Consider the following 57,671-nt stretch of genomic DNA (forward strand, 5'->3'; position numbering starts at 1 on the left):
TGGTATATCATCTGGAATAGCTTTCTTACTAAAGGCAGTCTCATAATATTCAATCGCTCTTTCCACCTCTTCTGATGGATGGTAGAGCGCAGTTATGATTTGAGCTAAGTGGTATTTGACATCTCTAGGGTTTTTACCTGCACTAAGATCTGCTTTGATCTGTTCTATTTCATCCGGATGCTCATCTGTAGCAAGCTCAAAGTATTTGAGTATAAGATTGTCCGGCACTTCCATTACCTTCTTAAACATTACCTCAGCAGAATCACTTACACCAATGTAATTACCAAGGCTCTTACTCATTTTTTCCACACCGTCTAAGCCTTCAAGGATTGGCATAAATATAGCAATCTGCTGCTCCTCATTGAATGTTTTTTGGAGTGTTCTGCCCATTAGGATATTAAAGGTTTGATCAGTGCCGCCCAGCTCAATATCTGCTTTTAGTTCGATCGAATCATATGCTTGCATCAGCGGGTAAAAAAACTCATGGACCCCTATAGGAATTTGGTTTTCATATCTTCTTTGAAAATCATCCCGCTCAAGAATTCTGGCAACAGTAGTCGTTGCAGCAAGCTTAACCACCTCTTCAAAAGTCAGTTTAGAAAGCCACTCACTATTAAATCGCACTTCTGTCTTATCCTTATCCAGCACTTTAAATATCTGCTCACAGTAAGTCTGTGCATTTTCCTGTACCTGTTCATCAGTAAGTGCAACCCGGCCTTTTGATTTTCCGGTAGGATCGCCAATCTTTCCAGTAAAGTCACCGATAATAATGACTGCCCGATGCCCCAGATCCTGCATTTGCTTGATCTTACGCAGCACAACCGCATGTCCTAGATGAATATCTGGTGCCGAAGGATCGAGTCCGAGTTTAATCGTTAAGGGTCTATTACTTTCACTGGACTTTTTGAGTTTTAAAAGCAACTCATCCTCACTTACAAGGGTGTGCACCCCTTTTAAAATAATTCGTATTTGTTCTTCTGGTTTTAACATATTTAACATCTCCTTGAAATATTATTTTCAATATTTGCAAGGTCTATAAGAACAAAAAACTGGCAATAAAAAAACTCGCCCTCTTGTTTTCAAAAGGACGAGATGACATCTCGTGTTACCACCCTAAGTTCATAAGTAACTCACATTACTTACCTTGTCAAGTACGTCATCAAAAGATGAGATACTCTAGCACGATAACGGGTGCCGACTTCCGTTGTAGCCTACTAAGTTAAACTGTTCGGTACACAGCTCAAAGATGTATTCACAATCCCTATCCACGCACCTCTCATCACCCGGTAACTTTCTGTCTGGCATCTTAATTGCTACTCATTCTTATCACAGCTTTTATTTCTTATACTCCGAAATGCGGCATGCCACAAATCTTCGTTATGCAGCTATTAAATTACTAGTATTATAGGCGATAATTTAGGGCAAGTCAACCTACTAAACGTGCACAAAAAATCCCATCTATGTTATTGCTGTTTCTCAATAATACTTCTATAAGCCCGATCTACATCCACAGTATCCATCCACCAAATATCACCAGCTCCACTGGTTTGACTCATGGAATCCCCTGCATCAGTAACAATAATATACATTGCCGCCACTAAAATGGTAGCTAATAACAGTGATTTAAAATATTTCATAACCAGCTTCCTTTCCTAAGTTTAAGGTGATATTAGAAAGGCAGTGTAAAAAATCTGCCGCTAAAAAAGATCTCTGCTGCAATTAAAGTAAGGATAAGATTAAAGGCTTGCCCTACTAGATAGAGTGCAAGCGGCTTACCGCCTTTTACCATACCAGCCATTTCTTTAAAGTTGGATTCCAACCCTATACTAATAAAAGCTAAAGTAAAGAAAAACTCACGGAATCCATTTGTTGTCTTCAAGCTGACATCTACTATATCTTGCGGAAGGAAGAATGAAAATAATAGTGAAGCACCGATAAACCCAAAAATAAACTTAGGCATTCTCACCCAAACTTCAGCAGGTCCTACCGTAACCTCACTTGCTGATTTTTTCTCTACGACTGTGGCAAAGAAAATAGCTATGGCAAAAGCAACCACACCAATTAAGATATTTTGTACCATTTTAATAACCGACGCAACTTCTAGTGCATCTTCCCCGAGCATAGCCCCTGCTGCAACAACTGCTCCCGTCGCATCGATTGTGCCGCCCAGCCAAGCTCCGCCAACAATCGGATCTATGCCTAGAGCATTAACAAGAGCCGGCATGCCAATCATCATAATCACTGTAAAGATAAGTGTAATAGAAATAGCAAGACTGATCTCTTCTTTTTTGGATTTAGAGGCTGTCCCTGCAGCAATGGCTGCCGATACACCACATACTGAAGTAGCCGAAGCTATCGTTATTGCTAAACCTTTACTATCTTGCATCTTTAGAACCTTTTGTGAAAACCAGTACATTGCTATAAGGACAATAGGTGTTACCACCCAAGCAACTCCAAGCCCCATAAAACCTAGTGCCAGCACACGATTAAATAAAATAGAAGCACCAAGCAGTACCAATCCTGTTTTTATGTACAATTCTGTACGAATAGCTGCTTTAATAAAATGAGGTACCTTAATCGTATTACTAATAAAGATACCAATTCCTAGTGCCCAGATTACACTATTAAAACCATAATGTCTCCAAGGGTCATAATTTCCACCGAGTTCTGCTAAGATAGCTAAAGCAAAAACAAAAGGAAATGCTATGATAAATTTTTTCAAATCATCTTTTTTGATAAATAAAATCGCCAAACCAAATAAAGCTAAACTGATGATCCCTGTTATAAAAATGCCTGATAAACTCTCAAGGGGGATAGCTGATGCAATGGTCTCTGCGCCTTTTCTTCCAGGTCCCCATCTTAGCGGCAGTGTCGGTGAAGCTATGACACCTGCAATAGAAGCTATGATAAGTATAAATCCTAACCAAACTGTCCACCAATCTTCTTTTTTCCATAATGATGAGAAGTTAACGGCTAGTTTGTTCGTGTTCGTCCACCCTTTAGGCGCTGCTGCTAAGTCAATTTCGTTCTTCATTAAAAGTCCCCCTTAGTCAAGTTAAATGTCATCCCGCATAATCCCTGTATTACATATAGGAATACTAGGTATTGTTGTTATTATATTATATGATCCCCTAACTTGTGTCAATAGTTTTTTATATTGTGACAACAAAAAAGGCCCTATCTGATTAAAGATTGAGCCTGCTTGCTTCATTAAAATATTCGTGCCTATTAGACAAACTATTGACGTTAGTGCTTGTCTCCCACACCCTTAGGGTAACTTTTGATCTTTAGATCCGCTAAAGCATTTGCTAAAGTGTGCGTGATAAGATTAATCTTTACTTGGATATAGAAATTGCAGCCTGGATCAAGCCACCCCTTCTCTTTCCAATAATTATAATCTGCCTTTAGCCTATCTCCATTGCCAAAGGCCGCCTTTTGCAGCCGAAAGGCATAGAGCTTAAAAAAACCTGCCTTGGGTACCTTTTTGCACTTTAAGGCCATTACAAACTTTTCTGCTGCTTGGTCTGCAGCCTTCTGGATTTTTATCCACTGTTTTGCTGTATCTTCTTGTGATATCCCAGGTGATATAGCGGCGCCTAGCGTTACTGCTGTTTCAAACCCCCAGCTTCCTACACTATATTTACAGATGGTGTTTACAATACCCGTTCCTAGAGCTCCTGTAGTCGATAAAACGAGGGCCTTTTTACCATGAAATCTTGGCCGATGACAAATATAAGCAAACCTGTCTAAAAAATTCTTAAACAGCCAAGACACATTCATCACGTATACAGGTGTCGCAAAGATAACAGCGTCTGCTTGCTGCATAGCTGCTTCAATCTTCATTTGGTTATCCTGGAGCGGACAGTATGCTTCGCCATCAGCAAGGCAGCGGTAGCATCCAAGACATCCCTTAAGATCACTCTCTCTAAGATGCAGATACTCAAACTCAATGCCACACTCCCGTTTTTTCATAGCTTCCTCAAGCATCTTTGCGACCTTATAAGTGTTCCCTTTCCCTTTAGGACTTCCATTAACTACAAGTATATGCATCGCCCTTCCCCCTCTTTTTCATTAACACTCAATACGTATTGCTATTTTTCTGGCTATCCTTCTATGACTACCTACAATCGTTTTACAAGTATATAAAAATAATTCATCTATTTTCTTAATGGTTTAGGCTGCTTGCTAGATGTCTAATGCCTTTAGAAAAACTTCTATTATTTCCTCGTAATCATCTAACTTAGTAGTATGGGGAATATCTTGTTCTTCGCCCAAGTAGTTTCTTAATCCGTGTTCTTTCAAAAAAACATATTGAATTGGTGCAACAACTTGAATAGCAAGATATTTGATCTCTTTTTCCGATAAATCAGGCTTTATTTCTTTTAACAACCCTACAATTGTTTCTGGTGTACTGAAACGATCACTGATTATCTCATCTCTAATAAGTACACTTGTATACTTTTGATACTTACATACCACCATAGCCATAGCTATTAAAAATGTCCTCAGTTGCTGCTTTGGAGAGTCGTTAAGATTTGACAGTGTCTGAAAGGCTTCAATAGCAGCATCATCGATTATGGAAGAAATGGCTGCCACAATTAAGTTCCACTTACTCCCAAAATGATAATTAATCAGTCCAGTAGATATATGTGCTTCATATGCGATTTGTCTTATAGTTAACGCTTCAACATCAAACTCATCCTCAAGCAGGTCAATGACTGCTTTAATCAGTCGTTCTTTTATTTCTGACATATAGCCTCCTTAAAACGTATTGCTGAAAAAGTGATTTATAGCTTCGGAAATTTTCTCATGATGACTGAAAAACATATGTCCACCTTCCTTAAAAGAGAGCAAAATAGAATGTGGAATTTTTTCATGGGTGTATTCAGCATAATAAAATGGCTGCAAAGTATCATCTTCAGCATGAATTACCAATGTTGGAGCTTTTATCTCCCAAATTGGATAATCTTCAGGTGATAATTCTTTAAATTGAATATTTGCATTGAAAATCCCCTTTTTTCTCAACGAAATAGGATTCATAATTTCAAAAAACTCTCTAGCCATCTCCATTTCATCGGCTGTCATTTTTTCCTGAACTTCTTTAGATACCCCCAATACATTCAGTAAATCTGACTGGATATACTCTGTAACCATCCAGAATAGAAAATCATTATTAAATATCGTTCCAAAAACGATTGACTGAATAGTTGTCAACTTTGGCGGTGTTTTACTTTTTGCACATATCATTGTAAGTGATTTCACTCGTTCAGGGTACTTTATGCTGAATTTTAAGGCAGATGGCCCTCCATCAGAGACAGCTACCACATGAATTTCATTTATTCCTAATTTATCGAGTAATCCCCTGTACAGCGTCGCCTGATGATCCGGAGTAGGCTCTTCTGGCAATGGAGTATTTAGATATCCGAATCTGGACACTGCAATCACCATGCAATCTTTTGGCAGGAATCTCTCAGCAAGCAGCAATCCTTGGTCATATCCGCCTCCAGCACCATGAATCATAAGAACAGGATCTCCTTTACCAGAGACTGCATATTCAATAGTACCCTGATCCGTTTCAACTACGACACTTTTGGCATTAGCTCTATCAATCTGGCTCGATTTAACTTTTAAAAACCGCTTATACTGAATGCCCAGAAAAATAACAGCGGTACTTATTAATACAAAGATGATAATCACTGCTATTTTTTTTATAACACTCCTATTTAGTGTACTCATCTTCACTTTCCTTTCTTGAACACGTTCATTTTTTATAAGTATAACTTGGAAAATGAATATAATCAATCAATGTAAGTTCAAATCGAATCCATTGAAAAGACTACCTTGTGGGGATTTGTTCAACACGTTTTAAATTCGAGAAACATTTTCTATTTACTTTATATTACTTTGTAATCGTTGCTTTAGCACTGATATCCCCGAATGAATACCGATTAGAACAATAAAGATCTCCAGTCTGCCAAGTACCATACCAACCATTTGAACAATCAACGTTGCTGCTCCAGTTTCTGGGCCGGTTAATCCTATTGATAATCCCACCGTTCCCAGAGTGGATGCAAATTCAAACATTGCTTCAGTAAGCGTAACATTAGCTGTTAAGGTCATAAGCAGTGTACCAACGATATAAATAACAAGGTAACATGAGATAAAACCCATGGTATCTGCTACGGTATCACTGTCAATAAGCGCCTTACCTTGAGCCTTGTAATAACTGTGCACTGTCACGTTACGCGCTGGGTTTAGTCGTTTGCGTATATTCTCCCCAGTCACACGAAGCAGCAAGTATATGCGGTTAAGCTTAATACCGCCAGCCGTGGAGCCGAGGCCCCCACCAATTAACATGATTAAAATAAAAATACCAATACTAAATGGCGGCCAGTCACTATAGGATACATTAGAATAGCCGGTAGTTGATAGTGCAGATACTACATTAAATATCGCTATCCGTATGCTTTCTGAAGCACTCATGTATAGCCTCGAAAACAATGCAAAAGCTGTAGTCGGTATCAATAATGCGAGAAGCACAAACATAAAACGAATCTCACTTACACGTTGTACCTGACTAAACTTCATTCTTGTTATAAGCATCAGCACTGCAAAATTAGTGGTACCTATGAGCATCAGTACAATGGTGACTATCTCTACCCCTAGACTACCGTATGCCCCAATACTATCCGTCCTAGTAGAAAAGCCACCGGTAGATAGTGCAGACATTGTATGCAGTAAGCTTTCAAAGGGATTCATCCCCATAAGAATATAGAGCAGTGTCCCTCCAAAGAGATAAGATAGGTACATCACTAAAATAATCTGCGCTGTTCTTTTAAGGTTTGGCATAAGCTTATCGGGATGTCCCTCAGCATTATACAGATTCATAGATTGCTTGCCTTGAATAAACATCACCATCACCATAACAAAGCCTAGTCCTCCGCAAAACTGCATAAAACTGCGGTGAAATAAAAATATATTGGGTGTAACGGTCACATCCATTACCGATAGGCCCGTAGTTGTCCATCCGCTTACCGCCTCAAACAAGGCCTGTATAAAGGTTAATTGACCAGAGATAACAAATGGAAGTGAACCGGCAAAAAAGCCATAACACCAAGCAAATAACACTGTCAAACTGCTGTATTGCATCGTACGCCGCCATTGGAGGCTGCTTTCATCATGCTTTAACATCAAACCTAGGACTAATCCCAGAATGATGGATGCAAGCGATGGTATGAGAAACGCCGGTGCGTAATGTGCTTCATTAGGATAAAATGGCAATACCGCAAGCGGAGCGGCAATCAGTACCCCTATCATCAGCACTAACTTGCCGATATTATTACAATTAGAAAAATATTGTTTTATAGTCATATCTGTCCAGTCAACTCCTTAATAGCTGCTATCTCCTTTTTATCCGATGAGATTAAAATTAGCATATCTCCAGCAAGTATTCGTGTATCTCCTCGTGGGATCATGCTCTTCTCACCCCTAAGGATGCAACCTATAATAACTTCTTTGGGTAAGTTAATTTCCCAAAGCTTTTTACCCACAACTGGCGCTACCTCTGATATCGGCACCTCTGCAATACTGATACGTGCCTCTCCGATCGGCAGCAAGGTTGCGATCCCTTCTAGAAATGCTTGTTGCTCTATGATATTTGTAATTGCATTTACCGCACAAACAACGGAATCAATCCCCATCTTGTAGAAAAACTCGGTTTTCTTTGGATCATTGATCAAGGCTACAGTTTTTTTAACATTAAATTTCTTCTTACAAAGTTCACAGATTACTAAATTGTCCTCGTCATATTGAGTAAGAGCGATAGCAATATCCGCATCCTGCACATTGGCATCTTCCAAAACAAATGGTTTGGTTCCATCACCATGGATAACGACAAGAGATTGTATCCCTGCTAATATATGACACTTTTGAGAATCACTATTAATCGCCGTCACGCGATACCCCTTTTTTATAAGCGAATCGGCAAGCGAAAGCGTCTTATTAAAACCGCCAATTAGTAACACGTGCTTTTTCATATATGCTCCTCCTTTTCAGTATTGTTAAGCAGCCTGTTGATCTCTTTGATAGACAAAACAGCAGGCGATATCGTATCAATACCGAATTCATAGTAAACACATTTAAGTTCTGGGTCATAAAGTCTAGCTATAACACGTTCCTTTTTGAAAATTTTCTTAGCCATCTGTGCGATCATGATATTTGTATTATCGTTATCTGTGACCAAAATAACTACGGTTGCCTTTTCGACTTGCGCTTCATGGAGTATATCAATATCCGCGGCATCCCCCGTAAGTGTAAGCCCACCAAATGAAGGTGAGAGCTTGCGAAAAGAATCCTTATTACGGTCTATGATTAAGACATCTCCGCCTCGATCTGATAAATCATTGGCAAGGCTGGCGCCCAATCGTCCACAACCTATAATTATCGTATAATCACTTGTTTTTTTTTGTGTAAATAACTTCATCAATTAATCCCTCCTAATGACATGCCCAATTCCTTTGGCATCATATTCTACTTTATATAAGTTGTCTTGTTTTTCTTTTGAACAATCAGTTTCATCAAAGGCACATTTTCCTTTTGGAAAAAAAGTGGCGAAGCGGTTCAAATTGTATCGAGCTGCAATATAAGTGGGATCAAGTGCCCACGCCGCACGAAAGTGCTTCATAGCATACAAGTGATCACCCTCCATTTCAAGCAGAATACCCATTAAATTATGCGGCTCAGGTGCGTGCGGATATCTGCCCATAGCATTTTGAATAAGCTCTCTACACACTTGATATTTATTTTGTTCTACAAGTTTTCTGACCGTGCCACATAAGGCAGTCAATTCTTGTTGGCTTTCTGGCATATTTATTTGTTTCATAGCTTCTACCCCCTAATACATAAATGAGTTTAGATTGTTTGCATCTTCATACTAACAAAATTGCTGTGAGAATGGTGTGAGAAGTAGGCCTACCCCGTTAGAATTCTGTGAGAACGCAAAAAAAAGCCGCTGCGGTAAATTACCATAGCGACCTTGATTTTATCTTTTATTCATCTTTTAGCCTGTACCCAACACCTATTTCAGTTATTATATAGCGGGGTTTTGCAGGGTTTCTCTCAATTTTGCGGCGCAATCCTGCCATCAATGTCCTAAGCGCCTGTGTATCTGTGCCATAACCCACTCCCCATATCTCTTTTATAATATAGCTAGTCGTTAACACCTTGCCAATGTTCTTAAAAAATAGAGCCAGCAGGTTATACTCCATCGGTGTCATATGCAGCTCTATTTCATCAAGATAAACCAAATGTTTATTTAAGTCTATCTGCAGACCGCCAACTGAGAGAACAGCCTGTACCTTATCCCCGCTCTTCTTATATAAATGGCGGATGGCTACACGAATACGCGCCATAAGTTCGGTTGTGGAAAACGGCTTTGTCAGATAATCGTCAGCACCTATGTCGAGTATAGCAGCCTTCTCCTTATCTTGATCACGTGCGGAGATAACGATGATTGGTATTTCCGACCATTCACGTACTTTTTTAATAACATCCATACCGTCAAAATCAGGTAATCCAAGATCGAGCAGCATAAGGTCAATTTGTTCAGAAACAAGCGTGCCAAGTGCCCCTTGTGCAGTGCTAGCCGTAATATAATTGAATCCTTCCTGCTTAAGAGCATAGCAGATAAAGTTTCTGATTTGTGTATCGTCTTCTACCACAAGAATACATTCTTTAAAACTATTCATTATTTTCCACCTCCACCGGAAGCGTAAATATAAATTCCGCTCCCTGACCATTTGTACAATTTCGCGCTTCTATAGATCCTCCATGCGCTTTTATAATAGCATCACAGATTGCAAGACCAAGTCCAATGCCATGTTTTGCATCAGCTCGTTTGCCATCTGAGGTATAAAACATCTCGAAGATATGGGGTAAATCTTTTGCAGCAACGCCACTCCCTTTATCCCTGATAGTAAATACAGCCCAAGGTATCGTTTCATCCTTTGTTACCGAAACACTTATTTCTGTCTTTGGCGATGTATGTTTAACAGCATTATCTAAAATGTTAACTAAGACTTGTTCTATCAACTTGGCATCCATTGGAACAAGCAGCAGCTCATCCGGTGCTTTGACAGTGAATTCATGTTCTGGTGATCTCTGCATAATACGTTCAACAGCACTGCCTATTACTTCTTCAACAGCTTCCATCTGTTTGTCCAAGACTAATCTGCCCTCCTGCAGCCGAGTAAGATTCAAAATATTCTCTACCAGTGAGTGTAGCCAATCCGCATCTTCATGAATACCCTTTGCTAAAGAATAACGTGGATCATCTTCCTTTGTCATATCCATAAGCATTTCTGATGTGCCCATGATCCCCGAAAGCGGCGTGCGTAAATCATGGGAGATTGCTCTTAGCAAGGTTGCTCGATAACGTTCCTGTATAGTTTCCTCACGGGCTTTAATACGCTGCTCAGAAGCTCTAAATCTATCCATAGCCAAAGCTATGCTTTCAATCATCGAGTGCAAAAGACGTATCTGTGCTTCGTTCATTATCTGGGCCCTTTCTTTTGGTATACGAATAATGCCAAGAATGCATTCCCTGCCATAGATGGGCCAATCATAAAATTCTGATCCAATATCATGACCTGTACGTAATCCTTCAATATGATGCTTAATCTCTTCCGAATCCTCAACTTTTCTGCGGACTTGTTTTTCAACTGAAACCTGCTGGATAAATGTCAACTCTGGCAGGCCATTCTCATCAAAACAAAGTATAGCGGCTTTGCAGAAAAAACAATCGCTTATTGTCCCTATTGCAATACCAGCAATATCGTATATGTCTTTAGCATCAGTGAGATGATTGGTAAGGTTATAGACAGCCTTTGTTTCTGCCTCTTTTTCTCTCGCTAGAAATGCACTCTGCTTGACATGAGAAGTAAGCGTACTTGTAATAATTGCAGTAATAGTCATAATAACAAATGTAATGATATAACTCGGATCGTTAACAGTAAATGTAAAATACGGCTCTGTAAAAAAGTAATTAAACGTAAAAGTTGCGATTACTGACGCAAGGATACCGAATATAAATCCACGTGTCAGCCATGAAGTCATAAGCACAGCTAGGAGATACACTATGACAATATTGGTTTCTGGGAAACCGATAAAGCGAAAAACATATCCCATTGCTGAGGCTGCCGCAAGCAACATTGTCATCAGAAAAACACAGTAAATATAATTCCGTGTGCTATCTATTCTTAGTTCAAACACTATCTATCACTCCCATTTTTTCCAAATTTCTTGACCACTAAATATTTCAAAGTTACACCACCTAATATAATCTATCACCCATAGTATATTTCGGGAGCTCTAAAAAAACAAGTTGTTGTTACTTAAATCAAACTCTCCCCTATTTGCAGTGGAGTACATTATTACTACCTCCAAATTTTTTTTTCAAACTTTTGTAGTTTTTCAACTGCCCCTGCCCCACTCTGCTTCCTCCTGTCCTTAGGCAATCCTTGTTTTCGTAGTCGAAAGGCAAAAATCTTGACCAAACTACTTTAATATAATATAATACCAGTAACTAAAAAGCGCACAAAATGGGGTACACCACCGAAAGGGTGTAATGCTCATTTTGTGCGCCTTTTTTTGCAAAATTTTAGAAAGGATACGAGAAAATGAAAGTAAATGGCACTTTAATAACCCTAGAAAAAAATCAAACTTTACTTGATTTCCTAAATGCCCACAACTACGATATAACGAAAATCGCAGTGATCCACAATGATAACATTGTACCCAAGGCAACCTATAAGGATATTACGTTAGATGATGAAGATACATTAGAAATTGTTAGATTTGTAGGAGGCGGCTGATCTGTGGAAATCCTATTAAATGGCAAATCAACTAAACTCCCAGCTTTGACAGCGTTCGAAGCAAGGGCAAAACTTGGAAGCGAGACAGACATCATCATCTTAAATGGCTTTCAAATTGGAACTGATACTCACCTATCAGAAGGCGATGTTCTGACACTGATACCAAAAGGTACTATGCCCAAAGAAGAAGAACTGGAAAGCATGATGATGGCAAGGCATACCCCCAACGTACACAATCAGCTCAAAAAGGGAAAGGTCGCCATAGCAGGCCTTGGCGGCCTTGGTTCAAATATTGCCGTAATGCTTGCCCGAATAGGTGTAGGACAGCTGCTTTTGGTGGACTTTGATACGGTAGAACCCAGCAATCTCAACCGGCAGAGCTATACGATCAGCCACTTGGGACTGCCTAAGACCATAGCCTTAAAGAAACAAATTGAGGATATTAATCCTTTTATCAGTGTAAAAACTGAGACGATCAGGGTGACTGAAGAAAATGCTGAGGCACTTTTTCATGGCTATGACATTATCTGTGAGGCCTTTGATAAACCAGAAACCAAAGCCATGCTTATAAATACAGTACTTAGCACTCTGCCAGAGGCAAAGATCATCTCTGCCTCTGGGATGGCCGGGTATGCAAGTTCGAACAGTGTTCAAACAACAAGGCCTATGAGACGTTTATATGTATGCGGTGACTTAGAAAGCGAAGCCGAAATCGGCCGTGGTCTGATGGCACCAAGGGTGCAGATTTGCGCCGGCCACCAGGCAAATATGGTCCTTAGATTATTACTTGGCATAGAAGATGTTTAAAATCAAGAAGCTATCAAACAAAAAATCTATCAAATGAGAGGATACATAAAATGAGTGATAAATTAGTTATTGGCGGACACGCCTTTCAATCAAGATTTATATTAGGCTCAGGCAAATTTTCATTAGAATTAATTAAAGCAGCTATCGAAAACGGCGGCGCAGAAATGATCACCCTGGCGCTTCGTCGTGCCAATTTAGGCGGCGAAGCAAACATACTGGATTATATTCCAGGAGGCATCAAACTGCTGCCCAACACCTCTGGTGCAAGAACTGCCGAAGAAGCTGTAAAAATTGCCCGGCTTGCAAGAGAGATCAGCGGCAGTGATTTTGTAAAAATAGAAGTGATCCATGATTCTAAATACTTGATGCCGGATAATTATGAAACGATTAAAGCAACGGAGATCTTAGCTCAGGAAGGCTTCGTTGTGATGCCCTACATGTATCCGGATTTAAATGCAGCAAGAGCACTAGTAAATGCAGGGGCTGCAGCTGTGATGCCCCTAGGGGCGCCGATTGGTAGCAACAAAGGATTGTGTACCAAAGATTTCATCAAAATTCTAATAGATGAAATCAACCTCCCAATCATTGTGGATGCAGGTATTGGGCGGCCTTCGGAGGCCTGTGAGGCTATGGAAATGGGGGTCTCAGCAGTAATGTGTAATACTGCCATTGCAACAGCGGGGGATATTGTACTTATGGCAAAAGCTTTTAAACAGGCCATTGAGGCAGGCCGTTCAGCTTACTTATCCGGACTTGGCCGTGTGCTTGAATTTAGAGCTGAGGCATCCAGTCCTTTAACGGGCTTTTTGGAGGCCTAACTATGAAGGGTACTCAAGAAAATCCTATGACCTACTTCCGGGATATGGAAGAGATTGACTCTGATATGATGGAGCAAGTCTTAGAACGGGTTAATGCCTGTGACTTTGAACGCTTCACCGCAAGTGACATCAGACGCATTCTTCAAAAAGACCGGCTTTCATTTGATGATTATGCAGCCATACTCTCTCCTGCTGCCATGCCTTATCTAGAAGAGCTAGCAAAAAAAGCTCAGGCAGAAACCAGAAGATATTTTGGTAATTCTGTGAGTCTTTTTACGCCGCTTTATATTGCTAACTACTGTGAAAATCATTGCACCTACTGTGGTTTTCATCGCTATAACAAAATTCAGCGCGGCATATTATCATTAGATGAAATCGAAGAAGAACTTAAGGCCATCGCTGCCACTGGTCTCAAAGAAATATTACTTTTAACTGGTGAAGCCCGTCATAAATCCGGTGTAGATTATATTGGCGAGGCCGTTAAGCTCTCTCACAAATACTTTTCTGCAGTCGGCATCGAAATATATCCTCTTAATACTACTGAATACGCTTACTTACAGGCATGCGGCGCTGACTTTGTTTCAATTTACCAGGAGACTTACACTATAGAGCGCTATGAAAAGGTGCATTTAAAAGGACCCAAACGCAGCTTTCCCTACCGCTTTTATGCTCAGGAGCGGGCACTCATTGGCGGTATGCGTGGTGTTGCCTTTGGAGCGCTCCTTGGACTGGACGATTTTAGAAAGGATGCATTCGCTGCAGGCGTTCATGCCTATTTGATCCAGCAAAAATACCCCCATGCCGAGATATCCTTCTCTACTCCAAGGTTAAGACCATATATTAATCATGAAGATAACAGTCCCTTGGCTGTACGTGAAAAAGAGCTCTTTCAGGTGATGCTTGCCTACCGTTTATTTATGCCTTTTGCTGGTATTACCATATCGACTAGGGAGCGTGCAGGTTTTCGTGATCATGTCATCGGTCTTTGCGCCACCAAAATATCAGCAGGCGTTAAGGTGGGTGTCGGCGGCCATCAAACCAAAGAAAAAGGCGATGAACAGTTTGAGATCTCCGATGCACGGAGTGTGAGTGAGATCCACCAAATAATCCTCTCCCAAGGTCTACAGCCTGTTTATACAGACTATCTAAGGGTTTAGCCTATTTAAAATTTAAAGCCATGCATAAGTTGGGAAATGCGTCCCTCTTCTATGCATGGCTTTTCACTTTTTACTTTTTTGGACTGTCATGCTTTCTTTTTTAGCCACTTTTACTAAGCTGCCTAAATCTGCTTGTTGTTTTTTTGCAGAGACTCCATCAGTTTTCTGAGACTAAAACCTTAGCTTACTGAGCTCCTCTTGAATCACATCATGCGTCTTCTATGCATAAAATATACAAAAATCCTATTGCAAAGGAGTTATCATTTATGTCACATGCTTCTAACCGTACCTGCTTTATTACATCTGATCAAAAAAACTCATATTTTAATCCTTCTGCTTCTTGTCCCTGTCCGCCTCCATCCATCAATAAACCGACGCTGGATTATACTGTTTCAGTCCCCATTAATTTAGCTAAGTCTTTAGAAGGTAAGTATTTCGTAGGCTATGCTGATAATCTTACCTTTGGAGAGGGTACAAGTGCTTGGGCTAGACTATATAATCCCTCAAACTCCAGAGTAAATTTACATGTTGCTGTATGGACAGTAAGTGATGTATCCACTTCTCCTTTTAGGGCTCAAATCTGGTTTAATACTATTCCCCCTGGAACACCTCAGAATTCTACTTTGGTAACGCCGGCCAACTTAGCCCTCTGTCCCCTGCCGCGGCCTAGCGTAAAGCTTCAGTATGCAGTTAATGTGACTGGAGATCCTAAAGGAGGCATTAAGGCTTTTGTCCGACGTGGTCAGCCCGAAACAACATTGGTAGATGATGAGCAAGGAAAATTTATCTTCCCCCCTGGAGGGTCTTTTCTTATTTTCCTATCTAATCCAGAAACCCCCTCAGTAAATGCTGCTGGCAGAGTGGCTTTTGGCTGGTGGGAGGAACCCATCTGCTCCTAGAGCAGATCTCCTAAATACATCAAGGACCTTTGCGTATGATATAATCAGATCAAATTGCTTTTGACTAAATTTGTTTAAAGACTGGGATAAAGCAGCTTCTACCCTCTTCAAAATGCGCTTCACCTGGCAACGTATAGAAACTAACTTTATTCTCCTCTAAATATAAATAATTTCTACTCCTCCGAAACTAACATCTCCAACTAATGTTAAAGTATTTGTTACGCTTTCATAAGCTCTGTTTTTTTCGCTCACGCCACCCAAAAACACACTGGTTCGATTTTCGACTTTCCAATTTTTTGGTACAAATAACTCTACGCCTGCAAATGCAACCTCTAGTTTAACTATAGCACTTTCATTTTTCATAACAGCATGATCAAAATAAATTTTCATAGCGCCAAAAGAACACTCAAAATCCCCTTGCTCAAATTTGTCCGTATTAATATATTTCACGCTCTCCCCAAATGCACTTTTATATACAACATGCCCTTCATCTTCTATATCAATTTTTTCAAAGCTATAATCATGGTGATGGTGATGGGCCCACTTCACCTGTCTGTGAAAAATGATAGAAAGACCAATACTGCCTAAAAGTGCTGCCAGGAGTACCGTCCAAGGAGTGATTGCTGTAATCCCTAACTCTTTATCATATATGATAGCAATAAATGCTAGCGGAAATAAAATGCCTGCATAATTAAGCCGCGGTATACTTTTAACTATCACTGCTCCTAAAAATGCTGTTAACAACAAACTAAATACATTGATATCCGGCAAATACCCAAGCTTACTTACAACTAGAAAAATACCTGCCAATATAAATAAAGCGCCCCAAAAATATCTTTCTTTTTTCATCTCATTTCCTCTTTTCTAATAGTTTGATTTTTAAAGGTTTATAATAATATCTTGAAACATATACTTGCTTGTGTGTATTTTGAAATTCAACCTTACTTGATGATGACAGACTGCGTGTTATGACGTAAATGTGATTGATGTTGAGAATTGTTGATTTTGAAACCCGCATAAAGTACCCCGGCAGCAGTTCTTCCAGCTCATACAGTTTATATTTTACTTGATAAATATTATCAGCAGTATGTGCACAAATACCACTTTCCTCCGTATCAAAAAACAAAACTTCTTCCAGCGAAAGATAATACTCCGTATCCCCTTTGTAAAAAGTAATATGCTTCTTATGGGATAATAAATCATTAAGCAGTATTTGAAGATTTCTAACCTCTTCCCCAATTTCGCTGCACCTGATAATCACTTCATTTTCTTTAACACTTTTATCGACTTCAATACGTATTTTCATATTTACCCCCATCACCTATCACAAGTTTTGTTTGTGATACGGTCACAAATCAAAAGTTGAAATTGTTTTTCTTTCAACCTTTCACTCTTCACACTTTTATTATATGAACTCCTTTTTCCCTTGTAAATATATAGGAAGTAAGTGGTTAGTTATTGCTTGTAAGAGGTGTGTTTTTTATATAGATGTAGCCTTTACAGCATCAAACAACTTACAAAGCGCCTCATTACATTGATCTATATTGTTACACAAATCAAATAAATTATAAATTTCAAAAAATCTTCTTTACAAATAATAATTACTATGTAATAATAATTATTATCAAAAGCCATTTTAATTATTAGATATAAAAATTTTTTATTCTATTAACTATCACTGGCGGTAAAATTATAAAATTAAACTTAGGAGGTTAGTCAATTATGTCATTAATCGGAACAGAAGTAAAACCATTCAAAGCATCAGCTTACCAAAGTGGTAAGTTTATCGAGATCACAGAAGAAAATCTCAAAGGACAATGGAGTGTTGTTTGCTTTTACCCAGCGGACTTTACCTTTGTGTGCCCAACTGAGCTTGAGGATTTACAAAATCATTACGAAGCTCTTAAAGCACTTGGCGTGGAAGTATACTCCGTTTCAACAGATACACACTTTACCCACAAGGCATGGCATGACAGTTCAGAAACAATCGGCAAGATCACATATATTATGATTGGGGACCCTTCCCAAACGCTCTCAAGAAACTTTGATGTATTAATTGAGTCAGCAGGTCTTGCTGACCGTGGTACTTTTATTATTGACCCAGATGGTATTATTCAGGCCGTTGAAGTCAATGCCGGAGGTATTGGGCGTGATGCAAGCACACTAGTTAATAAAATTAAGGCCGCACAATATGTACGCAGCCATCCAGGTGAAGTTTGCCCTGCTAAATGGCAGGAAGGCGCTGCAACACTTAAACCACACCTTGATCTTGTAGGCAAGATTTAAGGAGTGTGATCTATGATCCTAGACGCAGATATAAAAGCCCAATTAAATCAATACCTGGAGCTCCTTGAAGGTGATGTGCGGCTTAAGGTAAGTACAGGCTCAGACAGTGTCTCTCAAGAGATGATGGCACTGGCATCTGAGCTGGCTTCCATGTCCTCTAAAATCACCTTTGAAGAAACTAAGCTCCCCAGAACCCCAAGCTTTAGTGTCAATCGTCCAGCTGAAGATATGGGTGTCACTTTTGCCGGCATACCTCTAGGTCATGAGTTTACTTCATTGGTACTCGCTCTTTTGCAGGTCAGCGGAAGAGCTCCCAAAGTTGAAGCGCAGCTTATTGAACAAATTAAAAGTATTAAGGGTACCTACCATTTTGAATCCTATATCAGCTTAAGCTGCCACAATTGTCCCGATGTTGTGCAGGCTCTGAACTTAATGAGTATTCTTAACCCTAACATTACCCATACGATGATTGATGGCGGTGCTTTTAAAGAAGAGGTTGAACAAAAAAATATTATGGCAGTACCCGCGGTGTACTTAAACGGAGAATTTTTGATAAGCGGCCGTACAACCCTTCAAGAAATCCTCACTAAACTAGGAAATGGACCGAATGCTTCAGACTTTGCTGATAAAGATCCCTATGATGTACTTGTTGTAGGCGGCGGACCTGCTGGTGCCAGTGCAGCAATCTATGCTGCACGCAAAGGTATCCGTACAGGCATTGTGGCTGAACGCTTTGGTGGTCAGGTGATAGATACCTTGGGTATCGAAAATTTTATCAGTATGAACTATACGGAGGGTCCAAAACTTGCGGCAAGTCTCGAAAATCACATTAGGTCTTACCCCATTGATTTGATGAACCTGCAGCGTGTCAAAAATCTCGTAAAAAAAGAGTTTGTTGAAGTTGAACTAGAAAACGGTGCCCTCTTAAAAAGTAAAACCGTTATCCTCTCAACAGGTGCCCGCTGGCGTAATGTGGGCGTACCAGGAGAAAAAGAATTTAAAAACAAAGGGATTGCATACTGCCCCCATTGTGATGGTCCCTTATTTAAAGGCAAACATGTCGCTGTCATTGGCGGTGGCAATTCTGGGATTGAAGCGGCTATTGATCTGGCAGGTATTGTTAAACACGTCACTGTTCTTGAATTTCTCCCTGAACTTAAAGCAGATGCCATACTCCAAGACCGCCTTTACAGTCTGCCTAATGTAACTGTCCTAAAGAACGTCCAAACTCAGGCGATTACAGGAACTGATAAGGTAGACGGTATTACCTATATTGAACGTGACTCTGGAGAGACTCAGCATATCAAACTTCAGGGTGTATTTATCCAAATTGGCCTTATCCCCAATACCGACTGGTTAGAGGGTATGGTTAATCGCAATGCTTTCGGCGAAATTATCGTTGATAGCCATGGAGCTACAAATATCCCAGGGGTATTCGCCGCTGGTGACTGTACAACCAGCCCTTATAAGCAGATCGTTATTGCTATGGGATCAGGCGCTACTGCAGCCTTAGGTGCCTTTGATTACTTAATCCGTAATTAATAACACCCCCTTGCTAATCCTCTAAAAAGTAAAGTACTAATAGTTTTCGGACATTCTGCCCCTCCCCTTAGAAAAGCAGTCAGCGGTTTTACCTAAACCACTGACTGCTTTTTTTTGAGTGCCGCTTCTACTTAACTTATCACGTATTCAAATTGTGTTTAGATATTTTCAATAAATCTTATTGCTAACTTTCAAACATCAATTTTATATAAGTAGGCAGAACTTTAATAGAACCTAGCCCTATTCTAAACAATGTAGCAAAACCAAAACGTTTAATCATATAAGGCACACTGTTCATTCTTAAGTTTATAAATAAAATAGTTTTAAGGACCTCTCCGTAATATTGCCGCAATGTCATTTTAGAAGGTTTAATAGTGACTTTTCCAAAACTCCAAGATTCGTACGCCGTTTCATCAAATAGCAGTCTGTCTTTATAGCGTTCATATAAAGGCAGATTTGGAAAAGGTGTCAGGGGACTAAAGGTAGCTATTTCTGGCTTTAATTCTTTTATAGTTTTTCTAAAACGCTTAAAGTCATGCCCATCCCAGTCGGGGTGCAGCATAAAAGAAGCCCAGCAATCAATACCTATGTCTTTAAGTATTTTGGCTGCCTCAAAACTATCTGCTACTGTAGACTTTTTCTTATAGTTGATCATTTCTTCTTGGTTAAAGGTCTCATAGCCAACCAGTACTGCCTTTAGTCCATTTTTGGCCATTCTTCTTATGGTATCCGGATGGGAGCGTATGCTTTTTACGCTGGCATAACAAATAAAGTTTTTGGTGATTTTTAAGGACTCCAGTAAGTCACAAAACTTTTCCAGTCTGTCTTTATTATTTAAAAAGTCATTGTCAAAAATCATGATACTAGCTTCAGTAATATCTTGAATCTGACTCATAATACACTCAAGCTCAATATCTTTTTCTTTTGCCCCTTCAATTCTCCATCTTAAACAAAAATCACAATTTTTACTGCAGCCTAGGGACGTCTGCATGATCGCACAGGGCTTAAAGCCTAAATAACTATAGTGTTTCCTATATTTTTCTGTAGATGTCCGATCGGGTACAATATATTCATTTCTTCCAAATACCCATGTTGATTGATAAGCGTGAGCTTTACTTAATATACCGTCCATTAAGGGTGGTATCTGCCCATAGGCGATACACTGAAACAATGCTTTTAAGTTCTCTGTAGTTGTGTAACAAAACACATGATCTATACTCTCATCAAAAAAAGATCCCGGCCTTAGATAAGCTTGAGTCCCCCCCACTATTGTAATAACATCTTTGTTAAACTGCTTAGCTCTTCTCGCGATTTCCTTAACCATTTTTACATCGATGCAAAGAGAGGTTATGCCTACCACATCCGGCTTAAATGCTTCACATGTTTTTTCAAAATCCTCACCCTGAATCATTAAATCTAAAATTTGAACCTCATAACTCTCCTTGAGTACGGCATAGATACACTCAAGTCCAATAGGCTCAGCATACATAAATTCTCCTAAAGTAACAGCCTGCTTGATTCTTGGAGGTCTGACCAGCAGCACCTTTAATTTATTATTCCCCATGAAACGCTCCCCTTTTTATATAATATTAGGTGTGATTTGATGCTTAATCTGATAGCGGTAAAATAAGTTGATCCCAAAGTAAAACAAATACATAACGGGCCTTTTGTAAAAGTCATTATGAAATAGCGTACGCTTAACGATGCTTTTAATCGTAAATACTTCATTATAGAGCTCCCAGTACGCCCGAGTAAGCTGTTGGGGTGTCATGTTTTTGGGTTTGTGAACAGCTTCTGTTCCATTATAGGAATAGATATCTTGGTTACATATTCTGTTTTGCTCCTCCATTTCCTTAAAAAATGCGGTGCCTGGTATGGGCGTAAGTATGTAAAACCTAGGTACGACCACCTTATTATCTTCTATAAATTTCGCAGTAGCCCTTATAGACTCCAAAGTATCGCCCTCAGCCCCTACCACCATCTCTGTTGAAAGATCAATACCCTGTTTTCTTATGTTTTTAAGCAGTCTGCTGTATGTTGATGGATCCGCCCAAGCTTTCTGCATACTGTTTAGGCTTTCTTGTGATATACTTTCAAGTCCAAAGCTTAGGGCTACGCAGCCGCTCTTAGCTGCTATTTTAAGCAGTTCATCATCCTCCCCTATTTTTACTGAACACTGAGAAAGCCACTTCATATTAAGCTTTTCAATCTCCTTGCAGAGCTTCATGGTGTATGCTCTGTCTGAAAGTATATTATCATCTAAAAGCAAGAACTTTTTAAATCCCAATGATTTGATGTGTTTGATATCCCGGATCACATCCTCTATATCTCTTCTGTAATATTTCGTTTTATATAAGCAGTATACTGAACAAAAGCTGCATACATTCGGACACCCTCTTCCCGCTTGGACAGGCAGAAAGTCGCCGATTTTTTTATTTAAAATAAGGTCAAATCTAGGAAGGGGATAGGTAAGCTTACTCAGTGTTTTTTGATAATAAGGTTTGATATCCCCGCTTATAATATCATTTAAAACCCCATGCCAAACTTCCTCAGCATCTCCAATGACCACACAATCACAATACTTTTTAGCTTCTTCTGGCATCAAACTCACCATATAGCCCCCCAGAATAACTGTTTTACCTCTTTTTTTAAACGCCTTCGCCAGATCTATTGTTCTAATAACAGCATGGCCCATACTGCTAATTGCTATTACATCTGCGTCCGTATCAAGGGGCACATCTTCAATCGTCTCAAGACATATGCTAGACTCCCAATCAGGAGGGGTAAGAGCAGCCAAAAGAGGCAGGGCCAGTCCTACAAAATAGAGTTTTTTCTTTTTAATCAGCTTGCCGCTAGAATCATAGGGCGTAGGCTGGATAAATAGTATTTTCTTATTCACATCAAACACCAACTTTCTTACAAGCCTTTTATTAAATTGCGAAAAAATATCTTTGCCGTATTTCTGATATACTGCATATCAACAAAATCATAAACACCATTTTTCTTACCTAACAAGCTCAACTTTAAAAACAGCTTATAGTATACTAAATAAAAGGATTTTCGTGACATGTTGGTAGGTTCTAATACTAAGTGTAGAAAATCCCAATACTGCATCTTTTCTGTTGTTAACTTATCTTTATATTGGTCAAAAAGGGCTGTCCCAGGAATGGGTGTGAAAATAGATACAGAGGCGTATTTCAGCTCCACTTTTTCAATCCACTGGTACAAATTATCAAAATCCATCTTAGTGGCATGAATATCCACAATAAATAAAGCCAAACATTCTATATGGTATTTTTGAAGCATCTTAACGCACTGTTTATTTAAATCTTGTGAAGACTGCTTACCATAAGCGTTAAGTGCCCCATCATCAACGGCCTCTAAGCCTACAATAATACCCTTTGTGCCAATAGCGCCTAATGCTTTAATGATTGCTTCATTTTCAACTACAAAATCAGCTCTGCTATAGAATATAAAGCTTTTTTTAATGTTTTTCTCTTTGATAAGTGCTATAAATCTATTGACTCTTTCTCTATTTATCAGAAAGGTATCATCTACGATATGTATCGTGTCACAGGCAATGCCTGCTATTTCTTCTACGACTAAATCTATATTTCTAGCTGCATATTGACCATCGTTTATCTTTCTGCAAAAACAAAAGTTGCATTGATAAGGACAGCTAAAAGCAGTTTTGACTATAGCGCAAGGGCTAAAGCCTAAGTATCTGTACAAATGTTTGTTGGCATTGAAATGACTTCTATCAGGAATAGGCAGATCATCTGGATTAATAGGAAGGCTTTTATTCATAATCCATGTCTTATCTTCTCTATAACAAATACCGTCTATAGCCTTTAAACCTGTATTTTGGAGAACTGTCCCCAATCTTAAAATCTTTCGAAAGGGTTCAAGGGAACTGGAATGAACGATATAGTCAATGGTATCCGTATAGAATCTTTCGTAGTTGACCTGTGCATGAACGCCCCCTATCATCACTTTTATAGAAGCATTATAGACTTTTACTGTTTTTGAATAATCAAGCATGATAGCTTCTTGGGTGATATAGCCGCCAATAACTACGAGATCTGGGGTAAACTCCTTTAAAACATCTATAAGACTTCTTTTATCCAAAAGACAATCAAGTATTTGACACTTAACTTTTTCTTCAAGTGCAATAGTATAAAGATATTCTAGTTCAAGAGGTTCAAGATTAATAACATCCACATTTGAGATCATACTTAAAGACTTTGGTCTTACTAATAATACATGCATCCACTCATTCCTCCAAAGGCTAGTTTTTAAACATTTTAACAAAGTACTGCATCGTAATTTTAGAGGCACCTAGGGACAGTTTTAAATTTTCTTTAAGTCCGTACGCTCTCATCATTTTTATAATATTCCTTGGATGCATCGTCACTTTATAGTAAAGCTTGATGATCTGCCAATAATAACTTCTCACAGACATTTTTGTAGGCTGCACCGTTAGATGGGCCAAATCCCATTTTTCATACTGTTTTCTTGAAATAATCAGTTTGTCCTTGTACGCATCAAATAATTGTGTACCAGGCATGGGTGTGAAGGGTTGGAGATTTATAAACTTAATATCTATTTTTCTAATCCACTGATATAATCTGTTAAAATCCTGAGCATCCCAATCCACGCCTAGAATCAAGGTTCCATAACACTCCACATCGTACTTTTTGAGTATACTTATAGCCTTTTCATTAAGCGCCACACTGCTTTTCTTATTATACTTTTTTAATTCTTCTTCACGGCTGGATTCTAAACCTACTATAACAGCCCTAAGGCCCACGGATGCCAATGCCTTTATCACATCCTCATTATCTGCAATAAAATCAGACCTGCCATAGATCAAAAACTTTTTATCTAAGCGATCTGCCTTAAGCCGGCTGCAAAAATTTAATAATCTATCTCTATCTACTAAAAAATCATCATCTACAATATAAATTTCTTTCTCAGAAATTGACTTTAATTCTTCCATAATATCTTCTAAATCCCGAGTCCAGTACTTCCCATCTGTAATCTCCCTACAAAAGCAAAAACTGCACTTATAGGGACAGCCATAGGAGGTTTTAATAAGGGCACAGGGGTTATGGAACATATAGTAATATTTCGCTCTATAACGAGCGACTAAGCTTCTGTTAGGATGCGGATAATGAAAGGTGTTTTCTTTAAGACACCCAGGCTTATCTTCACCCCATACACCGTCTATATCAGAGCTTTTTTCATCTTGTTCTAGCGACTTTACTATCTTTGCAAAAGTTTTTAAACCATTCCCACAGATAACATAGTCGATATGCTCATCTTTAAAGTCCTCAGGTACAACCTCAGCATGCACGCCGCCTACCAGTACCCTGCAGGCCTCATCTACTCTTTTTATTTGCTGTGCGTACTTTTTAACAACGTTCACGTGAGCAATATAAGAGGTGATGCCTACTACCTCTGGATGATACTCTTTGATAAAATACCCTAAAGGCTTCTTCTCTAAAATCATATCAATAATGGTTACGACGTGCCCCAATGACTCCATATACGCCCCTATGTACTCAAGCTCTAGTGGTTCACAGATCATCACATTCTGCAGGCCTATGGTTTCTTTATCAGGCCTCGGACGTATAAGCAAAATCCTCATGACCCGTTACCGTCCTTTTTGAATACAAAGAGACAAATGCTGGGCATAAACCACTTTTCTTTAATCCTTTGAATGTGCATCAATTTAAAACTCCCTTTAGCTAGAGCTTGAATCTTTTTTAGTGATAAATATTCTGCGCTGCTGGTCGTGAACTTTACAAAAAACATTGCAATCATGTCATATACCGTATTGACCGAAGCCTGAGCAAGGAGCAAAGTCCCCTCTTCTTTTAATAAACCACGAAATTTATGAAAGACCTTTTCTTTACTCGGATAATACGGAAAAGAATGGGAGCAAACGACAATATCATATGCTTCCTTGGCATCCGAAAAGTCCTGCACACTACAATTAATATAAGTTCCACACTTATCACGGCTTCTAGCTGCCTCTATCATCTTAGGTGAAATATCAACCCCCGTATAACAAATAGGGACATCTTTAAATACCTCCTGCATTTCTCTTATAAGCTGTCCTGTACCACAGCCCATATCTAAAATATGATAACCTACACTAGGCTTTATAATCTTTCTGATCTCTTTAATGATCTCTCTTCTAGTAGGTGAAAGTGAATACTTTTGTACCCACAGCCCTTCATACTTACTGGCCCAAAAATCCCAAATTTTTATACTTCCCACTCTAGTTCCTCCCTGTCTATCAATTTGAACATCAAAGCCTTTCTTCTAGACTAAACATAGCGCCTCAAAATGCAAACTTCCTATTTGCTCTTAAATAGATTGATTTTTAACTCTAACGGCTTATAGCTGAGCTTTTTAACAAATAGCTTGATTAGAAATCTTATTATAAAGTTTGGATGATATAGATACATATATTTTTTATACTGTTTGCAGCCCAATTTCATTTTAGCATCCTCAGCTGTTTGTCCCATGTCTATAGCTAAGTATCTGTTTTCGATCCCATGCCTTAAAATAAAAATCAGCATATTTATATAGAGATCGTACTCATGATTTAAAGCATAGTCCATGCCGCCAAAAACAAAAAGCAGTTCATCTTTATAATCACTTAATTGCACAAAGGCTGCAGGCTGATTCTCTATATAAAATACATAAATGTCCGTAGGCATCCTTCTAAAAAAATCTATGCTTAACTTTTCTAGCTTGTAGTTGGATTTTGAATAAACCTGTTCATACAAAGCATACATGGGCTCATCAAATAGCCTATTATCTTCCAGCTTTTTAATAATAATCTTTTCTCCCTTTTTCAAGGCATTATTTAACCTATATCTATAATGACTTCTTAAACTTAGCTTATAGTCTTCAAAGGAGTCCCACATGATTTGAAGTTTACAAGTTGGCAGCGTTTCTCCTTGGATTAAGCTTTTGCTTAAAAAGCTATCATCTGAATTTAAAATAATACAGCTCTTTTTTGCTTTTATGATATAGTTTTCCAGTTCTTTTATATCCGCCTCTTCTATGCGATAGCCTTGCCCCGACACGGAACAAGGTATGCCGATGATGTTTACTTTAAGGTTAAAGTTCATACGTGAATAGCAAAATATATTGAGCTTCAGCTCATAAACAATAAAGGCGCTACTATCATTTATCATTACATATTTTTGACCGCAGGGATTGCAGCGCTCAAGTATCTCTAAATATTGCTTCGACATATAACAGCTATCCTTAAACAACGTATCCCATGCATCTGGAAGCCCTATGGCTTTATCAAAAACTTTTATCATTTTTACCCCCATCGCCTATCACCTATAGTTCGATTTCGTATACTTTATAATGCTTATACTCCTGGCCTGCCCACCTCGTGCCAAAATTCTTGGATTTAAAATTCGTATCTAAAATCCAACTTGATTCATAAAGCGCATACTTGTCTTTTGTTCTTTGATAACATGCGTTAAATAATCCTAAAATGGCGCCAGTATTATGAAACTCGGGCAGTATCCCGATTTCTACGATCTTACACTTTTTAATCTTACCCGCAAACAGTTTATTCTTTATAAAGGTACCTACGCCTATGGATTTACCAGGTGGGATCAGTTCGTTATAATCCGGATACCACAACATAAAGCCAATAGGCTGCCCTTCTTTTTCAACGAAAATTAAGTTTTCCTCTTTCATAAAAAGCTTTAAGTCTTTAAAGAGTTCATAATCTTCTTCATAGCTGCGTTTAAAATAAAAGGGGTGATCTAAAAAACACCTATTATTTAAGTCTGTATAAATTTTCATCTCATTTCTAAAATCCTTAAAGTTAATAGATCTAAAGGTAAAGTTTGAGCTTACTCGCCTGATCATCTTCGGTTCAAGATTTAGATTAAGTGCGTTCATCGTGCCGCTAAAGGAGGTTAATTTATAATCGGCTGTTTTGTATTTCTCGAAATAATCTATGTAGTAAGGTGGATTATAATTGTTCCCAAAGCTTACGGACACATCATAATGATCCACTAAAATACCAAGACCATAATTAACATGTCCACTTAGTCCTATTGTCATCTTAGATATATTTCTGTCTTTACATAATTTTTTTCCAAATGTGAGTATAAGATTAACCGCCTCATCATAATCAGGTAGCGCTTCAAAATAAGCTATTTGAAGTGTTTCTTGGTAGTTATCAGCGTGAATAAATGTGCATACAGCAACAACCTGTTTATTATCATAAATCATAATAGGATAAGTATAGGCATGCTTGCAAAATATGCTTTGTTTTAAAAGAAGGGCTTTTAAAAGTGAGGATGTGGTATCTTTATAAAACCTATTGTTCTTATAAATAGAACTAACAAATTTTAAGTATAATTTATAGTTTTTAGAATCGCATTCTACAATATGCATCTTATTTCCCCCAAAGTATAGTTACAGACTCATGAGTTACTCCTTAAATCAAGGTTTCTATATCATTGTACTATGATTTGCGCCTAGTATGCTATCTTCTTTCTATAATTAAGAAGTTGAAAAAGTTATCTTAAGCATATCCCTTTTTAAAATTCAATGAAAAAGAGCTCCTAAGTTATACCTAGAAGCTTTCCATTGATCTCCTTTTCCATTCCCTCAGTATTCTTCCATAAGCTTCATCGCGTTTTCATACTTTTAGCTTGATGGGAAAATATCTTTGCATTTGTTTATAGCCAAGTCCCTTTTCTATGTCTTTATAGGCAATATCTCTTCCATTTTCATATAAATAAGGCATATTGAACATAACATTGCGGCCTTTATCAAACTCAAAATTTGTGCTTTCAATCCATCGACGAACCTTATCTTCCACTTTATGTATGCTCTCGTTATCTTCGTCAATACTAACTGCCATGGCGTATAAGCCTCCCGGAAAATCGAATAATTTAAAAGGGCTTACATCCGCATTGGTAACACCCTCTTTAACAGCACATATCCATTCAGCTTTGTCATTTTTAGACAGCAAAAAATCAAAACAATCGAAAATGACGCTCTTATACAAATGACAATGCTGCCACAATTGGTACATATATCCGCCTTTTTTGAACATTTCCCCCCACGGTTGGTCGCCGCATGTTACCGCTTTGAATTCCGGTATCCTGACGACCATTATATCAGGAATTTTTTTATCTAATTTTTCCGTTATTTCAATCAAGCGATTTATATTGGCGGGCTTTCCGATATAGTCACTGTTTATCAATTGTGTTTCAATCTCTTTAGCCTTGTTATACAGCAGTTTTATGTCGGAGTTGTCTGCAAAGTTTACTTGTTCGATTTCGCGTATAAAATCCAGCACGATTTCTTTCAACTCATACAAAAGCGCAACTTCGTCGTCTATGCTCTGTACCTTTTTCCCCAAGACTTCTAAAACTACATCGGAACCGGAAGTGTTGAAAATACGTTGAATGTCCTTTATGCTGATATTCAGCTTGCGTAAAATGAGTATTTGTTCAAGTCGCCTAATAGCATTTTCATCGTACATTCTGTAAGCGTAGTCATCACTTCGGGTGCTAGAGAGCAATCCCATATCTTCATAATAACGCAGTGTACGGGCTGTAATATCATATTTGCTTGACACATCTTTGATTTTGATTAGGTTGTTCATTTGTTTCCACCTCTCTTCTAAATTATCACTAATAAACTTAATATAAAGGATTCCCCAAAGGAAGAGTCAATAGGGTAATAGTATTTTTCTGCAGAAAATATAAATTTTCTACCTTATTGAGAATACTCCTCCTGCTATCGATTCTTTGATTAGTCCTAATAGCTATTGCTCTAAGAAGCTTGGTAGCACCCTTCACCTTCACCCATTTTAAACACCCGATCAGCATGCTCGATTGTTGAGAGCCTATGTGCAATGATTATAGTTGTTCTACTCTTTCCGTATTCATCTATAGTATCTTTAATAAGTCTTTCTGATTCTGAATCAAGGGCCGATGTGGCTTCATCTAATAAAAGAATCGGTGCATTCTTAATAATTGCTCTTGCTATAGCGATTCTCTGACATTGCCCCCCGGATAGTCTTATGCCTCTTTCACCAACGCAGGTCTCATAACCTTGTGGCTGCTGTCTTATAAAGTCGTCTGCATTGGCGGCCCTAGCTGCCGCAAATACTTCCTCATCCGTAGCATCCGCTCTTCCGTATCGTATATTTTCCATAATGGTGGTATTAAAAAGTGTAGCTTCCTGTGGTACATAAGCGATCAGATCACGCATTTCACTCAACGTCATATCAGAAATATTCTTACCCCCAATAGATATGCCGCCAGCTTTAATTTTATAAAACCCAAGTAAAAGCTTTGCAACAGAACTCTTGCCACTTCCGCTTTCTCCAATGATTGCAAGTGTTTCCCCTTTTTTTATGGAAAGGTTAAACGCTTTAAGCACCAGTTGGTCCTCCCTGTATCCAAATGCAACATCCCTAAACTCAATATATTCTGGACTATCAATCCGTTCCGCTTCCCGCCTCAAAGGCTCATCTTCTATTCCAAGAAAATCATATATCCTCTCCGTTCCCGCAAGGCTATTATAAAACATTGGATAATACTGCCCAAATTCTCTAAAATTAGCATCAAGAGATGTCTGAAGACTCATGATTGCAAGGATGCTGCCATATGTAGTAAGTCCTTGTTTTACCATGATGGTTCCAAGTAATAGAAAAACCATTATATTTAACATAGATATGAAGAAGTTATAAGCAGAAAGAGCCGCTGTTATTTTGCTATTTTTCAAGCTAAGCCTAGACACTTCTCTGTTATCCCTCTTAAAATGCTCCCGCATACCGGCAGCAAGCTGATACATCCTTATGATTGACATCCCGCCTATGATATTGCCTATGGTAACTGTCATATTACTCATTTCATTTTGAATTTCTTTTGTGGTTTCCTTTAGCCTTTTGGATATATTGGTATTCACAGTAAGCGTGAGTATGTTAAATGCAAATATGATAAGTGTGATTCTGTAGTCAAATACAAGCATTGGGATCAAATAGATGATTATGGTTGCAAAAGAGGCCACTGTGCGTCTAAAGTGCCTCATAAAAATAACAGCTACTACCCATGTATCGTTTTCAAAAATAGACATAATCTCGCCACTATGCCTTTTTTCATAATAATCCACTTCCATTTTATTAAACTTCTCATAGACAGCCTTATTCAAGTTACAATGACCGTATTTTGCCCTGCCATTAAACATAAATGTAAATAGAGGAAGGAGTAGTAATATCAGTATCATATACACACTAAGCATCGCAATCATTTTAAAAATCACTAACATACTGTCTGGCGCCCCAATATCAAGGAGCATCTTTAAAAGATAGGATTCTAACAACGCACTGGTTGAATGTAGTAGTGTCATGCCGATTATCCCCGTAAAATACACAAAATAATGTCCCTTTAGAAACACAAATGTATTTTTCACATCTCTATATAATTCATGCACCGATCTCACCTCCAGTACTTAAGACCTGATTACCATAGAGCATACTATATACTCCCTTTTTTCCTAAAAGCATATCATGTGTTCCCTTTTCAACAATAGCGCCCTGACTTAGCACAACTATTTCATCTGCGTTAATGATTGTTGATAAGCGGTGTGCTATGATGATGACAGTTTTACTTTCACTATAATCTTCAATTGCCTTTTGGATTAATTCTTCTGATTCTGTGTCAAGAGCTGATGTCATTTCATCCAGTAAAAATATAGGGGCATCTTTTAAAAACGCCCTTGCAATTGCAATGCGCTGCTTTTGTCCGCCTGAAAGATTAGTTCCTCTTTCAGATAAAACAGTCTGATAGCCGTTTGGCATGTTCATTATAAAGTCGTGGGCATAAGCTTTTTGGGCTGCTTGTGTTATCTCTCCAAATGTGGCATCTGGCTTACCATAGCCTATATTTTCAGCCACTGTTCCTTCAAAAAGATAAGTATCTTGTGCGACATAGGAGATATTCTTTCTTGCCTTCTCAATGTCCCACGCCATTATATCCTTACCCAATAAACGTACTTCGCCTTCATTGGCAGTATGAAATCCCAGCAATAACTTAAACAAAGTACTTTTTCCGCTTCCGCTTGAACCCACTAGAGCAACAGTCTTTCCTTTTGGTATCACCATGTTTATATCCTTCAATACATGATGTGACGCTTTACTCTCTTCATCCCCATACCCAAAAGATACGTTATGTAGTTCAAAGGCCATATCACTTTCATAAGCTTCATCTGTTCCAAAGACTTCCTCACTAAGCTTTGTAATTTCCATGACGCGGTCTATAGAAACCATAGCCTCTTTAAGCTCTGTGATGTGTCTTGTAAGTTCTGCGAGCGGCTTTGAAATATTTTGCAGCAATAAGATAAAGGCTACCATTTCACCATTTGTAATATTACCCCTATAGGCATTGTAAAATCCAAGCATAATACATATAAACATAGGTGCTGACTTTATAATGTATTTGAAAGGCCCTGCCTTGACCACTAACTTCTCATAAGCTATGAAATATGAAGTTGCCTCCTCCATATTTTCATCAAAGTATTTTTTACGTTTACCTTGAAGATTATAGGCTTTCTCGATCTTAATGCCATTTACAGTATCCTGTGCAATCCCTGTAACCTCATCCATCTTCTGTCCAAACTTCTCCATCGTATTATAAGTAGGTGCAGCTACCCTCTTCGCAACTGCCACTGCAAGGGGAATACATATGGCACTTACAAGTGTCATGGAGAGATTAACTGTCAAAAGATAAATAAAACAGCAGATAAAAACAATTATATTACTTAAAAATTCTGGCAGCCCTCCTGACATATAATCTGCTACACGGCTCATATCATGGAGTATCCTATTATTGATACTTCCTGAAGATTCATTTTCAAAATATTCATATTTACATTTTAAAAGTTTGTTACTCATACTATTTCTTAGTTTCTCTATCAGCCTGATAGAAAACTTAGACCGAACAATCACCCCACTATAACTTAGCATTGTTCCAATCAATGTTATCATTACAAATTGAGCAAAGATTTCAAGCACCTTGCCATCTCCTATGCCATGATCTACTGCCTTTCTTGCGAAATCACTTACTATTATCGTTATAACTGCAATGCCTATATTCATAAGTATCTGCAGGATAAATAGTAGCTTATTATCTGCCATCTTCCATATTTTTAATAGATTCATTCATTCCCTCCATCAATGCAAATAAAATAATCCCAGAACATAATAAACTTACTTTTGTTTTTATGCTCTAGGATTAGTCTATTTCATTATATTTCTATTTATAGCTTAATACCAAAATTTATGTTCATACAAATTATATTGTATTTTATATTCTGATTAATATATAGAGATAATATTGATAAAAAAGCTTGCACGGTCTTATATAATATGTAAAAAGAAAGCCCCTAAACAAAAAAATCCCCAAACTTTCGTCTGAGGAAATGAAGTATCTGGTATTTATTCATAACAACATATGTATAATGCTGTAACAACAAGATTTTACTGGGTTATTGGTATCCATAATTCCATATAAGTTCTATCTGGGGATGTGCCATAATATAATTCAATAGCTAAATGCTCAACATTAATTGCTTTCTTTAGAATCCACAAATGCATATATTGGTACACCTTATAAATCGTTTCTGTTATCAAGGTATAGAAACTTTCTGCTTCAAATTTGCATACAATATATCCTCTAGCAGTGAGTGTGTAATTTTCCAGTCTACTATCTTTTATTGCCTCACTTGTTTCTACACCTGCAAAATATTTTAACGCTTCACCTTCTCCAATATTTAGACTTATTCCGATTTCATTACCTTCGGGTATGTATTTTTCAATACTTACTTTTGTTGCATGCACTTTATTCCAAATATCTTCTAATGGATCAATACTAGGCGGCTCATGTACTACTTCAACTGTGTAACCTGCAAAATATTTCGGTTTATTTAGGAATTTTCGTGTTACTTCCAGCACTATTCCATCTGTAACAATAGGAACATCTTCATCAATAATATTGTATTGCAAACCTATTTCAGGCTTTAAAAAGTGAGATAACAAGATCGGATTAGCCCTATACGCTGAAGGAGTTAATCCATACGCATCTTTAAAGCATCTGCTAAAAGTCTCATGATTCTCAAAACCATATTTCAAGCATATATCAATTATATTATCCTTTTTATTAGTTTTAAGTTCTTCTGAAATCTTAGCCAGCCTTCTTAATTTCACATATTCTATAGCAGTCTTATTAACTAATCTTTTAAATAGTTTTTGAAAATAAAATGGAGAAAGATTAGCTCTATCAGCCAAACAGTCAATGGTTATTTCTTTGTCCAAGTTTTTTTCAATATAGTCAATTACCTTTTCTATACATCCCCATGATTCCATAAATAAATACCTCCTAATTATATTTCATATTTAAATGATATCATTAAACAAAAAAACATTCTTGATGAAAAATGTCTTTACAAAACTATACTTGCCACCTAACTTATCTATAACTGTTTTTGCTTTTCCCATGTTTCGCTACTGGGCTTATTGCCATATCAGATCATGAGATCATTTTTTTTGAATCCCCGAATGTATGTTACTATAGGTAATGAAATAAATTATGCTTTCGCCTTGCCAATTAATTTTTCTAGATAAACGGACTTCATTTGCCCACTTGCCATAACCTGCTTAATAGGCGGCAGTTTTAATATAGAAGACAAAACAGCTGCCATCGCCCTATGGCTCCCAAAGGCTTGGTTATCAAAGATCAAATCTTGTAGCTGCCCCTTTTCTATAGCCATGAGTACAATTCTATGAACTGAATTTACAGGTGTAATGATTTTCTGTGTTCGGCGCTTTAAAAGTATGCTTTTATGCGGGCAAGACCTTGCACAAACGCCGCATCCTAAGCAGATCTCTTCATCAATTTTAACACTTTTTTCTTTCTTTTCTTTTGATGCTTCCTGTACTTCAAAATTAATAGCTCCAATAGGACAAACCTTAAGACATTTCCCACATTTACTGCAGCTGTCATGGTTAACCATAGGGATATATCCTGTCGTTTGTACAGGATGCAGCATGCCGAACTCTTTTGCTGCAATCATTGCTTCACAGCAGCAGCCACAGCAATTACAAATAAATGTTACCCCTTCTCTGACATTTTCACCGCACTGTACCAGGTTATTCTCATAAGCTTGGTGTAAAAGTTCAAGGCACTCAGAAACTTCTACCCTTCTCGCATGGTTATGTTTTACCAAAGACGTCGCTGTGCTGTTAAAGGTCATACATATATCCATAGGCGCATCGCATGCTTTTCCTATATGATGCATTTTATGTCTGCAATAACATGTGCTGATCCCTATATCATCTGCTTGTCTGATAATATGGCTGGCCCTTTCAAAATCTAAAATATGCACTTCATTATCCTTGGTTAATACTTCTTCTTGCACAAAAACCCGCCCTAGTCTTGTCTGGGTACCAAGAAAGAGCTGTTTTACAAAATCTTCTTCAACATTTAAATATTGATAATAGAGTTCAGCCAGAAGCTTCTGATCAAGATCATGTCTTGTCCGCATCATTGAAAACTCAAAAAAGCCTGCCATAGGCGGGGGTAGCACATACTGTTGAACACCTTGATGATCCATATCCAGGAGTATGGCCCTACTTGCCAGTCCATCTAATATTTTGTGGGCCTCAGCTTCGCTTATTTTCCATATATGACTTGCTGTTTTTATGGTAAAAGGTTTGATCGGGAGTAGTGCCACATAGGCGGCCTCTTTTTCACTAAATAATAAACTAAGAATTTTATATAAAGTTTCTGAGGGAGGCGCCCCCTGCGGAAACCTATTCAATCTCTCTTCCAAGCTTTTATATGCGGACTTTCCTACTATATGAGACATTTGACCACCACCTATCTTTTAACCAAAACATATCACATATTTTCTAATATGTAAATATTTTACTTTTTCATAGCAAACCTATCAGCTCCTAAGATATTTCTCAATTTAACAAAAAGAAACAAAGTAATCAGATGTTTCTCTTGCAACATCTAATTACTTTGTTTCTTTTTGATTTATTTATTGTCAATGGGGATATAAATCTCGCTAATAGAGTCTGGATTATACGGTCCCAAATGCTCATCTCCATAGTATTCAAAATTAAAATGACCTGGTAATTTATAGTCAGTTTCCGGGAGCCATTCTTCATAAATATAGCGATAAGTATGTCCAACCTGATTAGCTAATCCTTTATGTCTAAACTTAAAATAAGCTTGGGCGGGAATAGTCTTGGCCGTGAGTTGAATAGGGATTGATTCGAGTGTATCAACTGCAACTGCAACATAAAAATAGATACTATCATTATCTTGATTTGGAAACCAAAACTGCAACTGATAAAATTCTAGGGGATTTTTCACATTTGGAATAGCAGAAAGGTTTTGCATTAACAGCGCCCAATGTTCCATCAAATCATTTCCCATTGATAAGTCGTAGTAAAATGGGATTCCCACCAGCTTTATTTCATCTAAAGACACCACTTCTGGTGCTTTATCTAAAGCATGCTCAAACTTTTTCAGCTCATTATCAGTTATCGGATGGCGTAGCAATTGTCTATTAATAGTGCCCTCTTTACGCACTTCCGAGGGATTTTTATTAATAATTTTGTAAAAAGCTCTTGTATAAGCTTCTGAACTTCCAAAGCCGAATTTAAGTGCTAAATCAATAATCCGTATATCTGTTTCAATAAGTTCCGGAATGGATTCAGCAATTTTTCTAGCCAGCATATAGGCTTTTGGTGAGTAACCTGTAATAGACCTAAATAACCTACAATAGTAATAGAAAGAAAACCCTAGTTCTTGAGATATGTCTAAAACAGATATTTTGGATCTAAGGTTATTTTCAATTATTTGAATAGATGATAAAATAAGCTCTCTATTATTCATATTAGATTTTCCTCTTAGAAGTTAAAGTAATTACTCCAATCAAAACTTTCAGATTCTTGAATACAGTTTGGTAAGCCTTGACACCACTCCGGCATTTTTGCATCTCTTACTACATCAGAACATGGATAATACGGCTTGATATCAAGGACTGGTGTGCCATCCTCTGCATCTATATACGAAGTATATATAATTCCGCCGTCATAATCAATACTTTTAACATCAATAATGCTCATACAAATTGGATTAGGCCGAACTGGTGATCTCGTTGCAAATATGCCTAGGGTGTCTGGTCCTGTCTTATAGGGCTTTTCTACTGTTGTAGTTCTACGCAAATCAGGATTATCCACCTGATCAGCCCACCATAGGACAACTAAGTAACCAAACCCTTCCACTTCTGTCAGTGCTTCTTTATACTCTCCTTCAATATCAATTCTAAAGCCCTGGTGAGTATTAACTTTACCTATCAATTTTAATTCCATTATAACTGCCTCCTTAATAAATTAATGATACAGTTATATTATAGAATATTCCAAAAAACCCCTCTTGATTAAATTTGTTTAAAATAAATGATAAATTGATGTTATTTGCTTAGTTGATTTCTTCTCCAATTCCAGCTGTCAACTTTTAGGTAAATATTTTGAGCTAAACATAATAAATAGACTACTTTTAGCATAAATATAGTAGGTGATTATATCTCTATCTATAACTTAAGTAGGAGGATTTGTGAAACTTATTGTAGAATATGATAAACAAAAAAAGGTGAGCTTGCTACAATACAGCTCTCGAATTGAAACATTCGGACAAGGCTTTGCATATATAGAGGTCAATAAAAGACATTTAAATCGGCTAAATAACTTAATAAAAGGTATTGAAGAAAATTCAATAATTCAGCTAAAAGAACAAGGCAGTACACTAGACTCTATTTTTACAGAAGAAAATGATATTATTTTAGCTTTTATTGGTCACAGACAAACAAATCCTCAAATAACTCACTACTATAGTATAAATACCAATACGATGAAGCCAGTCACCTACATTCATCCTCATCTTATGCCTAATCATAAAAAATACTGCATAAGCTGCTTTAATGAAAATAATAAAACAGATACTCTAGGGATTATAAGATGTATAAAATTCCTATCCGACTTATCAAAAAAATGTAATAAGCCCCTAGTCGTCTACGCAAGCATTGGGGCGCTTCGTGGCAAGTATAACCCACGGAGATTATGGGAACAAGTCAGAACTACAGAAGGGAACGTTTATACTTCTGAACAAATAAATGCAGCTTTAGCAAGTGAAAACCCTGGTGAAATAATCAGACTGCCCGAAGGCGAAAGCATGAGTACAGCTATGGCAGCGATTTCTGGAGGGTGGAATGAATCCCTGGGATATAGAGGAGTTGCTCCACAAGCAGAATTTTTGATAGCTAGAATACGACCTGTATCAGAGAATCTCCAACGTGTCTATGGGGGAATGCCAAGTCCAACAGCCATTACGATGTTTGACGCTCTTATAGGCTTACTTCAACTTGGAAACTATGCTCTTAATCAAGGAAGACCTTTATCACTCATTTTCCCTTTTAATGGCAACCTTGATTCCCATGATGCTGCTCTTTATACGCAGCAGGAATTATCCCGTTTAACCAAGCGCGTTGGCTTGACCATCATTGTCCCAACAGGTGACGAGGCAAACAAACGTCACCATTTTGAAATTCAAGGTGAGCAAGAAGGCTTAAGGATTGTGAATCTAGAGGTTGAGCAGCCTAACCAAAATGTGCTGGTGGCGGTCTATCAGCTCGGAGGCACTATACGAAGCATGAACTTGTATGCTCCAGGCACAAGCGATTTTATCGATTTAGGGCAGTCTGGGATTAGTATGTCAGGGCTTACAACCATTTATTCTTCAGGATCAAACATTAGCTTTTTAAACGGAAGCATCCGAACGTTATTTAGACTAGAGAACCCAAGCGTTGGAACGTGGCGTATGGAATTAGACGTAAATATGGGAGCAACTAGCAGAATACAAATGTGGATGTCTCAAGAAGAACTTAATCCCTATGTTAGATTTAATCCTAATAATGCACTCACAACTATGGGGTCGACGGCGGCTATTCCCTATGTCATGAGCGTAGGAGGTTATGATTTTAATACGCAGACTGTACTTAGCATGTCAGGGCGCGGCGATCCCCAAAGTTCAAATATTATACCTATGCTTGTAACGTATGGCAAGGGTATTTTAGCCCCTTGTACATCGAGAGAATGGATAGGTGTAACCGGCACTGTACCCGCTGCAAGTATTATGGCTGGCGCAGTAGCAGCAGTTTATCAAAAATATATAGAAGAAGCCCCGAACCAAATACCTAATACAGTTGTTATGAATAGACTTATACTCAATGTGCTTATTCAAATTCAAATACTTCAGTATCCTAATCCAAACCAAGGTTATGGCATGTTCACCCTGGAAACGCTTCTGCAGCTGCTTGCAGAAACACTTTGATAAAGGGCAGTAGAAAATTATTTTAGTGGAAGAAGCTGCATGTGGAGCTAAAAACTTGTTATAACTTAAATTTTCCAATAACTTCTTGAAGATTTTGAGCTAGTTGAGATAACCCTTCACTAGCATCTGATATCTCTTTCATAGAAGCAGTCTGCTCCTCCATAGCTGCTGATACTTCTTCTGTTGAAACAGAGTTTTCTTCTGCAATGGCTGAGAGGCTTTGCAACAAGGATAAAATTTCATCTTTCATCTTATTCATCTTTTCTCCTGAAACATTTAAATTACAAGCTGCCTGCTCTGCAGTCTCTATTGCTTTAGCGATGTTCATGTAATTGTTTTTGCTTTCTCCTACGCTTTGCTGCTGCTCGTTTAAGATTGCTGCAACATTTTTCATAATTTCAACTGAAGCTTGAGAGTTCATCTGGAGTTCTTTTACCACCTCGTTAATAGTATGAGTAGAAGTGCTAGACTGCTCTGCAAGCTTTCTGATTTCTTCTGCTACCACTGCAAAACCACGCCCCGCTTCTCCAGCTCTTGCAGCTTCTATCGCTGCATTAAGTGCTAAAAGATTGGTTTGATCTGCTATAAATCCAATAACCGTACTTGCTTGTCCTATCTTGTCTACACTTGCATTGGTTTTAATGATCCCTTGCTGCACCTTTTGGGTAGCTTTTTGGCTTTCCTCAGAAATTTGAGCCAGCTTTTCGATCTCTTTTAATCCTTCATCAACCGTTTTATTGACTTTTTGTGAAGCCTTATTAAGATCTTTTAAATAGGCTGCATCGACTTCTATAACCTTGCCGAGTTCTATCGCCTTCTCAGCGCCTTGTTCTGTATTTTCAGCTTGATTAGAAGCTCCTTTTGCAATTTCCTCTACTGCCTTTGACACCTGCTCTGCTGCATGGGCTGACTCCTCAGAAGTTGCGCTCATCTGCTCCGAAGAAGCTGCTACTTGCTCTGAAGAATGACTGATCTCTCCAATAATCTCCCGAAGGCTTTTTGTAATGCTTTGCAGTGACTGCGCAAGACTGCCAATCTCATCTTTACTCTTAAGAAGTTTATCAGGCACATTCTTAGTAATATCTAACTCTGCAATATTCTTAGCATGCATAGTGATCTGAGTAAGAGGCTTTGCAATAGAGTTTCCTATAGAGTATGTAAGCGCTATACTAATGAGTAAGATAACAAGTGTGATGTGCAAAATAGCCATTTGAAGCTTTGGGAGGAGCTCTAGTATCTCTTCTTTATCTGCAGTAACTGCCAAAATCCAATTGGTATTTTGAATTGGGGCATAGCTTGCATATAAACTTTTGCCATTAAATTTATAGGCTCCGATACCACTTTTTTCTTGAATCATTTGACTTGTTAATGCCCCCAGAGATTGCAGTTCTTTTTTTTCTTTTGCTTCCTCGATGGCATTAAACTGATTAAATACCTGGTCTCTATTAGGATGCCCAACTACAGTGCCTTGATCATTAATAATATAGCTGTATCCCTTTTTGCCAAATTTTATTGTATCACAAATATTACTTAAAGAATTTCCCTCTGTTCTTCCTATTAAAACACCAACTACTTTACCTTCTTGTTGAATCGGCGCAGCGTACATCTGCACCAATTCATTGGTAACTGAACTGACCATTATATCAGATACATTATTGTCTCCTGCAAATGCCCTTTTAACGTATTCCCTGTCTCCTAGATTTTTAGTTGCTCCATCATTGTAGTAAGCTGTTCCATCAGGATATACAATAGCAAGTGCTAAGAAATCTGTTCTTTCTACTTGCGCTTGCAGCTCAGGCTGTTGAACTTTCCAGTCCATACTTTCAATACCCTGCATACCTGCTATCATCCCAAGCGCATCTTTTCTGATTCTTAGTCTGCTTTCAGCTAAATAAGCGCCTTGATTAACGAGTGCCTGCATTCCTTTTTCTGCTTCTTTTTGGATAGCATAACTTGCATTTTGTAGTGCCAAAAGTCCTAGAGCTATTGATATCATAACTATGAGTACTGAAAAAACAATAACTAGTCTTGCCTTAATGCTCCTTTTCTTTTTTACTATCTCTTTTTTCATCTTCTGTCTCCTCTCACTTTCAATTATCAGCTACAAATACGCAGCCCTAGTAATAGTTATAGGCATTAATATAAAAAACCTAGAACGCAGGCTAAAATACGTTCTAGGGTTGCTTCATATATTCTATTTCTTTTCATATGCAATATCTGTATACGCATTAAATACCTCTTCATAGATAAACCCTCAGCACAAGCCTAATTGCTGCTTTCCTCGATAACTTTTTTTGTACCAATATGATAAAACACGCTACCTAAAATTGACCAAAGAATCAGTACAATGATGGATTGCATCGACAGGAAACCTGGTGATCCAGGAATAACCAGCAACAAAATAAAAATACTGCTAAAAATTGTTGCAGCCAAGCCAACAATCTTTTCGATGCCGCTACTTATCCTATAGGCAGTAAGTGCGGTATAGAAGAAAACAATTGCACCTCCCAAAGCAGCCATATCCACAATCCATTTCAATACCTGACGGCCAAAAAATGGTGCAGCAATAATAATGACTAATATAAAAAGGATGGCTTGATAAGGTGTGCCGTATTTTTGATGGCTCATTGAGAACTTTTTTGAAAGCAGCCCGTCTTCACTCATACTGGACATCACCCTCGCAGCTCCCATATAAAAGCTATTGACACCAGAGAATATGGCAAAGGCTAGACCAAAAGTTATAAACATCAATCCTGTATTTCCAAACAACTGCTTAATAGCATCTCCAGTGGCCCAGCCCGTATAACCCACTAGATCACCCCTAGAAAACATTGAAGCTGTCAGCACCAAAAGCATTTGATAAACAAAATATCCACAAATCAAAGATAAAACTGTAATGAAGATGACCTGTTTATAGGGTAGTTTTGCATCACTTGCTAATTTAGGGATATTAGAAACACCATAGTAAGCCCAAGGCGTGATGACTAGAATACTGATAATACCGCCGAGATCGATAGTTTGTGGGTCTGAATAGGCTGCAAGCGGCGAATTCACACTATCTACCTTATTAAGTGCAAGAAAAAAGATTGAAAACACTATGATAATAAGAAGTACAGTTACAATGTTTTGAACCTTAACGACTGCCTGTACGCCTCTTATCATAAACCAGGCGAATACAAGTACAACGACGACACTTATCAAGGCTTCGCCTAATGTAACCGGTGACCCAGCAACAGTATAAAGCGTAATAAAATCAGCATTCGGAAAAAGAACATTCTTAAAAATCAGGGAAAAGGAAGTTGCATTGAGTGCCGCGATGCCGATAAATACAATCAGCAGAAACCATCCTACGACAAAAGAGTGCTTCTGATTAAACGCTAGCTTGCTGTAAGAGTATTCACCCCCTGTTGAATTCGGAGATTTATTGAGAATGATACCATAGCAGGATGCTATAGTGGATACCATAATCAGTCCAATAAACATTCCGATTACCGTATTTAAAAATCCGGCCTCCGGCAAAAATTTTAATCCTGGCTGCATAAATGCGCCCCAGCCAATCATACCGCCTAAAGAAATTGTCAGTAATCCTAGTTTTGATACTTTTCTTTCCATGTTATTACCTCCAATGTCTATCAGAGCTTAGAGCTTCCAAAACTAGCCTGCTCAATTCCCTTCACTTCATCTCTTGCTTTTTTTAAGAAATCCTGTCGCCATTCCTCCAGGCCTTGTGTGAACTCGGTTTCCATAAACTTATTTGCCATTTCAGCTCCCATTATTTCGCCAACAACCCATCCGCCCATTGTAAGAACATTGGCATCATTAATGGCTCTGCATTTCTCAGCCGCATAAACACTCTCAACCACTGCAGCATAAACACCTTCAAACTTATTGGCAACGATCGCCATACCCATTCCTGTCCCGCAGCACAGAATCGCCCTTTCAAATTCCTTATCTTGTATCTTCTTGGCTGCTATAGGTGCCACATTATAAAAAGGAAGTGGGGCTTCCACGTCTAATGTGCCACAATCAGTTACGTCGTAGCCTTTACTCATTAAATCACTCTTAATATATTCCTTTAAAAAGAATCCTGATTTGTCTGATCCAATTAAGACTTTTTTCATTTTATCTCTCCTTCATTTTTAAGACTTCCCTACAGTTTTTAACAATTTCTTCTGCAGTAAGGCCGTATTTCTGGGCAAGAAAGTCCTGCATACCCACTTCCCCAAAATGGTCCTTTACACCTACTATTTTCATAGGAACCGGATAGTTTTGAGACAGGCATTCCGCTACAGCACTGCCAAGGCCATTGATAATGGAATGATTTTCAGCGCTTACCACGGCCCCTGTTTTCTTGGCTTCCTGCAAAATAGCATCTGTATCCAGCGGCTTGATGGTATGCATATCCATAATCCCTGCATCAATTCCTTCCTCAGCCAGCATTTTTTCAGCTTTTACAGCTTCATAAACCATAATACCTGCAGCAATGATGGTAACATCTTTTCCTGACTTGATGATCTTTGCCTTACCAAGCTCAAAGGTCTCACCTTCTTGATAGATCACTGGTACTTCTCTTCTTATCAGACGAATGTAAACAGCTCTATCATGATCAACAATCTGCGGAAAAAGTCCTGCCAGTTGCACCCCGTCTACGGGCTCAACGATACACATCCCGGGAATATTTCTCATAATGGCAACATCCTCCATGCTCATATGGGTTCCTCCATTAAGCATTGCCGTAATCCCTGGATCACTGCCCACCATTTTTACATTGTTTTTAGCATAACTTACGGACAATGTTACCTGATCATTGCATCTTCTCGTTGTAAAAGGGGTAAAGGAATGGGTAAAGGGTATCATCCCTAATGTCGATATGCCGGCTGCTACTCCGATCATGTTGGCTTCAGCTACCCCCACATTGATCATCCTGTCAGGAAACTTATCTTTAAAAGCATGCGTTCCGCTGGCCAACATGAGATCAGCTTCTATGTAACAAATCCGTTCGTCTTTTTTTGCCCTCTCAATCAATAATTCCGTAAATATTTCACGCATCCATCTTCCTGTTAACTGCATGGTCTCACCTTCATTTCATCCAATTCTTTAACCGCCTGTTTCCACATTTCTTCCGTAACGGCCATATTATGTGAAACTAACTTGTTTTCGCAGAAGCTTGCACCCTTCCCTTTAATCGTATCCATAATGATCATAGAAGGTCTGCTGGCCATATTTTGTGCTAGAAAAATTGCATTTTTCAGTGCCTTAACATCATGGCCGTCAACAACCTGCACATGCCAGCCAAAGGATTTCCACTTATCATGAAGTGGATAAAGCCCGTTAATTTGTTCGATGGTCCCATCAATTTGCATTTTGTTATAGTCTGTAAAAGCTATCAGCTTATCTAGCCTCTGAGACCCTGCAAGCATAGCCGCTTCCCAAATCTGACCTTCCTGAGACTCACCATCACCGATGCACACATAGGTCCAATAATTCTTCTTCAACATTCTTGCCCCAAGGGCCACACCAACAGCACATGAAAACCCTTGCCCAAGAGACCCCGTAGTCATGTCTATCCCTATAGTTCGGTTTTTATCACAATGACTTGGCAAATTAGTGTTTGGGCGGTTGAGTGTGTCCAGTATTGATTTATCAAAATACCCCTTTAGTGCTAATGCCGCATAGAGCGCCGGACCGCCATGACCTTTTGAAAGAACAAATCTGTCACGATTTTCGTCCTTAGGATTTTTAGGATCAACATTCATCATATCGAAATACAGTACAGAAAGCAGATCGCAGATCGAGAGACACCCACCGATATGGCCGACACCTAATTTCCCGATACTTTCTATTGTCAGCTTTCTAATTTCTAAGGCTATATCCTCTAAATATTCATACTTATTCATATCCTTACCACCTTATAGTATCGATTTTAATAAATCATATAATATGTCTTCATCCACCTTAACAGGTGTAAAATGAATGAGTGGTGCCTTCATAGAAACTTCCACGATTTTTTTAAGATCACTTTCCTTGATATTGAGTGCGCTTAACCGTGTCGGCAGATTGATAGCTTCCATAATAGCCTCAACCCGGTTAATAAAGGCATCAACGCAGTCATAGCCAAGCATCGCAAACAGCGCATCCATCTTATCTTTACGTCCATTGTATGCAAGTTTAATGAAAGCCGGGAGCGTTATGCTGCATGCTAAACCATGACTTGCGCCAAAATCCGTAGTTAGCGGAAAACTTACTGCATGGATACCCGTGGTCTTTGTCTGACTAAAAGAAATACCTGCAGCAACACTGGCAAAGGCCATATTTTTGCGTGCAGCAGAATGGGTTGGCTCTTTGCATGCTGTTTCAATATTCTCAAGAATCGTCTTGATAACTGAGATCGATAAAGCATCTGAAATAGGATTTGAATTGACGCTCCAGTACGCCTCAATAGCATGTGTAAAAGCATCCATACCTGTAGAAGCCGTTATATGGGAAGGCATAGTATGCGTCAGTTCCGGATCAATAAGTGCAATATCCGGCCAGAAATACTCTGAAGCAAAGGGCATCTTAATCCCTGTCTCCTTATTGGTGTAAACACCAATGTTAGTTACTTCACTACCTGTACCTGCTGTTGTCGGAATACAAATCAACTGGGCATCTCTAGGCTTAAGGACTTTATCGCCTGTACTATAGTAGTCAAAAATACTGCCCTCGTTGTTAATAAGACAAGCTGCCATTTTTGAAGCATCCATAGCACTGCCGCCGCCAAGCCCTATCACTACATCCACATGATTGCTTCTTGCAATTTCTGCTGCCCTATCAACAGTCTGACAGGAGGGATTGGGTTCAATCTCACTAAAAAATACAACTTTTTCAATATGGGTTGCCTCTGCTACCTTTTGGGCCGATCCGTTCTTATAAAAAAACGGATCACACATCATCAGCAGACTGGTGCCCTTAACGTGCTTCACAAGACTCTCTGCGGCACCCTCTTCAAACACCACTTTTGTGGGCATATGAAAGTTAAAGCTCATTTTTTCCATCTTTTCACCTCTTATTTACTACATATACCGTTGGCATCATAAACTTTTCTCCGTCAATATCACACGTAATATAAGCATAATTGCCTGTATATGTTATTATTTCAATTCCGTTTTCAGTTACAAGCACTGTATCTTCACATTTTGAACCTTGAATAGTAGGATTAAAGGCATAAGCTTCATCCCTTCTTACTGAATGTGTACAGCCAATGTTTGCTCTTAGTTCCCTTGGGATAAAACCAGTTAATCCACCCTGATGATGTTCCTTGTACTCAAGAGGATATCCTTGCTTTTGATATTCCAGCAAACCTTTCCCAAATGCACTCTCGACAGTATTGCCGATTTTAAGGCCGCTTAAAAATGCCGCATGGACCATGGCACATCTTGTGTGTTTTTCTACCATATCTTCATCATAGTCAAGGAGTACATCACGAGACAGTGATACAATGAGACCATTTCTTCTGCCGCAGATTCCCACAAGCCCATAGTTTTCAAGTCGATTACCGGCCATAACCGGATGTCTATACCTTAGTGCCCTTTCGTCAAAAGCTATTAAAATAGTAATAGGTTCAATATTATTGCTCCAGAGCCTACCTGAAATCTCTCCTGCAAGCTCATATTCGCTGATCCCTTTCTTAAGGTTCTTACAGATTTCCTCAATGAGAACAGCCGTATCATAACTAAGCTTTTTATATTCCTCACGATCATAAGGCGTCATAATGGTCCGTAGTTTAAAGAGTTCTGCCTCTACCTCCCCTTCTGTTGCCATTTTCAACCCGCCTATAATTTGACTCACAACCTCTTCTCGCTTTTGTGGTTCATCCCATGGGTATCCTATGGCACAAACAGAAGGATTTGAGTCTAACTGTTCGTTATAAAGACGCATAATTTCAATGTTCTCGCTGACTAAATAAATGTGATCAAGTGTAATAAAAAGACTGCCGCAGGCTACAGTTGATGCAAGACCTATAAAGCCTCTTCCCCGAGTGACGTAGCTAAAATTAGCCTGAGATTTTATTTCAATACCTTCAAAGTTTTTTTCCCTTAGTATATTTCTAATTGCTTCTACCTTATATAAAAAATCTTCTTGTCTTGTCATAGCGCACCTATCTCAATATGTACTTTCTGATAATCTGAACTAATTCGTCATAACCTTGATAAAACTGTGTCAGCGTATCAATAACTGCGCCATAATGATCAAATTCATGAACCGACATCCCATCAACATCGTAGGCTTTTACAAATTCAGGTACTGTGAGAAGCTGCTGCATTAACTTCGAATCAACAGGTATATCGATCTGATCCTTAATGTCGACGTTACTGCCGTTAATTTTTTTCTGGAAATCTGGCGGAATGGTTGCTAGTAGATCTCCACCCACAAGAGCTGTCCAGTGATGAATATTTCTAAAGGCAGCAGTCAGGAGCTTAGTCTTGTAGTTTCTTTCTTTATAGAGCGTATAATATTTCTTTGCACAGGCAATACCTGCCCACTCAAGAGCTTCAGGGTCAATCAGTCTATCTTGAGGTTTGATCACTTTTTTAATATAATCATCTGTTCTGCCAATCATAATGGTACACACTGGTGTAATTTCTGAATTGTCTTTTCCTTCCTCCATTCTGCGCTTTAGTCCTCTTTCCACAGCCTCTGCAACAGCAACAGCTTGAGGAACACTAAAACATACTGTGGCATTAATAGATATGCCATGGTAGGTCGCTTCTTCAATAGCCTTTACACCTGCTGACGTTACTGGGATTTTTATTTGTATGTTTGGGGCAAGGGTTGCAAAGTGAAGTGCTTGACTAAGGATTAAGTCGGGACTTTTACAATACTTCGTGTTGGTCTGAATCGAAATACGTCCAGTTCCTGTTTTAGGATTATAGATAGGCTCGAGTTTCTTCGCACCATCCACGGCCATCTTTTCTATCATGATCCAGGCAATCTCATCTTCCGTTAAGGTTGGTTTTTCCTCAATGATTTTAAGAATTTCCTTTTCATAAAACTCTAAATTATTCTGCAGCACACTTTTTACAATAATCGGGTTGGTTGTTGCACCAATACAATTATTATCTAGGGCATACTCAAGATCCTTAAGATCACAGGAATCATTCCAAAATTGTGTGCTGTACTTTTGACTCGTCTCTTTTAAAACACTCATTTTACTTACCTCCTTAATATGCGCATATTTCAGCATTTAAAAATTTCCCTAAAACAAGAAGTTCCTCTTTGATATTTTTATAGGCCACAATGAAATGGGGTTCCCAACCATCTTTTACACTTTGACTTACAAGATCAATAGATGATGTTTCACTCTTAAATACCAGTGACGTCCCTAAAAATTGCTGTTCTTTATCTAATATTTCTCCAGTTGCAACGAAAAAGCGTATTGCACCATCTGGCTTTCTGCCGATTCTAAAAACAGTAGCCTCTTTCGCTGGCTTACAGCCAAACTCCATGGTAGGCCCTATTTTTCTGTTTGGATGAACACCAACTTGCGCGCCTTTACTTGAATGTGCCAAGCTGCACGCAGCCGTTCCGCAATGCCAAAAAGTTACAGTATCTTCATTTTTATCTAATGAAACCGGATCTCCAAAGAAAACGCTCTCACTTGATAACTTCATCCCAATTAACATCGATATAGCACCATAGGCATCTGCCTCACATGAAGCGGCTACACCCTTATCATTTAAAAGCCCCAAAACAGCACACACAGGCGTTCCGAAATCTACAAAGAAATCTGGCCAACATCTTGAAGAGATAGCCGCAATATTATTTTCTTCAATAAAATCTGAATAGGCTTTATAGAGCCGAACAAAGTCAGTTACATTTTCTTTTGGCGTTCCTTTTAGGTTCACCATTTTACGCTCAGCTTCCTTTAAATACGCTGCACAGTCCTCATCTGAAAGATTTTTTGCCTTATGTATAAGCTCTCTAACCTCTACTGCAACATGCTTCATGCCAAAGTAACGTGATATTTCGGCATCAATACCTCGGCCAAAACCAAAGCCTTGCGGTGTATGCCCCATGGACGCTAATGTGACTGAGCGCAGTTCCTTTTTAAGCCTTGATGCTGCTACAACCGCTTTGATTTTTTGCTGTACCTCTAAATCCGTTGGAGCACCCCATATGTATTCAAAGTTTTCTTTTCCCAAATGATGCATAAGGTTACCTGCTGAATAGGCTCCTGTTAGCGAATTGAGTCTCAGACGGCCACCATCAATCACCGGCTCCTTAAGTGTCCAAAGAAGTACATCCGCATCCATTCTTCTTAAAATCTCTGCCGTATACTCAGAATTAGCAAAAGCATTATTCTGAAGAATGATCAGATCACATTGCTTGCCTTCAATGAATTTAATTAGATCAGGGATTGTTAACAAGGGATCCGATGGACACTCAATGTCCTTGGCTATTTTATGCATTAGTTCTACGGATAAATTAAACTGCTGATCAATACTTTCCTTGTGAAATGTAGGTACCCCTATCGGTATGTATAATGCTTTAAAGTTTTTCATGTTCACTACTCCTTTGTTGTTTCGTCCCAAGCGTTTCTAAATACAGACAAGCCATACGTTGTAAACGGATGTTCCATAGCGTCTTGATAAATCTGAAGTCCACAAGTGACAATATCAGCCCCTGCTACAGCAGCATCTTTGATCTGTTTTCCGTTTCTTAGGGCAGCAACAATAATCTCTGTTTTAAAGTTATAAGTTTTATAGACATCAACGATTTCCTTGATATACTGAGAACAGTCGTCCCCACTGTTTTCTTTCCAGCCGACGAAAGGTGAAACGAACATGCAGTTAATTTTACCCGGCATAATAGCCTGAGAAGTAGAAAATACCAATGTCAGATTCGTTCTCACCCCTTCAAGCTCCAGCTTTCTTGCTGCTATAACGCCTTGTTGTGTACACGGAATCTTAATAACAAAGTTCTCACATATAGCTGCATATTCCTTGCCTTCAGCATACATATCCTCCCATTTGTCCAGATGAGGATTAATTTCGATAGAAATAGGGAACTTATCCTTGCCTTCAATTCCTTTAGCTTTAACCCACTCGGACATTTCCTTGATCACTGTTTTAAACGGTTTTCCGCTTAATTTAATATGCTTGGGATTTGTCGTCACACCATCAATTCCTAAATATTCATATGCGTATTCAATTTCATCTAACTTGGCGCTATCTAAAAAGTATTTCATCGCTATTCTCCTTCTCTCACTTTATTTATTTGTTATTGCGTCAAACAATGCTTTAAAAGGTGAATCTTTTCTATAAAAAACGGGTACATTGCCTAGCTCTGCCGGCACCGTTACTGTGCCGCCGCCATAACTTTTTTTACTGAATAAGTGAATCCACTCATCTTCAGGCAAATACACTTCCCACTCCGTGACACTTTCTTTATAAACCGGTGCAACCAGCAAGTCTCTTCCAAACAGATATTCATAGGCTATATCCAGACATTCCTCTTCATCATAATGCATGAACAGCGGGCGTATCGCACCGATACCTTGAGTTGCATTTTCTTCCACTACATGTCTGATATAGGGCTGCAATGCTTTTCTTAACTGTGAAAAAGCTGCAAATTGCTTCAGGCAGTGATCACTTTGATCATATTGAAAATTCTCACTTGGCCTGTTGCCCTCATGTGTTCTCATATAAGGGGTAAATACAGCATACTCCAGATGTCTGAGCATCAGTTCTTCCGTACGTACATTGCCGAAAAGTGAAGTATATCCTCCAATATCAAAATGTGTCAGTCCGTTGCCAAGAAGTCCTAATGATATGGCAGCAGGTATTGTTGATGCCAGACCGTCATGTAGGGTAAAGTCAACGCTTTGATCGCCCGCCCACATCAGTGTGCAGTATTTTGCATTGCCAATTCCTCCGGCACGCATAAAATAAACAACTTCACCTAGTTTGCCACTTTCTTTAACGGCCTCATAATTGCACCTTGCCCACAGGGCAGGATATTGATTATGCATTTCAAGTCCTGTTTTGCCATTGTAAAACACCGCATCTACGGGAATATATTCACTAAAGTCAGCCATCCAGCCGCTGATACCAAGATCAATCATATTCTTTCTGATAACTTGCTTATACCATGCCATTGCTTCAGGATTGGTGAAATCCATTGTTCCGCAGAAGAACTCTCCAAAATCAGCAATATAGGCTTCACCCTTAGTATTCTTGATAAAATATTCATGTTCCAGGGCATAATCAAACATATCCGTTCCTTTCAGCAGGTATGGATTGATGTATGCCAGGAAGCGGATATTATCCTTTCTCAAATCCTGGATCAGCTTTTCAAACTCTGGGTAAGCTTCATCACTCTTTTCCCATTTCCAAAACAACCGCTTTCCAAAGGATGTAATTTTCTTACCCACCCAGTCCTGACACCATACAGCATTAACATAAATGCCGTACTGTTTAGCTTTTTGTACCTTTTCATAGACTACATCAGTTCCGCCCTGCATCCCCAATGTTACGCCGCCAAGCAGCCACTCCGGAAGCATCGGCTGGGTACCAAAAGTCTCTGTGACAATGTTCATAATGTCAAGAAAAGATACAGCCGATTCAATAAATATAGAACTCGGTTTTCCCCACACACATATTTGTGTAGTGTCGTCCTCAGAGAAATCAAAATCACAGTAATATGATGTATCCATATGAAAAATATATTTATTTTCTGAAATAAAGGTAGGCTGTGGGAAATTCGTTGTATAATAGTCGCCGCCGCCTATTCCCATCTGATCTGCCTGGAAGGTGATTAAAGAAGTCCGGTCACGGCCAACTCCCGGCTCTGATGTCCAAATGGGAAAGTTGCGGCCCTTAAGATTTAAATAAGAAAATTGTTCGCCACAACCGAAGAATCTCTCCTCTTTTCTTGATTTCAACATAAAAAACATTCGGTTGATTCTATCATCCGTTTCAATATTATCAACAACCAAACGATTGCCCTGCACCTTCAATTGCAATGTTACTTTATAGTCACAGTTGCTAAATGTTACGCTATCCCCACTAAACTCAACGTGTTTTAGGGGAATCTTTTCAATGGTTTTGTCTTTGATTTTAAAATCACCATAATGTTGTTTAATGGACTCTTTACCTATTCCTACGTAAATAAACGGACAGCTTTCGTTATGCTCAATAACTGTCACACCATTGTTATCAATCGAGAAGGAGTTCTCCTTTTTTACAAGTTCCATCATGCACCTCACCAGAAAATTTTCTAATATTTTTATCTTTTTCACTACTTACATGTTTATTTCCAATTACACTTTACACTTTGTTGTAACTTCTTCCTCTTGATCTTGGTTTATTTTATCCACTTTCCTATTAACCTTCATAAGGGCCCAAACAAGGACAGCTGTTAAAATTAGAATAACAAGGCTGATAGGACGTTTGAAGAAAATCAAAAGATCTCCATTATAAATAATCATACTGTTGACAAAGTTTTGCTCCATAATGTGTGCCAAGATCATACCTAACATAATCGGAATTACTGAAATATCCAGTTTAGTTAAAATATAACTGATAACTAGTAACCCCATCATTAAGATGACTTCATTTGGAGAACCATTTGCCGCAAAAGCGCCTGCAAAACAAAACGTCATAATCAGTGGCCCTAGATAGCTGTATCTTACTTGGACAATCTTAGCCACTTGTCTTGTGAAAATCAATCCGATAAAATATAATAAGATATTAGCAATCAAAATACCAAATATAATTGCGTAGGCTGTTGTAGCCTGCTTTGTAAACATTGTGGGCCCAGGGATAATACCATGTAAGATAAATGCCCCAAGTAAGATTGCTGTTACGCCATCACCAGGGATCCCGAGTGTAAGAAGTGGTATCATAGCTGTACCAACAATGGCATTGTTGCTGGCTTCTGCTGCTGCAATTCCTTCTAGGCTGCCTTTTCCAAACTCTTCCGGATGCTTTGATGCCCGCTTAACTTCGTTATAGCAAAGAAATTGAGCAACGCCCCCACATACCCCTGGCATCGTTCCAATTATTGATGCAATTCCGGTTGACCTAAGTATTGCAGGTATAATAGATTTTCTTTCTTTATTAGTAATCCCTTCATTATCAATTTTTGAGATATCCCCTAAGTCTCCTTTGGTATTAATAAAATCTCGGGATTTAATCATAACCTGTGTAAGTGCTATAAATGCGATCATGGCCGGCATAATGGTTAATCCTTGATAAAATAACATTGTATTAAAGGAAAATCTGGAAACTCCAGTAACGCTGTCAAGCCCAATGACGGAAATAAATATTCCAAGCAAACCACCGATAATTCCTTTTGAAAGGTTTTTTCCGCTTACGCCTGCAATCAATGAAATGCCTAAAATAGCAAGTGCAAAATATTCTGTTGATGTAAAGCTAGATACCAGCCTCGAAATAGGTTCTGATGTAAATAATAGAAGGAGAGCTGCTATGATCCCCCCAACAACAGAAGCAAACAAGGATACGTCTAGTGCTTTTTTAACCTTCCCTTTTTTAGCTAGGGGATATCCGTCAAAAGTAGTGGCTATAGCGGAATTGGTTCCAGGAGTGTTTAGCAAAATGGCGCTGATGGATCCTCCATACATACCTCCTACATATACGGCCAGCAGTGCAATGAGTGCAGTTGATGGTGAACTAAATGAATAGGTAAGGGGAAGCAGCAGTATGATTCCAAGTGTTACTGTAAGACCGGGAATACATCCAACAATCATTCCTAAAAGAAGGGATAATAAAATAACCATAAGATTGTATAATGACATAACTTCAATCAAACCATTTAATATATGTTCCATAACTTAACCTCCAAATGCGGGAAGAGAAATATTGAATACGTTGATAAATAAATAATAAACACCTATCCCTCCCAGTATCGTAAATCCGTAAATAAAAGGTTTTCTTTCACCAAGAGCAAAAAGCATAATAGGTAAAACGGTTACTACACTTGCAATAAAACCGAACTTTAGCATAACAAATCCAAATAAAAGCATAACACCCACTGTTATTAAGGCTGCTTTTTCAACTTTAAAATCAAAAACAATAATGTTTTCTTTCTTAAAAACAAGACTTTGAATAATTAATATGATAGAACAAATTAATATGGATCCTAAAACAATATACGGTATAATACGTGGGCTGGGACCACCGTTATCATAGGCTGGGACAGCCACTTGTGAAGGGATCAGCAAAATAAAGAGGATACTGAATAACCCAAAGATTATTCCGCTGACTAAATTAGTGCGAATTTTCATTCCAAACCTCCTCAAAAATGTTAAAATTTTAGGGAATTACAGTATCAGAGCATTTGTAATTCCCTCTTAATCTTGCATGTATTACAATCAATTATGTATACGCTTAATTACTTACCGCTAAGTAGTTTATACGCATTGATTGCCTTTTCAATTGCTAAGTCCATATAAGCTTGCGCATCATCGCCATAAACTTCAAAACGATTGAGGCCGATTTCTGTAATCCAGTCACTGTATTCTGGTGTATTCCAAACTGCTTTAGTAATCTCAACAACTTTATCAGCCCATTCTTGATCTGTTCCTGTACGACCTGCAACAAAGCCTCCTGCTGGAAGAACTGATCCTGAATAATCCTTATTTTGATCAAGTGCAGCATGTCTGTTATTAACTAATCCCGGAACACTTATAGCGCCACTAGGACCTATTAATCCCTCATAGCTATCTTCAGAAAATGCAAGAATCGGAATCAGCGTTCCTGCCTCAACTTCTTCTTTACCTGCTTGTGTGGTTCCGATAAATGCGTGAACTTCACCACTTACAAGACCTTGTTTCTGTGCAGCCCCGCCATCATAGCCAACAACTGTAACCTTGCCACCTTCAACAGCCAGCAAAGAACCAAGCGCTAGATGAGGGTCAGACAGCGGATTACCACCAGACATTTTTAAAGTTCCAGCTTTTGCCTTGTCTAGTATATCTTCAAGTGTATCTCCAGGCTTGCCATACAGAATCCAAGTTCTATCATCAATCGCCGCTAGCGGTTTAAGTTTACTTAGATCAAAAGGAACCTGTTCAGTACCATATTCTTTACCGATATCATGTCTGTAAGCATTGCCATATCCAAGTACAAAGAGTTCCTTGCTGTTTGGATCTATATCTTGAAAGTATGCCGCTCCAACGAACCCATCCCCACCAGTTTTTTGTTCTACAACGAATTCATACTCTGGGAATAACTCTCCAGCAACCTTTCCATACTTTCTAGCAATTGCATCAGCTGTTCCCCCAACACCGTACGGACAAATGATTTTCACAACTTCTTTTGATTTTGATGCATTAGTTGTGACTGAATTAGTTGTGCTTGACTTTGCTTCTCCAGCTCCAGCATTGCTGTCACTCTTTTGCTGACACCCCACTGCTGAAACCATAAGAGACATTACCATTGCTGATGCTAAAACCACCTTAGAAAATCTTATCATGTTATTTACCTTCTTTCTTTTATTATTTATATATTTATTATGGCAAATGCGCCATTTACCACCCAGTTAATAGTGTTATCCTTCTATACCATCACTCTCTATTCCCCCTGTATCATAGAACAATTTTCTCAGCGCCAGTGCCGCTGGACCTATGGCACTATTGTTCGGATCCAAATCTGAAAGCTTGATAACTGCTTTTGTATTAACCCCCAGATATTCACCCACTCTTTTCTTAATCATCTCAAAAATCTTAGGCTGGCTGAATATGGATCCGTAAATGCAGATATATTCTGGATTAAACAATATAATGCTGTTTGCCAGAGATTTAGCAAAATAATCATAGCGCTTCTCAAAAATCGATGTAATCGGTTCATTCTTCTTTTCCAGCAGCTCATTGACGATTTTATAATCGATAATGGAAAGATTCTTGTTAATGATCAAATGACTATACGCTGCCCCCAGCTTTTCGATGTCCTTGATAATTCCCTTTTCTGAAATCAGAGACTCAAGACACCCCTTTCTCCCACAGCGACAGGATGTATTAGCATCTATGTCTACAACGGTATGACCAATCTCTCCAGCCTTATGGTTGGCGCCTTCAATAATTTTCCCATTTTGAACAATAACCATCCCTAAACCAGGACCATACTTAACAAACAGAAAATTTTCACTAGTCTCTCTAAGGCTAAAATCCATCTGCCACATTGCCAGTGTCTTTACATTATTATCTGAAACTACTGTCATCTTCAACTTCTTACTGATTTGAGCCTTAATGTATGCTATATCTAGGTTTTCCATTTCACCGATATAGCCTATTCCCATTCCAAAAACCGCTTTTTTTTCTATCCCATTATTCCACAGGAGATACAGACTTTTTTCAATAATGAAATCTATAAGTTCTGCATTATCATAGGTGTAGCTTTCATCAAATTCATGAAAGTAAATATCAACGGTTTCACCCAAAACATTTGTTATCAAAAGTGTCATATAGGTTTCAGAAATAGATAGTCCAAGCACATAACCAAGATTCTTGTTCAGCTCTAACAGTATCTTCTTTCTGCCGACCACACCAGTTTCCTGGCTGCCTGTTTCGACAATGATTTTTTCATCCATCATTTCAGAGATAATGGATGAGATAGCCGCTTTAGTAAGTTCCATTTGATCAGATATATCTTTGCGGCATATATCTCTCTGACTTCTTAATATTCTTAGAACTTTGCTTCGGTTTTTAACTTTAACATCACTTTGGTTTAATCCTTTTTTAGACAATCTATTCCTCCTCTTTCAAACAACAATGAAATACCTCTCCCATCAACCACAATAAAACTATAATGCTCTTTGATTATCTCATCTAACCATTAAAATTTTATTATGTAACCATTGATTTCATTTGATATTCTTATTATTTTATTGTTGTTTTTTTCTTTTGGTTATCTCAGTTAACTAATTACTTCTTTAGTATAACTTATCTTTTGTATAATGTCAACATCAAAATAGATTCTCTCTCTCTTATTTAATACAATTTACACAATTAGTTTATATATACTAATGTAAATACAGATATTATTTATTAATAATTGGATGTGAGCATAATGATTATGTTCACATCCAACAAAAAATAAATATTATTCTTAGTTAGGCTATCTTCTCCAGATAATAGCTTCATTGATCCTTGTAAAAATAACGCCTAGCGCATGAGCACCTGCATCTGGGTAACCTAAACTACGTTCTCCTACCGTTCCAGCTCGTCCCATTCTGGCAACAATCTGCTCCGTACGTTTTGCGCCTTCAACAGCTTCCTCTGCTCCAAGTCTAAAAGCACTCTGCAATGTATCTCCACTTTGTGCACATTTTTTCCAGGATGCACTGCAAGGAATCAAGGCATCCATCAGCGTCTTGTCGCCAATATCAGCACCTCTGCCAAAGGACCGTTCGCCAGTTACCTGAATACCCTTAACTACGGCTTCAAGCATTCCTGCCATCTCTGTAAGGCTAAGAGACTTTTTATCTGCTGCGTATTTACCAGCAGCTCTGAAAGCCGAACCCCAAATCGGACCGGACGCACCACCGCAATGTTCCATAATAACCATCGAACACGCCTCAAGGAAACTACCTATATCCTGTGCTTTTTCTGACTGGATTTCGTTCCACTCTGCCTCTAATCTTTTAAATCCCTTTGCTACACTCATACCAAAGTCACCATCACCCGCATGTGAATCCAGTTCACAGAATGGGATTTCATTTTCAATAATGATCTCTCCCATCTTTTTAACGAGAAACATCATATTTTCGAGTGTGATTACATCCTGTGAAAACTGATTACTAAGCGTGTCTTTTGATACGTGGA

At 38.5% G+C, this 57,671-nt stretch carries 52 protein-coding genes and 1 other annotated feature (2 of these 53 only partly in view); of the genes, 8 read left to right on the forward strand and 44 right to left on the reverse strand.

Annotated elements, in window-relative coordinates:
• The 12 genes from tyrS to BN3326_RS09985 all read right to left on the reverse strand — a co-directional run.
• Positions 1-990, reverse strand: the 5' portion of a protein-coding gene (gene tyrS / locus BN3326_RS09935; RefSeq protein WP_069999036.1) for a tyrosine--tRNA ligase. The gene continues 222 nt to the left of window position 1, outside the view; the window shows 990 of its 1,212 coding nt (coding positions 1-990); it begins with the start codon at positions 988-990; its stop codon lies beyond the left edge, outside the window.
• 90 nt (positions 991-1,080) lie between these two features.
• Positions 1,081-1,339, reverse strand: a binding site (T-box leader).
• A gap of 124 nt (positions 1,340-1,463) precedes the next feature.
• Entirely contained in the window at positions 1,464-1,637 is a 174-nt protein-coding gene (locus BN3326_RS21990; RefSeq protein WP_171903810.1) for a hypothetical protein, read from the reverse strand.
• Positions 1,638-1,669: 32 nt separating this feature from the next.
• On the reverse strand, positions 1,670-3,034 hold the full coding sequence (locus BN3326_RS09940; protein WP_083258629.1) for a YeiH family protein: 1,365 nt from the start codon (positions 3,032-3,034) through the stop codon (positions 1,670-1,672).
• Positions 3,035-3,246: 212 nt separating this feature from the next.
• Positions 3,247-4,050, reverse strand: a complete 804-nt coding sequence (locus BN3326_RS09945) for a flavodoxin family protein (protein WP_069999037.1) — start codon at positions 4,048-4,050, stop codon at positions 3,247-3,249.
• Between the two features lie 135 nt (positions 4,051-4,185).
• Complete coding sequence (locus BN3326_RS09950) at positions 4,186-4,752, reverse strand: TetR/AcrR family transcriptional regulator (protein WP_069999038.1); 567 nt, start codon at positions 4,750-4,752, stop codon at positions 4,186-4,188.
• Between the two features lie 9 nt (positions 4,753-4,761).
• Positions 4,762-5,736 (reverse strand): alpha/beta fold hydrolase, encoded by a 975-nt coding sequence (locus BN3326_RS09955; protein ID WP_069999039.1) that lies wholly within the window; start codon positions 5,734-5,736, stop codon positions 4,762-4,764.
• 153 nt (positions 5,737-5,889) lie between these two features.
• Entirely contained in the window at positions 5,890-7,371 is a 1,482-nt protein-coding gene (locus BN3326_RS09960; RefSeq protein ID WP_069999040.1) for a TrkH family potassium uptake protein, read from the reverse strand.
• Positions 7,368-8,036, reverse strand: coding sequence for a potassium channel family protein (locus tag BN3326_RS09965; RefSeq protein WP_069999041.1), 669 nt, complete (start codon positions 8,034-8,036; stop codon positions 7,368-7,370). Before BN3326_RS09965 ends, BN3326_RS09960 begins: the two co-directional genes overlap by 4 nt.
• Entirely contained in the window at positions 8,033-8,482 is a 450-nt protein-coding gene (locus BN3326_RS09970; protein ID WP_069999042.1) for a potassium channel family protein, read from the reverse strand. Before BN3326_RS09970 ends, BN3326_RS09965 begins: the two co-directional genes overlap by 4 nt.
• 3 nt (positions 8,483-8,485) lie before the next feature.
• Positions 8,486-8,881: a hypothetical protein gene (locus tag BN3326_RS09975; protein WP_171903811.1), complete on the reverse strand. Its 396-nt coding sequence runs from the start codon at positions 8,879-8,881 to the stop codon at positions 8,486-8,488.
• 166 nt (positions 8,882-9,047) lie between these two features.
• A complete protein-coding gene (locus tag BN3326_RS09980) occupies positions 9,048-9,746 on the reverse strand; it encodes a response regulator (RefSeq protein ID WP_069999043.1) in 699 nt (232 codons plus the stop codon).
• Positions 9,739-11,268, reverse strand: coding sequence for a DUF4118 domain-containing protein (locus BN3326_RS09985; protein WP_242875980.1), 1,530 nt, complete (start codon positions 11,266-11,268; stop codon positions 9,739-9,741). Before BN3326_RS09985 ends, BN3326_RS09980 begins: the two co-directional genes overlap by 8 nt.
• Positions 11,269-11,675: 407 nt before the next feature.
• Here BN3326_RS09985 and thiS point away from each other — a divergent pair, with 407 nt between their 5' ends.
• From thiS to BN3326_RS10010, 5 genes are all read left to right on the forward strand, one after another.
• A complete protein-coding gene (gene thiS, locus BN3326_RS09990; protein WP_069999044.1) occupies positions 11,676-11,870 on the forward strand; it encodes a sulfur carrier protein ThiS in 195 nt (64 codons plus the stop codon).
• Positions 11,871-11,873: 3 nt separating this feature from the next.
• Complete coding sequence (gene thiF, locus BN3326_RS09995; RefSeq protein WP_069999045.1) at positions 11,874-12,677, forward strand: sulfur carrier protein ThiS adenylyltransferase ThiF; 804 nt, start codon at positions 11,874-11,876, stop codon at positions 12,675-12,677.
• 50 nt (positions 12,678-12,727) lie between these two features.
• Positions 12,728-13,495: a thiazole synthase gene (locus BN3326_RS10000; RefSeq protein ID WP_069999046.1), complete on the forward strand. Its 768-nt coding sequence runs from the start codon at positions 12,728-12,730 to the stop codon at positions 13,493-13,495.
• Between the two features lie 2 nt (positions 13,496-13,497).
• Positions 13,498-14,652, forward strand: coding sequence for a 2-iminoacetate synthase ThiH (gene thiH / locus BN3326_RS10005; protein WP_069999047.1), 1,155 nt, complete (start codon positions 13,498-13,500; stop codon positions 14,650-14,652).
• A gap of 266 nt (positions 14,653-14,918) precedes the next feature.
• Entirely contained in the window at positions 14,919-15,551 is a 633-nt protein-coding gene (locus BN3326_RS10010) for a DUF6143 family protein (protein WP_242875981.1), read from the forward strand.
• Positions 15,552-15,707: 156 nt separating this feature from the next.
• Here the strand turns inward: BN3326_RS10010 and BN3326_RS10015 are convergent, their stop codons facing one another.
• Positions 15,708-16,400, reverse strand: a complete 693-nt coding sequence (locus BN3326_RS10015) for a LiaF transmembrane domain-containing protein (protein WP_069999048.1) — start codon at positions 16,398-16,400, stop codon at positions 15,708-15,710.
• Between the two features lies 1 nt (position 16,401).
• Positions 16,402-16,857 (reverse strand): LytTR family DNA-binding domain-containing protein, encoded by a 456-nt coding sequence (locus BN3326_RS10020; RefSeq protein WP_069999049.1) that lies wholly within the window; start codon positions 16,855-16,857, stop codon positions 16,402-16,404.
• A 416-nt stretch (positions 16,858-17,273) separates the two neighbouring features.
• Here BN3326_RS10020 and ahpC point away from each other — a divergent pair, with 416 nt between their 5' ends.
• Together ahpC and ahpF are read left to right on the forward strand one after the other, a co-directional pair.
• Positions 17,274-17,837, forward strand: a complete 564-nt coding sequence (gene ahpC / locus BN3326_RS10025) for an alkyl hydroperoxide reductase subunit C (protein ID WP_069999050.1) — start codon at positions 17,274-17,276, stop codon at positions 17,835-17,837.
• Between the two features lie 12 nt (positions 17,838-17,849).
• Positions 17,850-19,379 (forward strand): alkyl hydroperoxide reductase subunit F, encoded by a 1,530-nt coding sequence (gene ahpF, locus BN3326_RS10030; RefSeq protein WP_069999051.1) that lies wholly within the window; start codon positions 17,850-17,852, stop codon positions 19,377-19,379.
• 184 nt (positions 19,380-19,563) lie between these two features.
• On the opposite strand, the gene BN3326_RS10035 is transcribed toward ahpF, so the two are convergent.
• From BN3326_RS10035 to BN3326_RS10100, 14 genes are all read right to left on the reverse strand, one after another.
• Positions 19,564-20,943, reverse strand: a complete 1,380-nt coding sequence (locus BN3326_RS10035) for a B12-binding domain-containing radical SAM protein (protein ID WP_069999052.1) — start codon at positions 20,941-20,943, stop codon at positions 19,564-19,566.
• Between the two features lie 15 nt (positions 20,944-20,958).
• The gene (locus tag BN3326_RS10040; protein WP_069999053.1) at positions 20,959-22,278 is read right to left on the reverse strand and encodes a B12-binding domain-containing radical SAM protein; all 1,320 of its coding nucleotides are present in this window, start codon (positions 22,276-22,278) and stop codon (positions 20,959-20,961) included.
• A gap of 17 nt (positions 22,279-22,295) precedes the next feature.
• The gene (locus tag BN3326_RS10045) at positions 22,296-23,648 is read right to left on the reverse strand and encodes a B12-binding domain-containing radical SAM protein (RefSeq protein ID WP_069999054.1); all 1,353 of its coding nucleotides are present in this window, start codon (positions 23,646-23,648) and stop codon (positions 22,296-22,298) included.
• A gap of 19 nt (positions 23,649-23,667) precedes the next feature.
• A complete protein-coding gene (locus BN3326_RS10050; protein WP_069999055.1) occupies positions 23,668-25,029 on the reverse strand; it encodes a B12-binding domain-containing radical SAM protein in 1,362 nt (453 codons plus the stop codon).
• Positions 25,026-25,664, reverse strand: coding sequence for a class I SAM-dependent DNA methyltransferase (locus tag BN3326_RS10055; protein WP_069999056.1), 639 nt, complete (start codon positions 25,662-25,664; stop codon positions 25,026-25,028). Before BN3326_RS10055 ends, BN3326_RS10050 begins: the two co-directional genes overlap by 4 nt.
• A gap of 80 nt (positions 25,665-25,744) precedes the next feature.
• The gene (locus BN3326_RS10060; RefSeq protein WP_171903812.1) at positions 25,745-26,725 is read right to left on the reverse strand and encodes a GNAT family N-acetyltransferase; all 981 of its coding nucleotides are present in this window, start codon (positions 26,723-26,725) and stop codon (positions 25,745-25,747) included.
• A gap of 22 nt (positions 26,726-26,747) precedes the next feature.
• Positions 26,748-27,824 (reverse strand): hypothetical protein, encoded by a 1,077-nt coding sequence (locus tag BN3326_RS10065; protein WP_069999058.1) that lies wholly within the window; start codon positions 27,822-27,824, stop codon positions 26,748-26,750.
• A gap of 247 nt (positions 27,825-28,071) precedes the next feature.
• On the reverse strand, positions 28,072-29,046 hold the full coding sequence (locus tag BN3326_RS10070; protein ID WP_069999059.1) for a MerR family transcriptional regulator: 975 nt from the start codon (positions 29,044-29,046) through the stop codon (positions 28,072-28,074).
• Positions 29,047-29,216: 170 nt separating this feature from the next.
• The gene (locus tag BN3326_RS10075; protein ID WP_069999060.1) at positions 29,217-30,881 is read right to left on the reverse strand and encodes an ABC transporter ATP-binding protein; all 1,665 of its coding nucleotides are present in this window, start codon (positions 30,879-30,881) and stop codon (positions 29,217-29,219) included.
• Entirely contained in the window at positions 30,874-32,607 is a 1,734-nt protein-coding gene (locus BN3326_RS10080; RefSeq protein WP_069999061.1) for an ABC transporter ATP-binding protein, read from the reverse strand. The genes BN3326_RS10075 and BN3326_RS10080 overlap by 8 nt, the downstream gene beginning before the upstream one ends.
• 318 nt (positions 32,608-32,925) lie before the next feature.
• Positions 32,926-33,810 (reverse strand): AraC family transcriptional regulator, encoded by an 885-nt coding sequence (locus tag BN3326_RS10085; protein ID WP_069999062.1) that lies wholly within the window; start codon positions 33,808-33,810, stop codon positions 32,926-32,928.
• 221 nt (positions 33,811-34,031) lie between these two features.
• Complete coding sequence (locus tag BN3326_RS10090) at positions 34,032-35,312, reverse strand: 4Fe-4S dicluster domain-containing protein (RefSeq protein WP_069999063.1); 1,281 nt, start codon at positions 35,310-35,312, stop codon at positions 34,032-34,034.
• A 173-nt stretch (positions 35,313-35,485) separates the two neighbouring features.
• Positions 35,486-36,352: an AraC family transcriptional regulator gene (locus tag BN3326_RS10095; protein ID WP_069999064.1), complete on the reverse strand. Its 867-nt coding sequence runs from the start codon at positions 36,350-36,352 to the stop codon at positions 35,486-35,488.
• 14 nt (positions 36,353-36,366) lie between these two features.
• Positions 36,367-36,831, reverse strand: coding sequence for an SAM-dependent methyltransferase (locus tag BN3326_RS10100; RefSeq protein ID WP_069999065.1), 465 nt, complete (start codon positions 36,829-36,831; stop codon positions 36,367-36,369).
• A 244-nt stretch (positions 36,832-37,075) separates the two neighbouring features.
• Here BN3326_RS10100 and BN3326_RS10105 point away from each other — a divergent pair, with 244 nt between their 5' ends.
• Positions 37,076-38,848, forward strand: a complete 1,773-nt coding sequence (locus BN3326_RS10105; RefSeq protein ID WP_069999066.1) for a S8/S53 family peptidase — start codon at positions 37,076-37,078, stop codon at positions 38,846-38,848.
• 58 nt (positions 38,849-38,906) lie between these two features.
• On the opposite strand, the gene BN3326_RS10110 is transcribed toward BN3326_RS10105, so the two are convergent.
• The 16 genes from BN3326_RS10110 to dhaK form a co-directional block, all read right to left on the reverse strand.
• Complete coding sequence (locus BN3326_RS10110; protein ID WP_069999067.1) at positions 38,907-40,919, reverse strand: methyl-accepting chemotaxis protein; 2,013 nt, start codon at positions 40,917-40,919, stop codon at positions 38,907-38,909.
• Positions 40,920-41,113: 194 nt separating this feature from the next.
• Positions 41,114-42,460, reverse strand: a complete 1,347-nt coding sequence (locus tag BN3326_RS10115; protein WP_069999068.1) for an APC family permease — start codon at positions 42,458-42,460, stop codon at positions 41,114-41,116.
• A 20-nt stretch (positions 42,461-42,480) separates the two neighbouring features.
• Entirely contained in the window at positions 42,481-42,969 is a 489-nt protein-coding gene (locus tag BN3326_RS10120; protein WP_069999069.1) for an RpiB/LacA/LacB family sugar-phosphate isomerase, read from the reverse strand.
• Position 42,970: 1 nt separating this feature from the next.
• Entirely contained in the window at positions 42,971-43,918 is a 948-nt protein-coding gene (locus tag BN3326_RS10125; protein ID WP_069999070.1) for a transketolase family protein, read from the reverse strand.
• On the reverse strand, positions 43,909-44,745 hold the full coding sequence (locus tag BN3326_RS10130; protein ID WP_069999071.1) for a transketolase: 837 nt from the start codon (positions 44,743-44,745) through the stop codon (positions 43,909-43,911). Before BN3326_RS10130 ends, BN3326_RS10125 begins: the two co-directional genes overlap by 10 nt.
• Positions 44,746-44,757: 12 nt before the next feature.
• Positions 44,758-45,882 (reverse strand): iron-containing alcohol dehydrogenase family protein, encoded by a 1,125-nt coding sequence (locus BN3326_RS10135; protein WP_069999072.1) that lies wholly within the window; start codon positions 45,880-45,882, stop codon positions 44,758-44,760.
• Positions 45,883-45,886: 4 nt separating this feature from the next.
• Positions 45,887-46,978, reverse strand: coding sequence for a M24 family metallopeptidase (locus BN3326_RS10140; RefSeq protein WP_069999073.1), 1,092 nt, complete (start codon positions 46,976-46,978; stop codon positions 45,887-45,889).
• Between the two features lie 7 nt (positions 46,979-46,985).
• Positions 46,986-48,035, reverse strand: coding sequence for a transaldolase family protein (locus tag BN3326_RS10145; RefSeq protein ID WP_069999074.1), 1,050 nt, complete (start codon positions 48,033-48,035; stop codon positions 46,986-46,988).
• 13 nt (positions 48,036-48,048) lie between these two features.
• The gene (locus tag BN3326_RS10150; protein ID WP_069999075.1) at positions 48,049-49,389 is read right to left on the reverse strand and encodes a fucose isomerase; all 1,341 of its coding nucleotides are present in this window, start codon (positions 49,387-49,389) and stop codon (positions 48,049-48,051) included.
• 5 nt (positions 49,390-49,394) lie between these two features.
• Complete coding sequence (locus tag BN3326_RS10155; protein WP_069999076.1) at positions 49,395-50,075, reverse strand: transaldolase family protein; 681 nt, start codon at positions 50,073-50,075, stop codon at positions 49,395-49,397.
• A gap of 21 nt (positions 50,076-50,096) precedes the next feature.
• Entirely contained in the window at positions 50,097-52,085 is a 1,989-nt protein-coding gene (locus tag BN3326_RS10160) for an alpha-glucosidase (RefSeq protein ID WP_330389712.1), read from the reverse strand.
• A gap of 63 nt (positions 52,086-52,148) precedes the next feature.
• The gene (locus BN3326_RS10165; RefSeq protein ID WP_069999078.1) at positions 52,149-53,678 is read right to left on the reverse strand and encodes a tripartite tricarboxylate transporter permease; all 1,530 of its coding nucleotides are present in this window, start codon (positions 53,676-53,678) and stop codon (positions 52,149-52,151) included.
• 3 nt (positions 53,679-53,681) lie between these two features.
• A complete protein-coding gene (locus tag BN3326_RS10170; RefSeq protein ID WP_069999079.1) occupies positions 53,682-54,134 on the reverse strand; it encodes a tripartite tricarboxylate transporter TctB family protein in 453 nt (150 codons plus the stop codon).
• A gap of 107 nt (positions 54,135-54,241) precedes the next feature.
• A complete protein-coding gene (locus BN3326_RS10175; protein WP_069999080.1) occupies positions 54,242-55,324 on the reverse strand; it encodes a type 2 periplasmic-binding domain-containing protein in 1,083 nt (360 codons plus the stop codon).
• A gap of 75 nt (positions 55,325-55,399) precedes the next feature.
• Positions 55,400-56,593 carry an ROK family protein gene (locus BN3326_RS10180; protein WP_069999081.1) on the reverse strand — a complete coding sequence of 398 codons (1,194 nt, stop codon included), beginning with the start codon at positions 56,591-56,593 and terminating at the stop codon, positions 55,400-55,402.
• Between the two features lie 371 nt (positions 56,594-56,964).
• Positions 56,965-57,671, reverse strand: partial view of a dihydroxyacetone kinase subunit DhaK gene (gene dhaK / locus BN3326_RS10185; protein WP_069999082.1) — the end only. It continues 1,057 nt past the right edge of the window; 707 of the gene's 1,764 nt are visible here — the last part of the coding sequence; its start codon lies beyond the right edge, outside the window — the gene reads right to left on this strand; its stop codon occupies positions 56,965-56,967.

This window comes from Cellulosilyticum sp. I15G10I2 (assembly GCF_900095725.1).
In the GTDB taxonomy this organism is placed as follows: domain Bacteria; phylum Bacillota; class Clostridia; order Lachnospirales; family Cellulosilyticaceae; genus FMMP01.

Bases quoted from the DNA above. Each gene is read 5' to 3' on its own strand.
- BN3326_RS10065 (WP_069999058.1), bottom strand. From the start codon at position 27,824: ATGCATATTGTAGAATGCGATTCTAAAAACTATAAATTATACTTAAAA.
- ahpF (WP_069999051.1), top strand. From the start codon at position 17,850: ATGATCCTAGACGCAGATATAAAAGCCCAATTAAATCAATACCTGGAG.
- thiS (WP_069999044.1), top strand. From the start codon at position 11,676: ATGAAAGTAAATGGCACTTTAATAACCCTAGAAAAAAATCAAACTTTA.
- BN3326_RS21990 (WP_171903810.1), bottom strand. From the start codon at position 1,637: ATGAAATATTTTAAATCACTGTTATTAGCTACCATTTTAGTGGCGGCA.
- BN3326_RS10165 (WP_069999078.1), bottom strand. From the start codon at position 53,678: ATGGAACATATATTAAATGGTTTGATTGAAGTTATGTCATTATACAAT.
- BN3326_RS10130 (WP_069999071.1), bottom strand. From the start codon at position 44,745: ATGAATAAGTATGAATATTTAGAGGATATAGCCTTAGAAATTAGAAAG.
- BN3326_RS10080 (WP_069999061.1), bottom strand. From the start codon at position 32,607: ATGAATCTATTAAAAATATGGAAGATGGCAGATAATAAGCTACTATTT.
- BN3326_RS09940 (WP_083258629.1), bottom strand. From the start codon at position 3,034: ATGAAGAACGAAATTGACTTAGCAGCAGCGCCTAAAGGGTGGACGAAC.
- BN3326_RS10120 (WP_069999069.1), bottom strand. From the start codon at position 42,969: ATGAAAAAAGTCTTAATTGGATCAGACAAATCAGGATTCTTTTTAAAG.
- BN3326_RS10125 (WP_069999070.1), bottom strand. From the start codon at position 43,918: ATGCAGTTAACAGGAAGATGGATGCGTGAAATATTTACGGAATTATTG.
- BN3326_RS09950 (WP_069999038.1), bottom strand. From the start codon at position 4,752: ATGTCAGAAATAAAAGAACGACTGATTAAAGCAGTCATTGACCTGCTT.
- BN3326_RS10170 (WP_069999079.1), bottom strand. From the start codon at position 54,134: ATGAAAATTCGCACTAATTTAGTCAGCGGAATAATCTTTGGGTTATTC.
- BN3326_RS10000 (WP_069999046.1), top strand. From the start codon at position 12,728: ATGAGTGATAAATTAGTTATTGGCGGACACGCCTTTCAATCAAGATTT.
- BN3326_RS10100 (WP_069999065.1), bottom strand. From the start codon at position 36,831: ATGGAATTAAAATTGATAGGTAAAGTTAATACTCACCAGGGCTTTAGA.
- BN3326_RS10135 (WP_069999072.1), bottom strand. From the start codon at position 45,882: ATGGAAAAAATGAGCTTTAACTTTCATATGCCCACAAAAGTGGTGTTT.
- BN3326_RS09955 (WP_069999039.1), bottom strand. From the start codon at position 5,736: ATGAGTACACTAAATAGGAGTGTTATAAAAAAAATAGCAGTGATTATC.
- BN3326_RS10085 (WP_069999062.1), bottom strand. From the start codon at position 33,810: ATGGAATCATGGGGATGTATAGAAAAGGTAATTGACTATATTGAAAAA.
- BN3326_RS10010 (WP_242875981.1), top strand. From the start codon at position 14,919: ATGTCACATGCTTCTAACCGTACCTGCTTTATTACATCTGATCAAAAA.
- BN3326_RS10020 (WP_069999049.1), bottom strand. From the start codon at position 16,857: ATGAAAATACGTATTGAAGTCGATAAAAGTGTTAAAGAAAATGAAGTG.
- BN3326_RS10140 (WP_069999073.1), bottom strand. From the start codon at position 46,978: ATGACAAGACAAGAAGATTTTTTATATAAGGTAGAAGCAATTAGAAAT.
- BN3326_RS10175 (WP_069999080.1), bottom strand. From the start codon at position 55,324: ATGATAAGATTTTCTAAGGTGGTTTTAGCATCAGCAATGGTAATGTCT.
- BN3326_RS09970 (WP_069999042.1), bottom strand. From the start codon at position 8,482: ATGAAGTTATTTACACAAAAAAAAACAAGTGATTATACGATAATTATA.
- BN3326_RS10060 (WP_171903812.1), bottom strand. From the start codon at position 26,725: ATGATAAAAGTTTTTGATAAAGCCATAGGGCTTCCAGATGCATGGGAT.
- ahpC (WP_069999050.1), top strand. From the start codon at position 17,274: ATGTCATTAATCGGAACAGAAGTAAAACCATTCAAAGCATCAGCTTAC.
- BN3326_RS09945 (WP_069999037.1), bottom strand. From the start codon at position 4,050: ATGCATATACTTGTAGTTAATGGAAGTCCTAAAGGGAAAGGGAACACT.
- BN3326_RS10070 (WP_069999059.1), bottom strand. From the start codon at position 29,046: ATGAACAACCTAATCAAAATCAAAGATGTGTCAAGCAAATATGATATT.
- BN3326_RS09965 (WP_069999041.1), bottom strand. From the start codon at position 8,036: ATGAAAAAGCACGTGTTACTAATTGGCGGTTTTAATAAGACGCTTTCG.
- BN3326_RS10015 (WP_069999048.1), bottom strand. From the start codon at position 16,400: ATGAAAAAAGAAAGATATTTTTGGGGCGCTTTATTTATATTGGCAGGT.
- BN3326_RS09960 (WP_069999040.1), bottom strand. From the start codon at position 7,371: ATGACTATAAAACAATATTTTTCTAATTGTAATAATATCGGCAAGTTA.
- thiH (WP_069999047.1), top strand. From the start codon at position 13,498: ATGAAGGGTACTCAAGAAAATCCTATGACCTACTTCCGGGATATGGAA.
- BN3326_RS09975 (WP_171903811.1), bottom strand. From the start codon at position 8,881: ATGAAACAAATAAATATGCCAGAAAGCCAACAAGAATTGACTGCCTTA.
- BN3326_RS09980 (WP_069999043.1), bottom strand. From the start codon at position 9,746: ATGAATAGTTTTAAAGAATGTATTCTTGTGGTAGAAGACGATACACAA.
- BN3326_RS10095 (WP_069999064.1), bottom strand. From the start codon at position 36,352: ATGAATAATAGAGAGCTTATTTTATCATCTATTCAAATAATTGAAAAT.
- BN3326_RS10110 (WP_069999067.1), bottom strand. From the start codon at position 40,919: ATGAAAAAAGAGATAGTAAAAAAGAAAAGGAGCATTAAGGCAAGACTA.
- BN3326_RS10150 (WP_069999075.1), bottom strand. From the start codon at position 49,389: ATGAAAAACTTTAAAGCATTATACATACCGATAGGGGTACCTACATTT.
- BN3326_RS10115 (WP_069999068.1), bottom strand. From the start codon at position 42,460: ATGGAAAGAAAAGTATCAAAACTAGGATTACTGACAATTTCTTTAGGC.
- BN3326_RS10045 (WP_069999054.1), bottom strand. From the start codon at position 23,648: ATGCATGTATTATTAGTAAGACCAAAGTCTTTAAGTATGATCTCAAAT.
- BN3326_RS10160 (WP_330389712.1), bottom strand. From the start codon at position 52,085: ATGATGGAACTTGTAAAAAAGGAGAACTCCTTCTCGATTGATAACAAT.
- BN3326_RS10145 (WP_069999074.1), bottom strand. From the start codon at position 48,035: ATGAGTGTTTTAAAAGAGACGAGTCAAAAGTACAGCACACAATTTTGG.
- BN3326_RS10035 (WP_069999052.1), bottom strand. From the start codon at position 20,943: ATGGGGAATAATAAATTAAAGGTGCTGCTGGTCAGACCTCCAAGAATC.
- BN3326_RS10090 (WP_069999063.1), bottom strand. From the start codon at position 35,312: ATGTCTCATATAGTAGGAAAGTCCGCATATAAAAGCTTGGAAGAGAGA.
- BN3326_RS10050 (WP_069999055.1), bottom strand. From the start codon at position 25,029: ATGAGGATTTTGCTTATACGTCCGAGGCCTGATAAAGAAACCATAGGC.
- BN3326_RS10155 (WP_069999076.1), bottom strand. From the start codon at position 50,075: ATGAAATACTTTTTAGATAGCGCCAAGTTAGATGAAATTGAATACGCA.